Origin of the sequence: Allobosea lupini, assembly GCF_900109525.1 — a bacterium.
In the GTDB taxonomy this organism is placed as follows: Bacteria; Pseudomonadota; Alphaproteobacteria; order Rhizobiales; family Beijerinckiaceae; genus Allobosea; species Allobosea lupini.
This window is the reverse complement of record NZ_FOAN01000002.1, coordinates 54,183-105,906: the sequence shown is the minus strand read 5'-3', so window position 1 is coordinate 105,906 and position 51,724 is coordinate 54,183. Positions and strand designations below refer to the sequence as shown.

The 51,724-nt window shown below is 66.8% G+C and carries 61 protein-coding genes, 1 tRNA gene and 1 pseudogene (2 of these 63 only partly in view); 30 read left to right on the top strand and 33 right to left on the bottom strand.

All coding sequences use genetic code 11. From position 1 onward, the window contains the following. Positions 1-1,271: the 5' portion of a sensor histidine kinase gene (locus tag BMZ21_RS05970; protein WP_091830871.1), read on the bottom strand. 250 nt of this gene lie to the left of the window's left edge; only the first 1,271 of its 1,521 coding nucleotides appear in the window; the start codon lies at positions 1,269-1,271; the stop codon falls past the left edge of the window. Between the two features lie 189 nt (positions 1,272-1,460). Between BMZ21_RS05970 and BMZ21_RS05965 the strand changes: the two genes are divergently transcribed. Then, a complete protein-coding gene (locus BMZ21_RS05965) occupies positions 1,461-1,910 on the top strand; it encodes a thermonuclease family protein (RefSeq protein WP_167561551.1) in 450 nt (149 codons plus the stop codon). 165 nt (positions 1,911-2,075) lie between these two features. Beyond that, positions 2,076-2,996: an AEC family transporter gene (locus BMZ21_RS05960; protein WP_091830867.1), complete on the top strand. Its 921-nt coding sequence runs from the start codon at positions 2,076-2,078 to the stop codon at positions 2,994-2,996. Between the two features lie 16 nt (positions 2,997-3,012). Here BMZ21_RS05960 and BMZ21_RS30260 read toward each other — a convergent pair whose 3' ends face one another. After that, positions 3,013-3,162, bottom strand: coding sequence for a hypothetical protein (locus BMZ21_RS30260; RefSeq protein WP_158673627.1), 150 nt, complete (start codon positions 3,160-3,162; stop codon positions 3,013-3,015). Positions 3,163-3,321: 159 nt separating this feature from the next. Between BMZ21_RS30260 and BMZ21_RS05955 the strand changes: the two genes are divergently transcribed. The 5 genes from BMZ21_RS05955 to BMZ21_RS05935 are packed head-to-tail and all read left to right on the top strand — an operon-like array spanning position 3,322 to position 5,969. Further along, positions 3,322-3,933, top strand: a complete 612-nt coding sequence (locus BMZ21_RS05955; protein ID WP_091830865.1) for a glutathione S-transferase family protein — start codon at positions 3,322-3,324, stop codon at positions 3,931-3,933. Between the two features lie 2 nt (positions 3,934-3,935). Continuing rightward, positions 3,936-4,400, top strand: coding sequence for a hypothetical protein (locus BMZ21_RS05950; protein WP_091830863.1), 465 nt, complete (start codon positions 3,936-3,938; stop codon positions 4,398-4,400). Beyond that, positions 4,397-4,870 (top strand): hypothetical protein, encoded by a 474-nt coding sequence (locus tag BMZ21_RS05945; RefSeq protein WP_091830861.1) that lies wholly within the window; start codon positions 4,397-4,399, stop codon positions 4,868-4,870. Before BMZ21_RS05950 ends, BMZ21_RS05945 begins: the two co-directional genes overlap by 4 nt. Next, positions 4,867-5,331: a hypothetical protein gene (locus tag BMZ21_RS05940; RefSeq protein ID WP_091830859.1), complete on the top strand. Its 465-nt coding sequence runs from the start codon at positions 4,867-4,869 to the stop codon at positions 5,329-5,331. Before BMZ21_RS05945 ends, BMZ21_RS05940 begins: the two co-directional genes overlap by 4 nt. After that, entirely contained in the window at positions 5,328-5,969 is a 642-nt protein-coding gene (locus tag BMZ21_RS05935; RefSeq protein WP_091830857.1) for a uracil-DNA glycosylase family protein, read from the top strand. The genes BMZ21_RS05940 and BMZ21_RS05935 overlap by 4 nt, the downstream gene beginning before the upstream one ends. 3 nt (positions 5,970-5,972) lie before the next feature. Here the strand turns inward: BMZ21_RS05935 and BMZ21_RS05930 are convergent, their stop codons facing one another. After that, the gene (locus BMZ21_RS05930; protein ID WP_091830855.1) at positions 5,973-6,839 is read right to left on the bottom strand and encodes an NAD(P)-dependent oxidoreductase; all 867 of its coding nucleotides are present in this window, start codon (positions 6,837-6,839) and stop codon (positions 5,973-5,975) included. Between the two features lie 161 nt (positions 6,840-7,000). Between BMZ21_RS05930 and map the strand changes: the two genes are divergently transcribed. Further along, on the top strand, positions 7,001-7,753 hold the full coding sequence (gene map / locus BMZ21_RS05925; protein WP_091830853.1) for a type I methionyl aminopeptidase: 753 nt from the start codon (positions 7,001-7,003) through the stop codon (positions 7,751-7,753). A gap of 4 nt (positions 7,754-7,757) precedes the next feature. On the opposite strand, the gene BMZ21_RS05920 is transcribed toward map, so the two are convergent. From BMZ21_RS05920 to BMZ21_RS05895, 6 genes are all read right to left on the bottom strand, one after another. Further along, positions 7,758-8,045 carry a type II toxin-antitoxin system RelE/ParE family toxin gene (locus BMZ21_RS05920; RefSeq protein WP_091830851.1) on the bottom strand — a complete coding sequence of 96 codons (288 nt, stop codon included), beginning with the start codon at positions 8,043-8,045 and terminating at the stop codon, positions 7,758-7,760. Next, a complete protein-coding gene (locus BMZ21_RS05915; RefSeq protein ID WP_091830849.1) occupies positions 8,045-8,299 on the bottom strand; it encodes a type II toxin-antitoxin system ParD family antitoxin in 255 nt (84 codons plus the stop codon). The genes BMZ21_RS05920 and BMZ21_RS05915 overlap by 1 nt, the downstream gene beginning before the upstream one ends. A 63-nt stretch (positions 8,300-8,362) precedes the next feature. Beyond that, a complete protein-coding gene (locus tag BMZ21_RS05910; RefSeq protein WP_091830846.1) occupies positions 8,363-9,079 on the bottom strand; it encodes an ABC transporter permease in 717 nt (238 codons plus the stop codon). Beyond that, on the bottom strand, positions 9,076-9,786 hold the full coding sequence (locus BMZ21_RS05905) for an ABC transporter permease (RefSeq protein WP_091830844.1): 711 nt from the start codon (positions 9,784-9,786) through the stop codon (positions 9,076-9,078). The genes BMZ21_RS05910 and BMZ21_RS05905 overlap by 4 nt, the downstream gene beginning before the upstream one ends. Before the next feature lie 75 nt (positions 9,787-9,861). After that, positions 9,862-10,635: a transporter substrate-binding domain-containing protein gene (locus BMZ21_RS05900; protein ID WP_091830842.1), complete on the bottom strand. Its 774-nt coding sequence runs from the start codon at positions 10,633-10,635 to the stop codon at positions 9,862-9,864. A gap of 462 nt (positions 10,636-11,097) precedes the next feature. Further along, positions 11,098-11,304, bottom strand: coding sequence for a hypothetical protein (locus tag BMZ21_RS05895; RefSeq protein ID WP_143079659.1), 207 nt, complete (start codon positions 11,302-11,304; stop codon positions 11,098-11,100). 159 nt (positions 11,305-11,463) lie between these two features. Between BMZ21_RS05895 and BMZ21_RS05890 the strand changes: the two genes are divergently transcribed. Then, positions 11,464-12,066: a TetR/AcrR family transcriptional regulator gene (locus BMZ21_RS05890; RefSeq protein ID WP_091830838.1), complete on the top strand. Its 603-nt coding sequence runs from the start codon at positions 11,464-11,466 to the stop codon at positions 12,064-12,066. A gap of 16 nt (positions 12,067-12,082) precedes the next feature. On the opposite strand, the gene BMZ21_RS05885 is transcribed toward BMZ21_RS05890, so the two are convergent. The 4 genes from BMZ21_RS05885 to BMZ21_RS05870 all read right to left on the bottom strand — a co-directional run bounded on the left by BMZ21_RS05885 (position 12,083) and on the right by BMZ21_RS05870 (position 15,275). Further along, entirely contained in the window at positions 12,083-12,454 is a 372-nt protein-coding gene (locus tag BMZ21_RS05885; RefSeq protein ID WP_143079658.1) for a hypothetical protein, read from the bottom strand. Positions 12,455-12,518: 64 nt separating this feature from the next. After that, positions 12,519-13,055, bottom strand: coding sequence for a hypothetical protein (locus tag BMZ21_RS05880; protein ID WP_091830834.1), 537 nt, complete (start codon positions 13,053-13,055; stop codon positions 12,519-12,521). A 245-nt stretch (positions 13,056-13,300) separates the two neighbouring features. Further along, entirely contained in the window at positions 13,301-14,530 is a 1,230-nt protein-coding gene (locus tag BMZ21_RS05875; RefSeq protein ID WP_091830832.1) for an MFS transporter, read from the bottom strand. Between the two features lie 151 nt (positions 14,531-14,681). Beyond that, a complete protein-coding gene (locus tag BMZ21_RS05870) occupies positions 14,682-15,275 on the bottom strand; it encodes an isochorismatase family protein (protein ID WP_091830830.1) in 594 nt (197 codons plus the stop codon). 74 nt (positions 15,276-15,349) lie between these two features. On the opposite strand from BMZ21_RS05870, the gene BMZ21_RS05865 reads away from it, so the two are divergent. After that, positions 15,350-15,973: a TetR/AcrR family transcriptional regulator gene (locus BMZ21_RS05865; RefSeq protein ID WP_244543720.1), complete on the top strand. Its 624-nt coding sequence runs from the start codon at positions 15,350-15,352 to the stop codon at positions 15,971-15,973. A gap of 15 nt (positions 15,974-15,988) precedes the next feature. On the opposite strand, the gene BMZ21_RS05860 is transcribed toward BMZ21_RS05865, so the two are convergent. Genes BMZ21_RS05860 through BMZ21_RS05845 form a run of 4 tightly spaced genes read right to left on the bottom strand, consistent with a single transcriptional unit; the run spans position 15,989 to position 19,608 of the window. After that, the gene (locus tag BMZ21_RS05860) at positions 15,989-16,546 is read right to left on the bottom strand and encodes an Lrp/AsnC family transcriptional regulator (RefSeq protein ID WP_091830826.1); all 558 of its coding nucleotides are present in this window, start codon (positions 16,544-16,546) and stop codon (positions 15,989-15,991) included. Beyond that, positions 16,471-17,523, bottom strand: a complete 1,053-nt coding sequence (gene speB / locus BMZ21_RS05855; RefSeq protein ID WP_091830824.1) for an agmatinase — start codon at positions 17,521-17,523, stop codon at positions 16,471-16,473. Before speB ends, BMZ21_RS05860 begins: the two co-directional genes overlap by 76 nt. Beyond that, positions 17,510-19,192: a saccharopine dehydrogenase family protein gene (locus tag BMZ21_RS05850; RefSeq protein ID WP_091830822.1), complete on the bottom strand. Its 1,683-nt coding sequence runs from the start codon at positions 19,190-19,192 to the stop codon at positions 17,510-17,512. Before BMZ21_RS05850 ends, speB begins: the two co-directional genes overlap by 14 nt. Next, positions 19,189-19,608 carry a thiol-disulfide oxidoreductase DCC family protein gene (locus BMZ21_RS05845; RefSeq protein WP_091830821.1) on the bottom strand — a complete coding sequence of 140 codons (420 nt, stop codon included), beginning with the start codon at positions 19,606-19,608 and terminating at the stop codon, positions 19,189-19,191. The genes BMZ21_RS05850 and BMZ21_RS05845 overlap by 4 nt, the downstream gene beginning before the upstream one ends. Positions 19,609-19,920: 312 nt before the next feature. On the opposite strand from BMZ21_RS05845, the gene BMZ21_RS05840 reads away from it, so the two are divergent. From BMZ21_RS05840 to BMZ21_RS30570, 3 genes are all read left to right on the top strand, one after another. Continuing rightward, the gene (locus BMZ21_RS05840) at positions 19,921-21,006 is read left to right on the top strand and encodes a TRAP transporter substrate-binding protein (protein WP_091830819.1); all 1,086 of its coding nucleotides are present in this window, start codon (positions 19,921-19,923) and stop codon (positions 21,004-21,006) included. 241 nt (positions 21,007-21,247) lie between these two features. Continuing rightward, the gene (locus BMZ21_RS05835) at positions 21,248-22,342 is read left to right on the top strand and encodes a TRAP transporter substrate-binding protein (RefSeq protein WP_091830816.1); all 1,095 of its coding nucleotides are present in this window, start codon (positions 21,248-21,250) and stop codon (positions 22,340-22,342) included. 147 nt (positions 22,343-22,489) lie between these two features. Beyond that, positions 22,490-22,879, top strand: a complete 390-nt coding sequence (locus tag BMZ21_RS30570) for a porin family protein (protein ID WP_208862228.1) — start codon at positions 22,490-22,492, stop codon at positions 22,877-22,879. A gap of 80 nt (positions 22,880-22,959) precedes the next feature. Here BMZ21_RS30570 and BMZ21_RS05825 read toward each other — a convergent pair whose 3' ends face one another. The 5 genes from BMZ21_RS05825 to solA form a co-directional block, all read right to left on the bottom strand. Then, positions 22,960-24,624, bottom strand: a complete 1,665-nt coding sequence (locus tag BMZ21_RS05825; RefSeq protein ID WP_425285421.1) for a TRAP transporter large permease — start codon at positions 24,622-24,624, stop codon at positions 22,960-22,962. Positions 24,625-24,767: 143 nt separating this feature from the next. Beyond that, positions 24,768-25,367 carry a TRAP transporter small permease subunit gene (locus BMZ21_RS05820; RefSeq protein WP_167561550.1) on the bottom strand — a complete coding sequence of 200 codons (600 nt, stop codon included), beginning with the start codon at positions 25,365-25,367 and terminating at the stop codon, positions 24,768-24,770. Positions 25,368-25,476: 109 nt separating this feature from the next. Next, positions 25,477-26,652, bottom strand: a complete 1,176-nt coding sequence (locus tag BMZ21_RS05815; RefSeq protein WP_167561549.1) for a multidrug effflux MFS transporter — start codon at positions 26,650-26,652, stop codon at positions 25,477-25,479. Continuing rightward, entirely contained in the window at positions 26,649-27,551 is a 903-nt protein-coding gene (locus BMZ21_RS05810) for a DMT family transporter (protein ID WP_091830812.1), read from the bottom strand. The genes BMZ21_RS05815 and BMZ21_RS05810 overlap by 4 nt, the downstream gene beginning before the upstream one ends. A gap of 80 nt (positions 27,552-27,631) precedes the next feature. Beyond that, a complete protein-coding gene (gene solA / locus BMZ21_RS05805; protein ID WP_091830810.1) occupies positions 27,632-28,771 on the bottom strand; it encodes an N-methyl-L-tryptophan oxidase in 1,140 nt (379 codons plus the stop codon). 229 nt (positions 28,772-29,000) lie between these two features. Here solA and BMZ21_RS05800 point away from each other — a divergent pair, with 229 nt between their 5' ends. Further along, entirely contained in the window at positions 29,001-30,761 is a 1,761-nt protein-coding gene (locus tag BMZ21_RS05800) for a methyl-accepting chemotaxis protein (protein WP_167561548.1), read from the top strand. Here BMZ21_RS05800 and BMZ21_RS05795 read toward each other — a convergent pair whose 3' ends face one another. The 3 genes from BMZ21_RS05795 to BMZ21_RS05785 are packed head-to-tail and all read right to left on the bottom strand — an operon-like array spanning position 30,762 to position 33,981. After that, entirely contained in the window at positions 30,762-31,766 is a 1,005-nt protein-coding gene (locus BMZ21_RS05795; protein ID WP_091830806.1) for a Gfo/Idh/MocA family protein, read from the bottom strand. It abuts the gene before it with no gap. Then, positions 31,763-32,785 (bottom strand): Gfo/Idh/MocA family protein, encoded by a 1,023-nt coding sequence (locus BMZ21_RS05790; protein WP_091830804.1) that lies wholly within the window; start codon positions 32,783-32,785, stop codon positions 31,763-31,765. The genes BMZ21_RS05795 and BMZ21_RS05790 overlap by 4 nt, the downstream gene beginning before the upstream one ends. A 14-nt stretch (positions 32,786-32,799) precedes the next feature. Beyond that, the gene (locus BMZ21_RS05785) at positions 32,800-33,981 is read right to left on the bottom strand and encodes an ABC transporter substrate-binding protein (RefSeq protein ID WP_091830801.1); all 1,182 of its coding nucleotides are present in this window, start codon (positions 33,979-33,981) and stop codon (positions 32,800-32,802) included. Between the two features lie 225 nt (positions 33,982-34,206). On the opposite strand from BMZ21_RS05785, the gene BMZ21_RS05780 reads away from it, so the two are divergent. The 4 genes from BMZ21_RS05780 to BMZ21_RS05765 are packed head-to-tail and all read left to right on the top strand — an operon-like array spanning position 34,207 to position 36,824. Next, positions 34,207-34,845: a lysophospholipid acyltransferase family protein gene (locus BMZ21_RS05780; protein ID WP_091830799.1), complete on the top strand. Its 639-nt coding sequence runs from the start codon at positions 34,207-34,209 to the stop codon at positions 34,843-34,845. Further along, positions 34,842-35,792, top strand: coding sequence for a phosphatidate cytidylyltransferase (locus BMZ21_RS05775; RefSeq protein WP_091830797.1), 951 nt, complete (start codon positions 34,842-34,844; stop codon positions 35,790-35,792). The genes BMZ21_RS05780 and BMZ21_RS05775 overlap by 4 nt, the downstream gene beginning before the upstream one ends. 20 nt (positions 35,793-35,812) lie before the next feature. After that, the gene (locus BMZ21_RS05770; RefSeq protein ID WP_425285420.1) at positions 35,813-36,196 is read left to right on the top strand and encodes a hypothetical protein; all 384 of its coding nucleotides are present in this window, start codon (positions 35,813-35,815) and stop codon (positions 36,194-36,196) included. Then, positions 36,183-36,824 carry a CDP-alcohol phosphatidyltransferase family protein gene (locus BMZ21_RS05765; protein ID WP_091830794.1) on the top strand — a complete coding sequence of 214 codons (642 nt, stop codon included), beginning with the start codon at positions 36,183-36,185 and terminating at the stop codon, positions 36,822-36,824. The genes BMZ21_RS05770 and BMZ21_RS05765 overlap by 14 nt, the downstream gene beginning before the upstream one ends. 18 nt (positions 36,825-36,842) lie before the next feature. On the opposite strand, the gene moaA is transcribed toward BMZ21_RS05765, so the two are convergent. Then, a complete protein-coding gene (gene moaA / locus BMZ21_RS05760; protein WP_091832290.1) occupies positions 36,843-37,844 on the bottom strand; it encodes a GTP 3',8-cyclase MoaA in 1,002 nt (333 codons plus the stop codon). A gap of 277 nt (positions 37,845-38,121) precedes the next feature. Between moaA and BMZ21_RS05755 the strand changes: the two genes are divergently transcribed. Next, complete coding sequence (locus BMZ21_RS05755; protein WP_091830792.1) at positions 38,122-38,490, top strand: gamma-butyrobetaine hydroxylase family protein; 369 nt, start codon at positions 38,122-38,124, stop codon at positions 38,488-38,490. Between the two features lie 87 nt (positions 38,491-38,577). Then, positions 38,578-39,135 (top strand): lipocalin family protein, encoded by a 558-nt coding sequence (locus BMZ21_RS05750; protein WP_091830790.1) that lies wholly within the window; start codon positions 38,578-38,580, stop codon positions 39,133-39,135. A 182-nt stretch (positions 39,136-39,317) separates the two neighbouring features. Here the strand turns inward: BMZ21_RS05750 and BMZ21_RS05745 are convergent, their stop codons facing one another. Beyond that, positions 39,318-39,896, bottom strand: coding sequence for a L,D-transpeptidase (locus tag BMZ21_RS05745; RefSeq protein ID WP_091832287.1), 579 nt, complete (start codon positions 39,894-39,896; stop codon positions 39,318-39,320). Positions 39,897-40,260: 364 nt separating this feature from the next. Here BMZ21_RS05745 and BMZ21_RS05740 point away from each other — a divergent pair, with 364 nt between their 5' ends. From BMZ21_RS05740 to BMZ21_RS05725, 4 genes are all read left to right on the top strand, one after another. After that, the gene (locus BMZ21_RS05740) at positions 40,261-40,485 is read left to right on the top strand and encodes a hypothetical protein (protein WP_091830788.1); all 225 of its coding nucleotides are present in this window, start codon (positions 40,261-40,263) and stop codon (positions 40,483-40,485) included. Positions 40,486-40,602: 117 nt separating this feature from the next. Further along, complete coding sequence (locus tag BMZ21_RS05735) at positions 40,603-40,872, top strand: hypothetical protein (protein ID WP_091830786.1); 270 nt, start codon at positions 40,603-40,605, stop codon at positions 40,870-40,872. A gap of 195 nt (positions 40,873-41,067) precedes the next feature. Further along, positions 41,068-41,706, top strand: a complete 639-nt coding sequence (locus BMZ21_RS05730) for an outer membrane protein (protein WP_167561547.1) — start codon at positions 41,068-41,070, stop codon at positions 41,704-41,706. Positions 41,707-41,904: 198 nt separating this feature from the next. After that, the gene (locus BMZ21_RS05725) at positions 41,905-42,588 is read left to right on the top strand and encodes a response regulator transcription factor (protein WP_091830781.1); all 684 of its coding nucleotides are present in this window, start codon (positions 41,905-41,907) and stop codon (positions 42,586-42,588) included. Positions 42,589-42,597: 9 nt separating this feature from the next. Here the strand turns inward: BMZ21_RS05725 and BMZ21_RS05720 are convergent, their stop codons facing one another. Beyond that, positions 42,598-43,935, bottom strand: a complete 1,338-nt coding sequence (locus BMZ21_RS05720) for a sensor histidine kinase (RefSeq protein ID WP_167561546.1) — start codon at positions 43,933-43,935, stop codon at positions 42,598-42,600. 219 nt (positions 43,936-44,154) lie between these two features. On the opposite strand from BMZ21_RS05720, the gene BMZ21_RS30255 reads away from it, so the two are divergent. Beyond that, positions 44,155-44,805: an EipA family protein gene (locus BMZ21_RS30255; RefSeq protein ID WP_167561545.1), complete on the top strand. Its 651-nt coding sequence runs from the start codon at positions 44,155-44,157 to the stop codon at positions 44,803-44,805. A gap of 25 nt (positions 44,806-44,830) precedes the next feature. Here the strand turns inward: BMZ21_RS30255 and BMZ21_RS05710 are convergent, their stop codons facing one another. The 4 genes from BMZ21_RS05710 to BMZ21_RS05695 form a co-directional block, all read right to left on the bottom strand. Then, positions 44,831-45,514 carry a lysophospholipid acyltransferase family protein gene (locus BMZ21_RS05710; RefSeq protein ID WP_091830776.1) on the bottom strand — a complete coding sequence of 228 codons (684 nt, stop codon included), beginning with the start codon at positions 45,512-45,514 and terminating at the stop codon, positions 44,831-44,833. 132 nt (positions 45,515-45,646) lie between these two features. Continuing rightward, on the bottom strand, positions 45,647-46,393 hold the full coding sequence (locus tag BMZ21_RS05705) for an alpha/beta hydrolase (RefSeq protein WP_091830774.1): 747 nt from the start codon (positions 46,391-46,393) through the stop codon (positions 45,647-45,649). Between the two features lie 557 nt (positions 46,394-46,950). Next, positions 46,951-47,025: transfer RNA gene (locus BMZ21_RS05700), tRNA-Val, on the bottom strand. A gap of 36 nt (positions 47,026-47,061) precedes the next feature. Beyond that, positions 47,062-47,760, bottom strand: a complete 699-nt coding sequence (locus BMZ21_RS05695) for an HAD family hydrolase (RefSeq protein ID WP_091830772.1) — start codon at positions 47,758-47,760, stop codon at positions 47,062-47,064. A gap of 165 nt (positions 47,761-47,925) precedes the next feature. On the opposite strand from BMZ21_RS05695, the gene BMZ21_RS05690 reads away from it, so the two are divergent. From BMZ21_RS05690 to BMZ21_RS31110, 5 genes and pseudogenes are all read left to right on the top strand, one after another. Further along, complete coding sequence (locus BMZ21_RS05690) at positions 47,926-48,327, top strand: hypothetical protein (RefSeq protein WP_425285409.1); 402 nt, start codon at positions 47,926-47,928, stop codon at positions 48,325-48,327. A 131-nt stretch (positions 48,328-48,458) separates the two neighbouring features. Then, positions 48,459-49,910: an NAD-dependent succinate-semialdehyde dehydrogenase gene (locus tag BMZ21_RS05685; RefSeq protein WP_091830769.1), complete on the top strand. Its 1,452-nt coding sequence runs from the start codon at positions 48,459-48,461 to the stop codon at positions 49,908-49,910. Further along, complete coding sequence (gene rpiA / locus BMZ21_RS05680; RefSeq protein ID WP_091830767.1) at positions 49,907-50,617, top strand: ribose-5-phosphate isomerase RpiA; 711 nt, start codon at positions 49,907-49,909, stop codon at positions 50,615-50,617. The genes BMZ21_RS05685 and rpiA overlap by 4 nt, the downstream gene beginning before the upstream one ends. Before the next feature lie 157 nt (positions 50,618-50,774). Then, positions 50,775-51,266, top strand: a complete 492-nt coding sequence (locus BMZ21_RS05675) for a DUF2059 domain-containing protein (protein ID WP_167561544.1) — start codon at positions 50,775-50,777, stop codon at positions 51,264-51,266. An 18-nt stretch (positions 51,267-51,284) separates the two neighbouring features. Beyond that, positions 51,285-51,350: pseudogene (locus BMZ21_RS31110) on the top strand (hypothetical protein); the annotation flags it as partial. Here BMZ21_RS31110 and BMZ21_RS05665 read toward each other — a convergent pair. After that, positions 51,335-51,724, bottom strand: partial view of an APC family permease gene (locus BMZ21_RS05665; protein WP_091830763.1) — the 3' portion only. 1,038 nt of this gene lie beyond the right edge of the window; only the last 390 of its 1,428 coding nucleotides appear in the window; its start codon lies beyond the right edge, outside the window; the stop codon is at positions 51,335-51,337. The pseudogene BMZ21_RS31110 and the gene BMZ21_RS05665 sit on opposite strands and share 16 nt — an antisense overlap.

The window sequence follows — 51,724 nt, the reverse complement described above, 5'->3', positions numbered from 1 at the left end:
CCAGGACCGGTATCGCTGATGCTGACATATTGCCCGCCGGTCGCGGTCCAGCCGACCTTGATCGAGATCTCGCCGCCCTGCGGGGTGAACTTGATCGCATTCGCGATGATGTTGAGCACAGCCTGGCGGATCGCGCGTTCATCGGCCCAGATCCGCGGCAGATCGGGCTCGGTAGCCTGGCGGATTGTCTGGCTCTTGGCCTTGGCGCGCAGGTTGAGCATGTGGGCTGCATCGTCGGCGATCGCCGCGAGGCTGATCGCCTCCTCGCTGAGCTCGTATTTGCCGGCCTCGATGCGAGAGAGGTCGAGGATCTCGTTGATCAGCGTCAGCAGGTGCTGGCCTGAGGAATGGATGTCGCCGGAATACTCCTTGTAGGAGGCATTGGTATGTGGGCCGAACACCTCGTTCTTCATCACCTCGGAGAAGCCGAGGATGGCGTTGAGCGGGGTGCGCAGCTCGTGGCTCATCGTCGCCAGGAAGCGCGACTTGGCGAGGTTCGCCTCCTCCGCCTTGCGCCTGGCTTCGTCGGAATTGGCCTTGGCGGTTTCGAGCTCGGCGATCAGCGCATCCTTCTCGGCCCGGAACTCGATGGTCTCGACCGAGGTCGAATAGAGTCGGTTGGTCAGGAAGATGAAGAAGAGCTGTGCGCAGACCGCCATCAGCAGCATGGTGACGCTGTCGATGTCGGAGCGGCCGCTGAAGGACAGGATGATCGCGCTGACGATCGGCGCGAGGCCAAAATAGACCGCGATCGGGATCGTCGCGGCGAGCGTCACCGTGAGCGCGCTGACGATCAGCAGCGCCGTCATCAGGAAGAAGCGGGCGCCGGGTGCCTCGATGCCGACGAAAAGGCCGGCCAGCAGGGCCCAGGACAGACCGTGCAGCAGTTCGGCGGTAGGTAGGAGCTTGCGCCAGAAGCTGACGCGGGCGGCTGCGGAAGGCTCGGCCAGGAAGCGCCGGCACAGCACGGCCGCGAAGGCTGAGGTCAGCACCACCAGGCAGAGCCAGCCCGAGACCACATAGAACGGCACCCAGACGCAGGCGGCCGCCGCGACCAGCAAGGCGAGCAGCAGCGTGCCGGCCGAACCGTTCAGCCGATACTGGGCAAAGACGCGGATCAGTTCGTAGTCGAAGGCGCGCTGGAGACCGGTCGAAGAGGTCAATTTCTCCCGCGCCGACCGGACCTCGCGGTTGATCAGCTTGCGGCGCGCCAGCACGGTCGGATCGGGTCCGCGGCCGCGCTGCACCTGTTCGGCTGTCAGTTCCGGCATGATCCGAAGTCAAAGGCTCCCGTCCGGCAGCGCAACCTTCGCGCTCCGGCTCGCCATGATTGGCGAGAAATCGTTAAGCTTATGCTGATGGCACGCTTCGGATTCAGGACAGGCAGCTACGGACCGTTCGGCTGGCGGCGGGTCGGCCGATCCGTCGACTTTGTCGTAGCCCTTGGATTCCTTCTGCTTTTGGCGATCGCGGGAGCAGTCCTGCAGTATCGTCTCGGCTCGGGGCGCGATCTCGCCGGAGCGGCCGAGGCGATCGATGGCGATTCGATCAGGCTTCTTGGCGAAGAGTTGCGCCTGGACGGCATCGACGCGCCGGAATACCGGCAGACCTGCCGCGATCGTACCGGTGGCGAGGTTGCCTGCGGCCGGCAGGCCAGGCGTGCGCTGGCCGCGATGCTGGCGCTCGGCAACGTCAACTGCATGATCTCCCGCGCCGATCGCTATGGCCGCGGACTGGCGCGCTGCCGCCAGGGTGACGCCGAGATCAACGCGGCTCTGGTACGCCAGGGCCACGCGGTTTCCTATGGCGCCTATCAGGCCGAGGAGGCTGAGGCGAAGGCGGCCGGCCGCGGCATCTGGGCGACGAGCTTCGAGCGGCCGGAAGCGTGGCGCAGGAGCCATCCGCGTTGAAGCCTGGGCGGGCCATGCGAATTCCTCAATCCCGCTGACAGTTCAGGCGGTTTCGTCTCTGGTGAGGGCGACCTAAAGAAGAATCGTCTTCTTCCTGCTCCCGCGCCGGATTCGCTGCCGCATGACATTGCTGCCCACTTGGTTGCCCGCTTGTGAGTTCAGGGCATGATCGGCGCGATCCTGCTCGCTCTGGCGCCGATCGCCCTGCTGATCGCGTTCGGCCACGCCATGCGGCGCCTGCGCTTCCTGCCCGACGCGTTCTGGCCGCAGGCCGAGCGGCTGAGCTACTATGTGCTGCTCCCGGCCCTCTTCATCCACGCGCTGGCGATGGCTGATCTTAGGGGACTGCCCGTCGCCGAGCTGGCTTTGACGCTGATCGCCGCGATTGTCGCCGTCTCGGCGCTGCTGGTCCTGGCGAAGCCCTGGCTCGGCTATAGCGACGCCGCCTTCACCTCGGTTTTCCAGGGTGGCATCCGCTTCAACAACTATGTCGGCCTGAGCGCGGCCGGCAGCATGCTGGGCGCATCCGCATTGCCGCTGGCGGCTGTGGCCAACGCCGCGATCGTGCCGACCGTCAACGTGCTCTGCGTCCTCGTCTTCGCCCGCTGGGGCTCGGCCCAGCCGACCTTGCGCGGCATCCTGCGGGGCCTTGCGCTCAATCCGCTGCTGATGTCCTGCGTGCTCGGCATCGCCATCCAGCTCAGCGGCCTTGGCCTGCCGCCTGGCGTCGAGGGCTGCCTCAAGGCGCTCGGCCAGGCCTCGCTGCCGATTGGCCTGCTCTGCGTTGGCGCGGCGCTCGATTGGGGCGCGCTCGGCCGCGGGCTGAAGCCGGCGCTGGTCGCCTCTGCGGTCAAGTTCGTGCTGATGCCGCTCGCGACCTATGCGGCGCTGAAGGGCTTCGGCCTCGGCGGCCCGGCGGCGACCCTCGCCATCCTGTTTCAGGCGCTACCGACCGCCTCGTCCTCCTATGTGATGGCGCGCCAGCTCGGTGGCGATGCCCCGCTGATGGCCGGCATCTGCGCGCTGCAGACGGTGGTGGCCGCGGTCGCGGTGCCGCTCGCGCTGATCCTACTTGCGCCGGGGTGATCGCTCGGGAGAGTGGTCACATCGGCTCGCGCGGATCGTCCCTGCTCGGCCCATCCAGCCGCGCGGTACCGGGCTGACGCGAGCGCGACCAGAAGGTTGCGAGCATCAGCCCCACCGGAATGGCGAGGACGACGATCCAGACGACGAAGCTCCAGTCCTGCGGCATTGCCTCTTCTCTTGCTGGCTGATCAATCGCCGCGCCCTGGCTTTGTTCCCGGGCTCGGCCGTTCTGTCGTCTTGCCGCCGTCTTTGCAGGCTGAACTCTTGACACGGTGGCGCCGGCACCGTGAAACCGCGATGTCCGAGACGGCGAAAGGCGAGGGGCATGAAGCTCTATGATGGCGGGCGCGCGCCCAATCCGCGGCGGGTCCGCATCTTCTTCGCCGAGAAGGGCGTGCCCTTGCCCGAGCTCATCCCGGTCGACATCGCCAGGAAGGAGCACCGGACACCTGAGTTCACCCGGATCAACCCGTCCCAGCGCCTGCCGGTGCTGCTGCTGGACGACGGCACGGCGCTGGCCGAGACCATCGCGATCTGTCGCTACATCGAGAGCCTGCACCCGGCGCCGGCCCTGTTCGGCGCCGCCCCCAAGGAGGCGGCGCTGATCGAGATGTGGAATCGCCGCATCGAGCTCGGCCTGTTCACAGCGGTCGCGGCCGTGTTCCGCCACAGCCATCCCGCCATGGCCGAGCTCGAGGACCAGGTGCCGGAATGGGCCGAGGCCAGCCGCGAGCAGATCGACGATCATCTCGTGCTGCTCGACCTGCAGCTCGGCGCCAATCGCTTCCTCTGCGGCGACGAGCTGACGGTCGCCGACATCACCGCCGGCATCGCCATCGACTTCATGAAGCCTTCCCGCATCCCGCTGCCGGAGGATTTCACCAATATCCGGCGCTGGCATGGCGAGCTCTCGGCCAGGCCGAGCTGGAAGGTCTGATCATGCGCCTGCCGCTGATCCTGCTTGCTCTGATGGTCCCGCTCGCCGCGACGGCGATGGAGAAGCTGACCGGCGAGCAGATCAACCGCGCCTTCACCGGCAACACGGTCAGTGGCCGCTACACTGGCGGCGGCTTCTTCACCGAGTTTCACGACCCGGACGGGCGGGCGCTCGGCAACAATGGCTGGCAGGAGAATCGCGACGCCTGCTGGATCACCAAGGGCGATGCCGTCTGCTATTATTACGGCCCGCCGGAGGAGCGGACGACGCACTGTTTCACGGTCGAGCTGACCGACCGGCTCTACATCCTGCGCAATCTCGATAATGGCCGGATCAACGCGGTGGCGACCATCGAGCTGGCCAATCCGCGCAACCACACCGATGGCGGCAAGCCCTGGTATTGCGACGGGCTGATCTCGCGCGGTCCGCAGGGACCGCTGATGTCGCGACGCGTGGCGGCCAGGTGAAGCGGCCCGGCAGGATCGCGGCGCTGCTGGCGCTCTGCGTTTCGGCAACGAGCGCGTTCGCGGTCGAGCGTCTGACCGGCCAGGAGATCCGCAAGCTCTTCGAGGGCAACACGGTTGCCGGCCGCTACAATAACGGCTTGCCGTTCAGCGAGTATCATCACCAGGACGGCCGTGCGACAGGGCACAACCGGCATGTGCAGAACGTCGATGCCTGCTGGACCACGACCGATGAGGCCGTCTGCTACTATTATGGCCCGTTCGCATCCCGCCGGACCTATTGCTTCACCGTCGAGCGCAGCGGCTCGCTCTATGTGCTGCAGACCCATCGAACCGGCCGCATCAACGCTATCGCCACCATCCAGCCGGGCGATCCCGAGAAGCACGCAGACAAGGCGCCGGCCTGGCATTGCGACGGCCTGATCTCGCAGGGTCCGCCGCCGTCGATGTCGTCGCGGCTCGCCTCGCAATGAGGTGTGCGGCGCTGCTGCTGTTCGGGCTCTCGGTCGCGGGCGGCGAGGCATTCGCCGTCGAGCGGTTGACGGGGGAGCAGATGCGCCAGCTCGTCGAGGGCAATACCGCGACCGGGCGCTACAGCAGCGGCGAGACCTTCAGCGAGTTCCATCACGCCGATGGGCGGGTGAGCGGCTACAACCGCGATCGCGCAATGCCGAACCGCGATGCCTGCTGGACCACGACGGATGATGCGATCTGCTATTATTACGGCCCGATCGAGACCCGGCAGACCTACTGCTTCACCGTCGAACGCAGCGGCACGCTCTATGTCCCGCGGAGCGTCGCCAGTGGGGACATCATAGGCGCATTCACCGTCCGGCCCGGCGATCCCGAGAAGCACGCCGACAAGGTGCCGGCCTGGTACTGCGACGGGTTGATCTCGCAGCGAAAGGGCCGGGCGCGGCTGGCCGGGCAATGAGCGGGCAGGGAGACAACGCCTCCGAAGCGCTCGGCGATGTCCTCGCCGAATTGCGCGACTGCCGCATCTGCCGGGACGAGCCGGTCTATCTGCCGCGCCTGCCGCACGAGCCGCGTCCCGTCATCCAGGCTGAGGCGAGCGCGCGCCTCCTGATCGCGAGCCAGGCGCCCGGCACGCGTGTCCATGCCAGCGGCAGGCCTTTCACCGACCGCTCCGGCGACCGCCTGCGCGATTGGCTCGGCCTCGACCAGGCCCGCTTCTATGATGCTTCTCGCGTGGCGATCGTGCCGATGGGCCATTGCTTCCCCGGGCTCGACGGCAAGGGCGGCGATCTGCCGCCGCGCCGCGAATGCGCACCGGCCTGGCGAAGCCGCGTGCTCGCGGGCTTGCCGGAGATCGAGCTTATCCTGGTGATCGGCCGTTACGCGCAAGCATGGCATCTCGGGCGCAAGGCAGCGGCCGACCTGACCGCGACCGTCGCCGACTGGCGCAACATCTTCGCCGGGGAGCGCCGGCCGCGCATCCTGCCGCTGCCGCACCCCTCCTGGCGCAACAATGGCTGGCTCCGGAAGAACCCCTGGTTCGAGGCCGAGCTGGTGCCGGTGCTGCGTGCGGAGGTGGCGCGGCTGGTCGGCTGAGCCTTACGGCTCCAGCCGCTTCAGCAGGCTCGACGTATCCCAGCGCCCGCCGCCGAGCTTCTGCACATCGGCATAGAACTGGTCGACCAGCGCGGTCACCGGCAGACGGGCGCCGTTGTTCCGGGCCTCGTCGAGCACGATGCCGAGGTCCTTGCGCATCCAGTCGACGGCGAAGCCGAAATCGAACTTGTCGGCGTTCATCGTCTTGCCGCGGTTCTCCATCTGCCAGGAGCCCGCGGCGCCCTTCGAGATCACCTCCAGCATCGCCTCGACATCGAGGCCGGCGCGCTTGGCGAAGTGGACGCCTTCGGACAGGCCCTGGACCAGGCCGGCGATGCAGATCTGGTTGACCATCTTGGTGAGCTGGCCCGAGCCGGCCGGCCCCATCAGCCTGCACATCCGGGCGAAGCTGGCGATCACCGGCTCGACCTTGGCGTAGGTCGCCTGGTCGCCGCCGCACATCACGGTCAGCACGCCGTTCTCGGCGCCTGCCTGTCCGCCGGAGACCGGCGCGTCGACGAAGCCGAAGCCGGCCGCGGTCGCCGCTGCGTCGAGTTCGCGCGCGACATTGGCGGAAGCGGTGGTGTGGTCGACGAAGACGGTGCCCTTGCCCATAGCGGCGAAGGCGCCATTTTCGCCGGTGGTCACCGAGCGCAGATCGTCGTCATTGCCGACGCAAGCGAACACGATCTCCTGGCCTTCCGCGGCCTGGGCTGGTGTCGGGGCATAGGCGCCGCCGTGCTGGGCTACCCATTTCTGCGCCTTCTCCGGCGAGCGGTTGTAGACGGTGACCTCATGGCCCTTGGCCTTGAGATGGCCGGCCATGGGATAGCCCATCACGCCGAGACCGAGGAAAGCGACTTTGGCCATGAGGTGCTCCGCTGCAATCGTCTGAAAGGTCATTGCGGCTTTAGCGCGCCAGGGAAGGCGAGGGAAGCGATAGCAGCGATCGCGATTCCGCAGGGATCGTGCATGGGCAGTCTGCCGCGCCCTGCCTTGCCGGCCTCGCCGAAATCGGTCAGGAACCCGCCATGACCATCACCAATGACGAAGAGCTGCAGGCCCTGCGCGAGATCGGCCGTATCGTCGCCGATACGCTGGCCGCGATGGGCAAGGCGCTCGAACCGGGCATCACCACGGCCGAGCTCGATGCGATCGGCCGCGACATGCTCGAAAGGCATGGTGCGCGCTCCGCTCCCGAGACCGTCTACGGCTTCCCGGGCGCCACGTGCATCAGCATCAACGAGGAGGTCGCACACGGCATTCCCGGCGGGCGCCGGATCATGGCGGGCGACCTCGTGAACATCGACGTCTCTGCTCAGAAGGCGGGCTATTTCTCCGATACGGGCGCGTCCTTCACGGTGCCGCCGGTCGATCGCCGCATCGAGAAGCTGTGCCGCGACGGCAAGCGCGCGCTCTGGGCCGGGCTCGGCCAGGTCGGTGCCGGCAAGCCGGTCGCCGGGATCGGCGAAGCCGTCGGGCGCTTTGCCCAGAAGAACGGCTATACGCTGGTGCGAAACCTCGCCAGCCACGGCATCGGCCGCTCGCTGCACGAGGAGCCGAAGGAGATCGCGACCTGGCCCGAGCGCTCCGAGCGCCGCGTCATGCAGAAGGGGCTGGTCTTCACCGTCGAGCCGTTCCTGTCGCTCGGCGCCAACTGGGCCGAGCATGCCGAGGGCGATCGCTGGACGCTGTATTCCGAGCCGCGTGCGCCCACGGTCCAGTACGAGCACACCGTGGTCGCGACCGCCAACGGCCCGCTGGTGCTGACCCTGCCGGGCTGAACGGTCAGGTTTCGCCCCAATCTTCATGGGCGTGGCGGATACGCGCGATCAGGACATCGCCGTTTTCGTCGACACGATAGACGACAAGGTGCGCCTTGAATGGGTAGATGCGCATCGGCGGCGACAGTTCAAAGCGTTCGCGCGCGATACGAAGATAGACGGCGATCATGGCGAAGATCGCCAATAACTCATCGTGATAGTGCTTGGCCTGAAGCGGACCGAGCAGTCGTATTCCCTGCTCGGCAATGCCGATGATGTCTTCTTCTGCCGCTAGCGACAGGCGAAAGCCCACTATCGATTGCCGGGCGGTGTCGCGGTGCGCTGGAGGGCGGCAGCGAAGAGCTGATCGCCTGAACGCGTGCCTATCCCGCTGTTCAGGCCTTCATCGACGAAGCGCTGCATCGCAGCGATCTTGTCGTTGCGCTCCTGATCCCGCCGGATCAGGTCACGTACATAGTCGCTCGCATTGGCATAGCGACCGGTCTCGGTCTGGGCCTCGACCCAGTCCTTCATCGAGGCCGGCAAGGACACGTTCATCGTCGCCATGTTCGATCTCCACTTCATCGAATATGGCGGGGATTGGCAAAGATTGTCAAATTCTCCGTAGCGTCACCTCAACGCCATATGCCGCGTCAGCCGCAGCTCGATCCGGTCCCAGACCCGGCGGATGATCTCAGTCAGCACGAGATAGATCAGCGCCGCATAGAGGTAGATCGACAGGTCGAAGGAGCGGGCGAAGGCGAGGCGCGTCGCGCCCATCAGGTCGAACAGCGTCACCAGCGAGGCGATGGCGCTCGCCTTGATCATCACGATCAGCTCGTTGCCGAGCGGACGCAGCGCCAGGATCATCGCCTGCGGCAGGATCACCCGGCGCAAGGTCGCCCAGCGATGCAGGCCGAGCGCCAGCGCCCCTTCGAACTGGCCGCGCGGGATCGACTGGATCGCGCCGCGCAGAATCTCGGCCTGATAGGCGGCGGTGTTGATGGTGAAGGTGAAAAGCGCGCAGTAGAACGGCTCGCGGAAGAACCACCACAGCCCGATATCCTGCCAGAACACCCGGAGCTGGCCGAAGCCGTAATAGACCAGGAAGAGCTGGCAGAGCAGCGGCGTGCCGCGGAAGAAGGTGGTGTAGCCGTTGATCGCGATCTGCGCCCAGCGCGGCCCGTAGAGCCTGGCGATGGCGAGGCCGAGCGCCAGCACGAAGCCTAACGCGACCGAGAGCACGACCAGCTGGAATGTGATGCCGAGGCCGCTGGCCATGCGGCAGCCATAGTTCTGCAGGACCTCGCTGCCGATCAGGTAGCCGGGATATTCGCACCAGGTCATCGCGTCGCTCCGCCGAAAGCGGCGAAGCCGCGATTGGTGCGTTGCTCGAGCTTGCCGATGCCCCAGGCCGAGACCAGCGAGAAGAAGAAATAGAGCATCATCGCTGTGCCGAAGAACAGGAACGGCTCCTTGGTGACAACATTGGCGCGCGTCGCGATGAACATGATGTCCTGCAGCGTGATCACCGAGATCAGCGAGGTCTCCTTCAGCAGCACCATCCAGTTGTTGCCGAGGCCGGGCAGGGCGACGCGGATCAGTTGCGGGAAGACGACGAGCCGGAAGGCCTGCGCCTTCGACAGGCCGAGCGCCGCCGCAGCCTCGCGCTGGCCCTTCTGGATCGAGTTCAGCGCGCCGACCCAGACCTCGCTGGAGAAGGCGGCGAGCACCATGCCGAGCGCGACCATGCCGGCGACGAAGGGCGGGATCGAGAAGCCGGTCCAGACCTTCTGCACCAGCACCTGGATGCCGAAATAGATGATGTAGAGCGTCAGCAGCTCGGGCACGCCGCGGAAGACGGTGGTGTAGATCGTCGCCAGCGAGCGCAGCAGCATGCTGTCGGAGCGCTTCCAAAGCGCGATGATCAGGCCGAGCGCCAGGCCGAAGGGCAGGGTCGCGAGCGCGACCGAGATGGTGTTGGCCGCGCCTTGCAGCAGGGCCCAGCCCCAGCCGCCGGGGCCGAAACCGAGCAGTGCGAATTTGTCGAACATGGGAGAGCCGGCGCGCGAGAGGATAAAGCCCGCCGGCCTGGAGCGGCCGGCGAGCGGGCGTCAGCGGGTGTCAGATCACTCGTACTTGAACCACTTGTCCTCGAGCTTCTTCAGCGAGCCGTCGGCGACGGTCTCGGCGATCGCCTTGTTGAACAGGTCCTTCAGCGCGGTATCGGCCTTGCGCACCGCGCCGGCGACGCCCGCACCATGGATCGCGTCGTCGCGGGTCACCTCGGCGATCTTCTTGCAGCAATCCTTGCCCTGTCCCTTCAGGAAGTCGGCGAGGGCGAGCGCGTCGGCGACGATATAGTCGAGGCGGCCGTTGAGCAGGTCGAGATTGGCCTCTTCCTGGGTCGGGTAGAGGCGCGCGGTCGAGTCCTTGTAGAACTTCTCGACATAGTTGGCGTGGATGGTCGAGCCCTGCGCGCCGATCGACTTGCCCTTCAGTGTGGCCGGCGAGATGTCGCTGGAAGCGGTGCTCTTGGGGCCGATCATCCAGATCGGCGTCTTGCTGTAAGGCGTAGTGAAGTCGACCTGCTTCTTGCGTTCCTCGGTGGCGTTCATGCCGGCCAGGATGATGTCGTACTTGTTCGCCTGCAGCGCCGGGATGATGCCGTCCCAATCCTGCACGACCCAGGTGCACTTCACCTTCATCTTCTCGCAGAGAAGGTTGCCGTAATCGATCTCGAAGCCTTCCAGCTCCTTCTTGGCGTTGAGGTTGTTGTAGGGCGGATAGGCGCCCTCCGTGCCGATTCGGACTTCCTTCCATTCCTTCGCCTGGGCGAGCGCCCCGGTGGCGCCGGCAACGGTGAGCGCTGCGGCTGCGAAGAACTTTGCGAAACCTTTCATGGGACCTCCCCTTGGGTTTGGCCAACCGGGCGTTTCGAGTTCCCGCATCGGCTTGTGCGCGACAGCTTGTGCGATCATCGGGGCGGGCCGCAAGTAGCCTCTTGCAGCTTTTCCGAGCGTGCCTGCACAAGGATGGTGCAAGGCAAGGCGCTGTTCTTATTGGTGAAAACAGGTTGTGGCGACCGATTTGCGCTGCAGGGGCCAAGGCGGCTGCACACGGATTTTGTCACTCGGGTCAGCGCGCTCCTGACGTGGAGACGCTGTTGCAGCGTTTCGGCTGCCAATCCGGTGCGCCGTTCGGTGCACAGGCTTGCCCTTCGAGCACGGTCGCGTTCATGGCGGTCCTCCCTCGTTCCTTCGAGGGTAGAGTTGCAAAAGCAGCCGAGGCAGGCCGCCCTTCTCGTGGGTGGCAGCCGAATCTGTCGCTAAGGCGACAGATTCGGGCCGGAGCTGGAGGCCGTCTCAGCGCCGGGCGATCGGAATGACGAGATAGACCATGCCGAGCACCATCGGCGGCACGGCCAGCGCCGTCACCGACCAGGTCGACCAGCCGGGCGTCAGCGGCGCCAGCAGGGCGAGTATGGCGTTGATCAGCAGATAGGCGCCCAGCATCAGCGTTCCCAGGAAGCGCAGGCGGGCGAGAATGGGGTTGCGGGTGAGGGTGGTCATGGTCATCTCCATAACGGAACGTTCCGTTTCGTTACTATTGATAGATACGGCCCGTTTCGATATCAAGCCGTCTGCTGCAAGATCGTGCTTGCAGGGAACGTGCTTGCCGCGGGCGGGCCAAAAGCGCTGTCGCAGGACCGACGAAGAAGGGTCGCGATCATGAAGGCCGGAAAAGCCGCAACTCCGGTTCGCCGCGCGTCGATCGGTGCGCGGCGGAACCCGGCTTCGCAGGCGGCGATCCTCGCTGCCGCCCGCGCCGTGCTGGCGGAGGAGGGCTATGCCGGCTTCTCGATCGATGCGGTCTCGCGCCGCGCCGGCGCCGGCAAGCCGACGATCTATCGCTGGTGGAAGAACCGCGCCGATCTGCTGATGGAGGTCTATGCCGCCGAGAAGGCAGGCATCAGGGCCGTGCCGAGCGGGGACCTGGCCCAGGACCTCATCGCTCATACGAGCGCGCTCTGGAGCTTCTGGTGCGGCACGCCCTCCGGGCGCACTTTCCGGGCGCTGCTGGCCGAGGCCCAGAGCGATCCCCATGCGCTCGCGGCCTTGCGCGAGAAATTTCTGCCGGAGCGGTTGCAGGACGTCCGCGGCCTCTTCACCGCGGCTGCGGCGCGCGGCGACATTCCGGCCGAGGAGGTCGAGGCCAGGCTCGCGCTCTATATCGGCTTCAACTGGTTCTACGTGCTGACCGACCAGCTCGAGGCCGGGCAGGCCTCGATTCCTGTCGCGATGCGCCTGATCGCGGCGCGAGGCGGGCCGTGAGTCGGAGAGCCAAGATCTAGTCGACCGTCGCTTCGTAGTTCAGCCGCGCGCAGCCGGAACCCCATGTGTCCTTGCCGCAGATATAGAGGACGTAGTTGTCCGTCCCCCTGAAGCCGGCTTTTGGAATGTAGTAGAAGGTGACTTCGCCGATCTGGCGCAACTGCCCGTTCGACGGCGGCTTCATCACCACGAGCTTGTCCATGCGCCAGGTCCCGGCCACGCCATAGCTATGGCCGCAGCCCTGCGAGTCCATCTCGGCTTTCAGCGTCACCCTGTCGTTGGTGTGGAGATACCATTTCGGCCCGGTGACGCGGCATTCGGCGAAGGCGTTCGCCGAGATCATCAGCGCCGCGATCGCGATCATTGAAGCGAGGCACGCCCGAAGCATGCAGCGCTCCCAGACCATCAAGTTGCTTCGCTAGACCAGCCCGTCGCCAGCATGAGGCAGAAGCTCATGTCTGCCTCAGGATGTCGCATCGCCAGTCGCGCACGGTCGGGTTGATGTAGCGGGTCGTCGTTCTTCGGGAAGCCGACCAGCCCTGGTATTCCGTGAGCCCCTCCTTGAGCCGCCATTCAAATCTGGCGGTGCATGACGATTGACCATCCGTGCTGATCCGGACGATCCACGAGTGGGTCGGGTAGGCCACGATCCGGATCAGCGTCTTGTCGTCCAGAACCCGCCAGACGGCAGGCCAGCGACCGACCGCGTACTCGTCCCCGAGCGCGATCGTTTTGGTCTGCTTCCGGCCATATATGTCAGACGCAGAGGGATTATTATTGACACGCTCCTCGACCTGACGACCGCCGATGAAAGCGAAATTGATGTCAAAATGATTCCAGAATTCCCTCTTGGGAGGAGACACCGATTCAGAGGTCCAGTTCATCACGACCCTGAAGCGGGGCTCGCCTGCGAGGGCTGCACGCGCTGCCAAAGACAGGCACAGGGCGGCGGGTAGGACGAATGCCAACACCTTGCTCGCGAGAGGCATTCGGCGCGCCTCCTGAATGATCTTGCGGGGATAGGCAGGGTAGGCGCGACGTCGTCAGCAGAATGCCGTAGCGGCATGCCGCCGCATATGATGAACTATGACATGGCCGCCAGCGTCAAGGAGTGATCCGCCTCATGGATTGCTCCGACGCCGGGCACATAGAAACCCGCCCCTTGAGGCCGCCGGATCCAATTGAAGGACGATAGCGGCGCTCGATACCCTAAAATAGCAGATCGATTCTGACTTCAGGCCTCGGCGGCTGCTTCACTGCCTCGGCTTCGCGCATCCCACGCCGTGACCAGCCAGATCGCGAAGCCCGCGAGTGCAAGGCCCACGCCGACCCAGCCGGTCGAGGTCCAGCCATGGCCGGCGGCGATCGCCATGCCGCCGAGCCAGGGGCCGAGCGCATTGGCGGTGTTGAAGGCGCTGTGGTTCAGCGCCGCTGCCAGCGTCTGCGCGTCCTGCGCGACGTCCATCAGCCGGGTCTGCAAGGGCGTGCCGAGCCCGCCGCCGCAGCCGATCATGAAGGCGACCACGCAGATCGCCCAGATATTGCCGGCGGCGAAGGGGAAAAGCGCCAGCGAACCGGCGGTCCAGAGCAGGATGATCGCGATCGAGGCCATCGGCATCCGGTCCGCCAACCAGGCTGCAGCCAAAGTCCCGAAAGTCAGGCCGAGGCCGAAGATCGCCAGCACCACCGGTACCACCGTGGGCGAGACCTGGGTCACCTCGATCAGCGTCGAGGCGATGTAGGTGTAGACCGCGAACAGGCCGCCGAAGCCGACGGCACCGATCGCCAGCGTCAGCCAGAGCTGGCGATGGCGCAGTGCCCCGAGCTCGCGCATGGCGCTGGCGCCGTACTGAGGCCGATCCTTCGGCGCAAACAGCGCGATCAGGACCGCTGTCGTCAGCGCCAGGGCAGTGACGACTCCAAAACCCCAGCGCCAGCCGAGCGCCTGGCCAAGCCAGTTCGCCAGGGGCACGCCGAGGATCGTCGCGATCGTCAGTCCGAGCATCACCCGCGCCACGGCGAGTGCGCGCCGGTTCGCCGGCACCAGCGAGGCCGCGACCAGCGCCGCGACGCCGAAATAGGCGCCGTGCGGCAGCCCGCTGAGGAAGCGGAACAGCAGCATCCAGCTATAGCTCGGAGCGAGCGCCGAAAGCCCATTGCCGAGGGCGAAGGCCGCCATCAGCGCGATAAGCAAGGTGCGGCGGGAGAGCCTTGTCGCCAGCACCGCGATGATCGGCGCGCCGACCACCACGCCGGCGGCGTAGGCGCTGATCACATGTCCGCCCGTCGGCTCGTCGATCCCCAGTCCCACCGAGAAATAGGGCAGCAGGCTCATCACCGCGAACTCGGCCGTGCCGATGGCGAAGCCGCCCATCGCCAGGGCGAACAGGGTGAGGCCGATGCGTGGCGCGGCAGTGGAGCGGGCAGGGCGCGCGAACGCGTCTCCCGTGCTCGAGAGGCTCATGACGATATCCGGGTATGGATTATTGTGTTGCAGCACGGAAAGATCGTGCCGCGCTGCAACATAATGTGATCGTCATGCACTGAGCGCAAGCGAAATGCGGCTCGATCGCGATAGGGCAAAGGTGGCATGATCTCAGTTCATGGCGACCAGCTCAGGCCGCCACAGCCGGCACTAGGGCTGCCATGATCTCCGCGATGCTTCGGACCCGCGAGACGCGCGGCAGCGTCGAGGCGATGGCGAAGGCATGCAGCTCCGCGCCGACCGAGCTCGAGGCGTCCTCGGCGACGATTACGTCGTAGCCGTGCTGCCAGGCGTCGCGCGCCGTCGATTCGACGCCGAAATTGCTGGCGATGCCGCCGATCGCCACGGTCTCGATCCGCCGCCGTCGCAATTGCAGGTCGAGTTCCGTGCCGTAGAAGGCGCTCCAGTGCCGCTTGGTGACGCAGACGGCGGCCGGCAGCGCGGCGATCTCGGGGGCGAGTTCCGACCAGTCGGGCGGAAAGCCGCCCGGTGGCAGCATCATCGGCTGATCGATCGTTTGCGGCGGCAGGTCGGAGCGGTCGGGGGCGAACGCGACCCGAACTGTCACGATCAGGCCGCCGGCCTCGGCGAAGGCCTCCCCGAGCGCGGCCGTGTTGGCGATCAGGGTTGTCCGGTCATAGGGTGCGAGCGGGAAGGCGAGCGTTCCCTTCTGCATGTCGATGAGGACGAGGGCGGTCTTGCGAGGGTCGAGCTGGAGCGGCATCGGAATCTCCATCAGGGAGCACGGCCGAGAGGGCCTTTATATGAGGATTTCCTCATGTTTGTAGATTTATGAGTATGTCCTCACAAAATTCAAGCCCCTCGACGGAGAAGAACGCCAAGGCGCCGAGTCGCAGTCGTGGCCTGAAAAGGGTCTCGGCGCTGCTCGACGGCGCCAGCGCCGTCTTCGCCGAGGCCGGATACGAGGCGGCGACGATGACGCAGATCGCCGCGCGCGCCGGCGCCTCGATCGGCTCGCTCTACCAGTTCTTCCCGACCAAGGAGCATGTCGCGGCGGCGCTCCATGGCCGCCATCTCGATGCGCTCGCGGGCATGCTCGACTCGCTCGCGGGAGAGGTTCGCGGCCAGCCGGTCGAGGCGGCAGTCGATGCGCTCTTCGCCCGCTTCGTCGCCTATCTTGAAGAGAACCCGGCCTTTCTTGCCGTCGGCGAGCGCCGCAGCCTCGATCCTGCCGTCAAGAAGGAGGCACGCGCCCGTCTGCGCGGCCGCATCGCGGCGCTGCTCGTGGCGGTCGAGCCGCCGATAGCCGAGGCGCGCGTCGCTTCTCTCGCCGCGGTGACCCTGCATCTGATCCGGGTTGCGGCGCTGCTGCGCGCCGATGACGATGAGGGCGTGCGGGCGCCGGCCATCGCCGAATTGCGCACCATGCTGAAGCGCCATCTCGCCGGGCAGGGCGGCTGAAGGCAGGGGCGCCTGCTACTCCCCCAGCAGCGGATAGCCCTCGAAATCCTTCAGCGCCTTGAGCGCGAAGGTGGTCGCAATCCGGGCGATGCCGAGCTGGTTGTCGGCGAGCCAGGCGCCGGTCAACTCTTCATAGGCGGCGAGCGAGCTTGCGACGATGCGGGCGAGATAGTCGGCTTCGCCGCTGATCACCAGGAGCTCGACCACGTCGGGACAGGCGCGCAGCACCTTCTCGACCCGCTCGCGCCGTCCGACCGAGTGGTCGCGCAGCGAGATCTGCGCGAAGGCGATGATGGCGTGGCCGGCGAGCTCGGGCGAGAGCCGCGCGCCATAGCCGGCGATCAGCCCCGAGGCCTCGAGCCGGCGCATCCGCTCCAGACAGGGCCGGGCCGAGAGCCCGACCCGCTCCGACAGGGCCTGGTTGGTGATCCGGCCCTCCGCTCGCAGGATCGCGATCATCTGTCGATCGATCGCGTCGAGCTGAGGCGTCTTTCGCTTCACGGCCTGCCCTTGCCGGCGGCCCTTGCCTCGGCGATCAGGCAGAGCTCGAGGAACAGCACCTGCGCCGCGCATTGCGCCGTGTTGCTGGTCGCATCGTATTGCGGGGCGACCTCGACCACGTCGGCGGCGACGATGTTGCGGCCCTTCAGCCCGCGCAGGATGGCGAGCGCCTCGCGCGAGGTGAGGCCGCCGACCTCGGGCGTGCCGGTGCCCGGCGCGAAGGCCGGATCGAGCGAATCGACGTCGAAGGAGACATAGGTCGGCCCGTCGCCGATCACGGCGAGCGCCTTGGCGATGACGGCGTCGAGGCCCATGCGGTCGACCTCGTCGGCATGGATCACGGTCATGCCGGACTCGTAGGAGAACTCCCAGAGATATTCGGCGCCGCCACGGATGCCGATCTGGATGACGCGCTCGGGATCGAGCACGCCGTCGAGCACGGCCTGCCGGAACGGCCCGCCATGGTGGAATTTCGATCCTTCATAGGGCCCCGACGTGTCGCAATGCGCGTCGATATGGACCATGCCGACCGGGCGCTTCTCGCCGACGGCCTTCAGGATCGGATAGGTGATCGAATGGTCGCCGCCGACGCCGAGCGTCGAGACGCCGGCCTTCACGATCTGCTTGAAGGTCGCCTCGATGTCCTCATGGCAACTCTCCAGCGAATAGCGCGAGCGGAACGGCACGTCGCCGATATCTGCCGCCTTGATCAGGTTGAACGGGGCAGTGCCGTTGACATGGTCCATCGGCCCCATGCGCTCGACGGCGCGCACCGCGCGCGGGCCGAGGCGCGTGCCGGCCCGGTTGGTGACGCCGAGATCCATCGGCAGGCCGATGATCGCGACGTCGAGCCCGCCGAGATCGGGCTGGCTCAGGGCCTCCGGCCGGTAAGGCGCATTGATGAAGGTCGCGACATCGGAGAACGGCCATTTGCGCCGGTCGCCTTGAAACTGGCCGGCGGCGACCTTGGCGAAGCTGGGATCATGGATGTCGGCGCCGCTCGCCCCGGCATAGCGCGCCCTGAGTTTCGCGAGTTTATCCTGGTCCATCGCTTGGTTCCCGAGGTTTGAGCCAGCCGCGATAATGCGCCAGCAGGCCGAAGAAGGGCAAAGACAGCTTCACGTCGAACCGGAAGCGGCCATCGGCGTCAACCGTCTCGCGAGCCTCGGCCGAGGGCATGAGAAAGCGGGGCAAGCGCAGGCCGAAGACGCGCCAGGCCGCGATCGGCAGCGCCACGCCCTCCCGGTTTGCCTCGGGGGCAAGCGTGAAGGAGAACGGGCCGAAGGCCTCGCGCAGCTCGCCATTGCGATCGACGCTCAGGCGCGACCGGAAGCGTTGGCTGGCGAAGTTGCGGGTCCAGATCTCGCAGCCCTCGTCGAACGAATCGCCACGCGCGACGCTGACTGTCACTGGCAGCCCGCCCCCAGCCGTGGGAAGTCCGAAGAGCCGGCAGAACAGGTCGAGCACCGCCCCGTTTCCGCGCGAGACTTCGGCCCGACCCTGCCAGACCGGCTCGGCGTCATTGGCGTGGAAGGCCCGGATCGCCGCCGGAAGCATCGCGAAGGCCTGCGCCCCGAGCACGGTCTCGAACAGGGCAGGGCCGACGGCGCGCTCGTCCTGGCTGGTGCTTATCGCATAGGGCGCCATCTCGGCCTCGATCGCGGCGAGGTCGAGCGCTTCGGCAGCCGAGCGCGCGCCCGGAGCGATCTCGTCAGCGAGGAGGGCGCGCACCGCGGCGGCGGCTGCCAGTGTCGGCACCTGTGGGCCATCGTCGTTCTCCGCCAGCAGCGACCAATAGGCTCGGCGCGGCCGCCCCTTGCCGTCGATGCCGGAGATCGCGACGCGCATGCCGCCGCGATCCGAGGTCCAGAGCCGGGTGATCCGACGCGCCCTGACAAGAAAGGGCACCAGCGGCGCGAGATCGGCGACCCAGCCACGGCGGCGTATCCAGGCGAGCCGCGCCAGCCCCCATTGCTCGATGCCGGCTTCCAGCCCCGCCGCGAAGCTGACGCGCGAGCGTACGGCGAAATCGGGACCGAGCGTCTCGGCATCGACCGTCTCGACCGGTGCGACCCGGCGCGGGCCGAGGCCCGGCATGTCGATGACCTCGCCGGTCTCCCAGCCGGACGTCGTCTGCAATTCGCCTTCGCGCCAGACCGGCACCGGCTTGCCGGCATAGCTCAGGACCGCAGCGATGACCGCCGGCCCAACCTCGCTGCGCCCGCCCGGCGTGATCGCGATCTCGATCGTGTCGAGCCGCTGCCAGCCTTCGCTCAATTCCCGCACCGCCGCAGCCGACAGCGCCGGCGTCGAGCTGGCGCCGGCGAGCGCGACGAGGCCGCGCTGCCTGGCGATCTCGTCCAGCTGCGGCCCGTATCCGGCGAGATAGCCGCGCGCATCGGCGAGGTCGACGATATGGGCGCCAAGCAGAAGCGCCGCTGTCGGCACCTCGTAGCCCTGTTGCTGGAATGGTCCGGAGGCGTCGATCACCAGCCAGGGCTGCAATACGGCGAGCGCGGCGACCAGATCCTTGTCGCGATCCAATCCCGTGCCGCTGACCGGCACGCTCGCCTCGGCCGTCAGCTCCTGCGCCAGCGTCTGCGCCTTGCCGGCGCTGCGCGAGGTCAACACCAGATCGAGGCCGTCCATGCGCGAGAGATGGCGCGCCAGCCGCCGGCCGAAGACGCCGGTCGCGCCGATCAGTACGACGCGCCTCATGGACTGTCCGGCAGGGTGAAACGGTGACGCGTCGCGGGATCCGGCATGTCGCACGACGTCTTCTGGCCGAAGAGCCGGTAGCGATTCCGTGCGACGCGATCGTAAAGCCAGTCGCGCCAGCGCTTCGGCAGCGCGCGCCCAAGCAGCAGCAGGCGCACCGGCCCGTTCAGATGGCGAGCGAGCGCCAGAACGCCCTCGGACTTCGCCAGCGCCAGGCCGCCTTCGATGAAGAGGAAGCTGTCCGGCTCGTCAGGGTCGATGCCGTGCGCCTGCGCGAGCGCGCGCCCTTCCTGCGACTGGATCGCGACGAAGCGGATGTCGTGGTCGCGCTCGTGCCGCAGGGTGTAACGCACGCCGCCGGAGCAGAGAACGCAGACGCCGTCATAGAGCCAGATCGGGGCAGGGATGCTGGTCATCGGGCTTCTTTACGGGAGAGGTTGACCGTGCGGGAAAAAAGTTTCATGCGCTTCCTGCGCAGCCGTGCCATGCTCTGCGTGCAATTGTCGAGCGACCTGAGACGGTTGACGATCTTGCAACGATTGGGGGGAGTGCTGCGCAAATCTTGTGCAAGTATAGATTCGAGGTGAGCCGATTAACCGTGGGTCAACCCGGGCCGCCGCTTCCGATCACCGCTGCATAACACCAAGGTCGTCCTACAAATGTCGCTTGCGCTGGTGCTATTGCTGCCCGGGCGCGGCGATGAACGTCGAAACGAGGAGATGCCCCATATGAAGCGTCGTCAATTCCTGCAGGTCGCTGGTACCGGTGCGGCAGTGTCCGCTGTCGCCATGCCGGCGGTTGCGCAGTCGAACCCCGAGGTGAAGTGGCGCCTGGCGTCGAGCTTCCCGAAATCGCTCGACACCATCTATGGCGGCGCCGAAGTCATGGCGAAGATGGTTTCCGACCTGACCGACGGCAAGTTCCAGATCCAGGTCTTCGCCGCCGGCGAGATCGTGCCGGCCCTGCAGGCGGCCGACGCGGTCAGCAATAACACTGTCGAGATGTGCCACACCGTCTCGTATTACTATGTCGGCAAGGACCCGACCTTCGCGGTCGCCGCTTCGGTTCCGTTCGGCCTCAATGCCCGCCAGCAGAACGCCTGGCTGTTCCAGGGTGGCGGCAACGAGCTGTTCAACGAGTTCTACAAGAAGTTCAACATCTACGGCCTGCCTTGCGGCAACACCGGCGCCCAGATGGGCGGTTGGTTCCGCAAGGAGATCAAGAGCGTCGCCGACATCAACGGCCTGAAGATGCGCATCGGCGGTATCGCCGGCTCCGTCCTGCAGAAGCTCGGCCTCGTGCCGCAGCAGATTGGCGGCGGCGACATCTATCCGGCGCTGGAGAAGGGCACGATCGACGGTGCCGAGTGGGTCGGCCCCTATGACGACGAGAAGCTCGGCTTCTCGAAGGTCGCGCCCTACTACTACTATCCGGGCTTCTGGGAGGGCGGGCCTTGCGTCCACGCCTTCGTCAACCTGGAGAAGTGGAATGCGCTGCCCAAGGCCTATCAGGCCGCGCTGACCGCCGCCTGCACCTACGCCAACACCCAGATGGCGGCGAAATACGATGTGCAGAACCCGGCCGCTCTGAAGCGCCTCGTCGGCGCCGGAACGCAGCTGCGCCCGTTCCCGCAGGACGTGATGGAAGCCTCGCTCAAGGCCTCGAACGAACTCTATGCCGAGATTTCGGCCAAGAACGCCGACTTCAAGAAGGCAATCGATTCGATGGTTGCTTTCCGCGGCGACCAGTATCTCTGGTGGCAGGTGGCAGAGCTGACCTTCGACATCTTCCAGGTCCGCAACCGCGGCAAGTAATCGCCGTCGACCACGGCAGCGGAAACGAAGCCCGGCCTTGCGGCCGGGCTTTTTCGTTGGCGCGAGCGATTGCACTGTCGGTGCGCCGATGCCAAGTCGGGTTAGACAAAATACCTATGCGAAATTTGCATGGGGGCCATGTTGTATGCTTGCGCTCGCCGGGCAGATGCCCTTTCCTGAAGCTCTTGCGCGCGAACCGGAAAAACCGGCGCGCCTGAAAGCTCTGGGAGGAGCACACCGCATGAAGCGTCGTCAGTTTCTGAAAGTCGCCGGAGCCGGCGGCGCCGCCAGCGTCATTGCCGCTCCGGCCATCGCGCAATCCATGCCCGAGGTGAAATGGCGCGTCACCTCATCCTTCCCGAAATCGCTGGACACGATCTACGGCGCTTCGGAAGTGCTGGCGAAGGCCGTGTCGGAAGCGACCGACGGCAAGTTCCAGATCCAGGTCTTCGCGGCCGGCGAGATCGTGCCGGCGCTGCAGGCGGCCGACGCCGTGACCAACGGCACCGTCGAGATGTGCCACACCGCGTCCTATTACTATGTCGGCAAGGATCCGACCTTCGCCTTCGGAACCGCGGTGCCGTTCGGCCTCAACGCCCGCCAGCAGAACGCCTGGTTCTACCATGGCGGCGGCATGGACCTGCTCAACGAGTTCTACAAGAAATACAACATCTACGCGATTCCGGGTGGCAACACCGGCTGTCAGATGGGTGGCTGGTTCCGCAAGGAGATCAAGACGGTCGCCGATCTTCAGGGCCTGAAGATGCGCATCGGCGGCTTCGCCGGCCAGGTCGTCAGCAAGCTCGGTGTCGTGCCGCAGCAGATCGGCGGCGGCGATATCTATCCGGCGCTGGAAAAGGGCACGATCGACGCGGCCGAGTGGGTCGGTCCCGCCGATGACGAGAAGCTCGGCTTCAACAAGGTCGCGCCCTATTACTATTATCCCGGCTGGTGGGAGGGGGGCGCCTCGCTGCACTTCTTCATGAACACCGCGAAGTGGGAGGCCCTGCCCAAGATCTACAAGTCGATCCTGACCACGGCCGCCGGCCTTGCCAATATCGACATGCAGGCCAAGTACGATGCCCGCAACCCGGCGGCGCTGAAGCGCCTGGTCGGCGGCGGAGCGCAATTGCGGCCGTTCTCGCAGGAGATCATGGAGGCCTGCCTCAAGGCGTCCAAGGAGGTCTATGCCGAGACCAACGCCAAGAATCCCGACTTCAAGAAGATCTACGAGGCGATGTCGGCCTTCCGCGGCGACGAATATCTCTGGTTCCAGATCGCCGAATACACCTACGACAACTTCCTGATCCGCGCCCGCGCGGGCAACCTGCTCTGAGAAGAGGGCGGCTGGCCGGTTCGCCGGTCAACTCGGCACCACGCCAACCCCGGCCGCGAGGCCGGGGTTTTTCGTCTCGGTGGTCGTCGCCCTAGCCCGGCCCTGTTCGAAGCGCTATCCTGCCGCCGAACGCAAATCGAGGCACTCATGAAGCTGCCAATCGCAATAGCTCTCGCGACGCTCTGCCTGCCCACGCTCGCAGTCGCCCAGTCGATCGGCGAGCCACTTCCCGGTCGCGGTCCGGCAAAGACCAAGCCGTTGGCAGCGCCCTCTGCATCGAGCCAGGCGGCGCGTCCGTGCCCGGAATACGGGCCGGGCTTCGTTCGCGTCGAAGGCTCCTCGGCCTGCGTCCGCCTCGGCGGCGGCGTCCGCGTCGAATTCGGCAAGACCTCCCGCAACCGCGGCTACGGCTCCGCCGCCGATGCGATGGTCTATGGCGAGGCGCGCAGCCAGACCTCCGTCGGCGAGTTTCGGACCGTCATCAGCGGCCGCGGCCGGATCGACAACAACCTGAACAATGGCTGGCAGCGCTGGTGAATTGAGCGTCGACGCTCGCATCTGAAAACGAAAGCCCCGGATCGTCGATCCGGGGCTTCGTCGTTTCTGGCCTTAACGCCTCACTTGAGGTTCAGCGTCGGCGGAGCGTTGAGATCGAGCCCCGGCAATCCGCCGGAGCCGCCGAGCCCGGGTATGCTGATGCTGTCGAGCTGCTTGTTGATCTGCTGCTGGTCGAGCTGAATGCCCGAACTCTTGTAGTGCATCACCATCTGCGGGAAGATCACCACGAGTGCGACCATGATGCACTGGATCACCACGAAGGGCACGGCGCCCCAGTAGATCTGCCCGGTCGTCACCGGCTCCATCATCTTGCCCGTCACCTTGTCGCGATAGGGGTTCTTCGGCGCGACCGAGCGCAGGAAGAAGAGGGCGAAGCCGAACGGCGGGTGCATGAACGAGGTCTGCATGTTCACGCCGAGGATGACGCCGAACCAGATCAGGTCGATGCCGAGCTTGTCCGCCGCCGGCCCGAGCAGCGGCACGATGATGAAGGCGAGCTCGAAGAAGTCGAGGAAGAAGGCGAGCAGGAACACCATCACGTTGACGACGATCAGGAAGCCCGTCGCGCCGCCGGGCAGACCGACGAGGAGGTGCTCGACCCAGACATGGCCGTTGACGCCGTAGAAGGTCAGCGAGAACACGCGCGCGCCGACCAGGATGAACAGCACGAAGGCCGAGAGCTTCGCCGTCGACTCCGTCGCCTGCCGAAGCAGGCTGAAGGTCATGCGCCCCTTGCTCCACGCGAGCAGGATGGCGCCGGCCGCGCCCATCGCGCCGCCTTCGGTCGGCGTCGCGACGCCGATGAAGATCGTGCCGAGCACCAGGAAGATCAGCGCCAGTGGCGGCACCATCACGAAGACGACCTGCTCGGTCATGCGCGAGAGCAGGTTGAGCTTGAGGTACTTGTTGACCAGCGCGATGACGAAGGAGACCGCGACTGCGATCGACATGGTCAGGATGACGAAGTCCGCGCCGCCGCCGACCTTGGTGAAGTACTTCATGTAGGCAATGGCGATGGCGAAGGCGATGATCGTCACCACCAGCAGCGATCGGCGGCGCGTCACGCCGTCGGCGTCGCGCAGCGTCTGCGCTTCCGGCGGCAGGCCTGGCGCGCGTTTCGGCCACACCATCGTGACCAGGAAGACATAGCCGGCGTATAGCCCTGCCAGAACCAGGCCGGGGATGAAGGCGCCCTCGTACATGTCGCCGACCGAGCGGCCGAGCTGGTCGGCGAGCACGATCAGCACGAGCGAGGGCGGGATGATCTGCGCCAGCGTGCCGGATGCCGCGATCACGCCCGAGGCGAGACGCCTGTCATAGCCGTAGCGTAGCATGATCGGCAGCGAGATCAGGCCCATCGAGATGACGGACGCCGCGACGACGCCAGTGGTGGCGGCGAGCAGCGCGCCGACGAAGATGACGGCGTAGGCGAGGCCGCCGCGAATCGGTCCGAAAAGCTGGCCGATCGTGTCGAGCAGGTCCTCCGCCATGCCCGAGCGTTCCAGCACCAGGCCCATGAAGGTGAAGAACGGGATCGCCAGCAGCACGTCGTTGTTCATCGTGCCGTAGATGCGTTCCGGCAGCGCCTGCAGGAAGTTCTCCTGGAACATGCCGAGCTCGATGCCGACCAGGGCGAAGAACAGGCCGTTGGCGGCGAGCGCGAAGGCAACGGGATAGCCGAGCAGCAGGAAGAGCACGAGCGCGACGAACATCACCGGCGCCATGTTGACGCGCAGGAAGTCGCCGATGCCGGCGGCGTGGGCGTCGCCAGTGTGCAGGCTGAGGAAGGCGGCTGCGGTGAGCGCGAGCAGCAGCGCGGCGGAGCGAACGAAGGTCATGGAGCGGGTCCGGAAAGCTGCGTCTGGGCTCACGGGGCGAGGCCTTCGGCCCTGGCCTGCTCGAGCAGGCGTTGGGCCTCGGCCTCGGCGGCAGCGGCGTGGCCGCGCAGCGTCTCGTCGTCGTCGAGCTTGCCGCGCATGATCGCGATCTGCTTGATCACTTCCGAGATGCCCTGCAGCAGCAGCAGGACGAAGCCGACGATCACCAGCCCCTTGGCCGGCCATTGCGGCAGGCCGCCAGCCGAGAGCGACTGTTCGTTGACCTGGTAGGAGCGCATGAAGAACGGGCCGGAGTGGTAGATCATCAGCGCACAGAACGGCAGCAGGAACAGGAGATGGCCGATCAGGTCGATCCATTGCTGCACGCGCTTGGGCAGCAGGTTGTTCACGATGTCGATGCGGATGTGCTCCTTCACCTGCAGCGTCCAGGCGGCGCAGAGCAGGAACACGGCGCCGAACAGCACCCATTGCAGCTCGAGCCAGGAATTCGACGAAACGTTGAACAGCTTGCGGATGATTGCGTTCACGGTCGAGACGATGACCGCGAGCAGGATCAGCCACGCGACCCACTGACCGATCTTGCGGTTGAGGGTATCGATAGCGCGGCTCAAAGCGAGGGGTGCGTCCACCTCAGTCCTCCCTGACCTCGTGGATTCCGGCTGCATCATGCAGATTGTGAAGGGCGGTTATACGATTGCTACATGCCGCACAACATTGCGCCGCGCAAGGCACTGTGGATCAGTCCTTTCGCCTACGCGGTTCCTTGCGCAACGCAAGCAAAGCGACGACGAGCATCAGCCACATCATCGCCATCAGGGCCGGCGGCCAATGCGCCACCAGCGAGCTGATCGCCACGGTCGCGAGCGCGCCCGAGCCGAGCTGGATCGCGCCGGCGAGCCCCGCCGCCGATCCCGCGAGCTCGGGCCGCGCCGAAAGCGCCGCGGCGGTCGCTCCCGGCAGGGTCAATCCGTTGCCGATGGCGCTGATGGCGAGCGGCAGGAACAGCGTCAGCGGCGTCCACCATGGCGTCAGCGCGATCACGAAGGCGACGGTGATCGCCACGAAGGAGATGATCAGGCCGATCCAGGCCATCGTCGCCGTGCCGTGCCGGAGCACCAATCGGGACATCGCGAAATTGCCCACCATGTAGCCGAAGGCGTTGATGATGAAATAGGCGCCGTAAGTGTCGGAGCCGCGCCCCATCGTCTCGACCACGATGAAGGGCGCCGCGGCGATGAAGGCGAAGAAGGCGGCCGAGGTCATCGCCAGCGCGACGGCGTTCCTGATGAAGCTGCGGTCGCGCGCCAGCTCCGGAAAGGCCCGGAAGATGCCCGTCAGCGAGGTTCGCACCCCGACATTCGGTGCCGTCTCCGGCAGGCGTATCCCGACCAGGACCAGCACGATCGCGGCCGCCGCGGCCATCGACCAGAAGATCATGCGCCAGCCGAAATTGGTCTCGATATGGCCGCCGAGATAGGGCGTGATCATCGGCGCCACGACCATGACCATGGTCACGGTCGCGATCTGCCTAGCCGCCTGGTCGCGGCCCGCCGTGTCGCGGATGATGGCGCGTGCCAGGGCGAAGGTCGTGCCGGAACCGGCGCCTTCGAGCACGCGCGCGAACAGCAGGGTGCCCGCACTGTCGGCCAGCGCTCCGAGCACGGAGCCAACTGCGAACACGGCCGTGCCGGCTATCACGCAGGGCCGGCGTCCGTAGCGGTCGGAAAGCGGCCCGACGATCAGCTGCGTCAGTGCGACCGCGACCAGGAACAGGGTCAGCGTCAGTTGGATCGTCGCATAGCTGGTGGCGAAGTTGCGGGCGAGTGCGGGGGTCGCCGGCGCCAGCATGTTGAGGGCGATCGGCTGCAGCGTCGAGATCGCGACGAGGACGGTGAGGGTGGGCTTCGCTGTCATAGCGGTTTGTCGCCCTCGGGTTTCAGCTGCGAATCGGGGCGGGTGCGCTGGCGGTGCAGGGTGTAGAGGCCGCTGCCGACGATCAGCGCGATCCCGGCGTATGAGATGGCGTCCGGGGTCTCGCCCCAGACGAGCCAGCCGATCAGTACCGCGATCGGGACGACGGAGTAGCGATAGCCCGCGACGACGCCGACATCGGTGTTGCGGAAGGCGGTGATGACGCTGAGGCCGCCCCCTGTGACCAGGACCGCAGCGGCTGCGATATAGGCGAGCTCGATTCGCCATGGTGATTGCCAGGTTTCCAGGGCGCCCATGCCCGATGCCAACAGTCCGACGGTCACCGTCGCGGTCAGGGAAACGACGGTCGATGGCACGTCGCTGCCGACGAAGCGGGTCGTCAGATCGCGGATGGCGACGAAGCCGGCGCCGGTAAGGGCGACCAGCGCGGCTGCATTGAAGCCGTCCGCGCTCGGACGCATCACGATCAGCACGCCGATGAAGCCGACCGTCAGCGCCAGGGCCCGGCGCCAGCCGACGGATTCGATCCGCAGCAGCACCGCCAGCAGAACGATGAGCAAAGGCGAAGCCATCACGATCGCCGTGATGTTGGCGAGGGGCAGCAGCCCCAATGCCCAGATGAACGTCAGCGCGCACAGCGCCTCGACGCAGGCCCGCGCCAGCACCATCGGCCTCAGTCCAAGCGGAAGCTTGCGCCAGTCGTCCATGAACACGACCAGCGCCAAGCTTGCCACGACGGCGAAGATGGTGCGCAGCGCCAGCGCCTGGCCGACCGGGAAGACCTCGCGCGCGAGCTTCATCAGGGCGTCGTTGCAGCAGAAGAGCGTCATCGCCGCCAGCATGGCGATGATTCCGCGGCGGTTCTGGGCGGCGGTGGCCAAGGCGGGTCCTGTCGGGCTTCGCGCACCGTCCGCTCGGCCGATCTCGGCCAAACGGCAAGGCGTCGCGGCGGATCGACGGTTCAGGCGTCGAAGCGGGAAAGGGAGAAGGGCGAGAGATCGAAGGCGGAGCGGCCGGTGGTGGCGAGATCCGCCAGGATCTCGCCGATCGCGCTGGCGAATTTGAAGCCGTGGCCGGAGCAGGCCGAGGCGAACACCGCCTGCGGCACGCCGGGCACGGCGTCGATAACGAAGTCCTCGTCGGGCGAGACCGTGTAGACGCAGCCCTTCACCGTCAGCGGGTCGCCATTGGCGTCGGGAAGGTAGCGCGCCAGGCATTCGCGGATCAGCCTGACCTGGTTGGGGCTCGGCGTCCGGTCCGGCTCGCGCGGATCCATCGGCTCGCGCGCGAAATGCGGGCCGCCGAGCTTGAAGCCGGGATGTTCGTAGAGCGGGAAGCCGTAGAAGGTGCCCTCCTCGGCGCTGAGGATGAAGACGGGAAAGGCGCCTTCGCGGAAAAGCTCCGGGCGCCGCGTGGTGAACCAGCCGATCGCCTGGCGCACCGTCGTCATCGAGCGCGAGAGCTGGGGCACCGCGTCCGTGATCCAGCCGCCGGAGGTGATCACCAGCCGCCCGGCCGAATAGGTCGTGCGCTCGGTGCGGACGGTGACGCCGCCATCGGCGGTCGGCTGCCAGTCGAGCATCGGCTCGCCGGTGCGGATATCCGCGCCTTTCGACTGCGCCAGCCCGACATGGGCGTAGATCGCCTTTTCCGAGGCGACGAAGCCGCCGCCCGGCTGCCAGAGGCCGAGATAACCATCCGGCACATGGAAGGCGGGGAAGCGGCGCATGATCTCGTCGCGGCCGAGCATGTCGTGCTCGAGATCATGGTCGAGGCAGGATTGCAGCGAAGATTCGACCGGGCCGAGGCCTTCGGGTGCAAGATCGAGCGAACCGGTGACGTGCAGCAGCTTCAGCCCGGCGGCGTCGCCGGTCTCCTGCCAGAGCTGATGGGCGCGCTTGACGATCGGCACATAATGCGAGCCCTCGAAATAGGCGAGGCGGATGATCCGCGTCAGCCCGTGCGAGGAGCCCATGGCATGGCCGAGATCGAAGCGCTCGAGGCCGAGCACCTTGAGCCCGCGCTTGGCCAGGTGCCAGCAGGCGGCAGAGCCCATCGCACCGACGCCGGCGACGATCACGTCGTAATGCGATGAACTCATCGAACATCCCTGGAGAGCCCGGCTGTGTCGCCGGTTGAAAACTGCCTGCAATCTAGGCGGGCGGGCGATGGCGGTCCATCCTGCCCGGCAGATGAGCGCATCTGCGCCGGGGGCAGGGCGGTTGCAGCTGGAAAGTGTCGGGCAAGCGCGCCACGCGCCGGTTGTCGCAGGGGTTTGTTAACCCTGTTGCCGGATGCTCGGGTTTCCTGTCTCGCCCTCGGGAATGCCTATGCTTGCTCGTTCCGTCTGGCGCCTGTTGGGCCGTGCCGGCCCCGCTGCCGCGCCGGCTGCGTTGCAGGCCGCGGCCGAGACACCGCAGCAGCCTGCCGTTCCCGCCGAAACCTCGATCAGCGAGGCGATCAACGAGCTTGAGAGCGACGTCGTTGCGGCGATGCGTCGTCTGAACGATGGGCTCGACCAGGCTGAGAACTGTTCCGAGCGTTCGGAGATCCGTTCCCGCGAGATCCGCGGCGGCATGGCGGAACTCCGCGAGGCGGCTTTGCAGGCGAGCGACAACTCCGCGGCATTGGCGACGGCGACGCTGCAGGTGTCGGAGGCGGCCGAGCGCGTCGGAGCGGCCATGTCCGGCGCCCGCGACATGCTCGACAACGCCGCCGAACGTGCCGCGGAGGCGACGGCGATGATCAACGGGCTCGCGGCGGCGACCGGCGAGATTCGTTCGATCGTCGACGCCATCGCCGAAATCGCCCGCCAGACCAATCTGCTCGCCCTCAACGCCACCATCGAGGCGGCCCGCGCCGGCGAGGCCGGCAAGGGCTTCGGCGTCGTCGCGCAGGAGGTGAAGTCGCTCTCGCTCGGCGTGCGCGAGGCGGTCGACCATATCCGCAACCAGGTCGATCGGCTGAACCAGACGGCGCAGGGCTCGGCCGCCGTGGTCACCGACGCCTTCCGTCTCGTCGGCGAGGTCAATCCGGTCATGGCGACCGTCGGCGAGGCCTCGCACGAGCAGGCGGCCGCGGCGGCGGAATTGTCGCGCAGCGCCGAGGCGACCGCCCGCTTCATCGAGACGGTGCGCGACCGCGTCGGCGAGGTCGACCGCGTTGCCCTCGCGGCCGCGCAGGAGAACATCGATGCCAGGCGGGCGCTCGCCGAAGGCGCGCGCCAGGCGGAGGGGTTGCTGGAGCGCTTCGTACCGACGCTGCGTCACACCGTCTTCGCCGACCGGCGCCAGCACGACCGTTTCCCGGCCGAATGCCCGGTCAGGCTCGAATTCGGCGGGCGCATCGTCGCCGGGCAGACGATCGATCTGGGCTTCGGCGGCGCCCTGCTGTCGGTTGCCGATTCCGAACTGAGGCCTCGGATGCGCGGCACGATCGCGATCGAGAACGTGCCGCCCTTGCCCTGCCGGGTGATGGCACGCAGCGATCTCGGCCTCCACGTCGCCTTCGAGCTTGGTGACGAGGCTGCTCACGCGGCGCTGCATCGACGCCTCGCCGAGATCGAGGAAGGCTATCGCCCGCTGATCGAGCAGGCGCAGGAATTCGCGCATCGGGTCGCCGCTCTGCTCGAATCGGCGCTGCGCACCGGCCGCCTCAGCGAGGAGGATTTGTTCGATACCGACTATCTGCCTGTTCCGGACTCCAATCCGCGCCAGTTCGTCAACCGGGCGCTGCCAGTGCTGCAGGCGATCCTGCCGCCGTTGATGGAGCAGGCCAAGGCGAGCGATCCGCGCCTCGTGTTCACCCTGCCGATCGACCGCAACGGCTATATCCCGGTGCATCATCCCGAATATTCGCGGCCGCAGCGGCCCGGCGACCCGGATTGGGATCCGGCCTACAGCCGCGACCGCCGCATCTTCGACGATCGCGCCGGCATCACCGCGGCGCGCTCAGCACGGCCCTTCATCATCCAGTCCTACCAGCGCGACATGGGCGGTGCCGGCATCCAGTTGATGCGCGAGGTCGACGCGCCGGTGCGCGTCGCCGGCCGCCATTGGGGCGGCGTGCGCATGGCCTATCGGATGGCGTGATCAGCCGCGCCCGGCCGCCAGGATCGCGTCGATCCAGCGCTGCGAGGTCAGGGCTTCCTCTCCGGTCACGACAGGATCGCGCCCGGCCTCGATCGCGTCGAGGAAGTCGGCGATCACGGCGCGATGGGCGTCGTGCGGGAAGTCCATGATGTTGGCGCCGCTGCCGGTATTGCCCTCGGCTTCGACCACCTCCGAGCGGCCGTCGAGGAAGGAGAGCTGCAAACGCCCGCCGACCAGCGCTGCATGGCCCTTGCTGCCGATGATCTCGATGCGCTCGGGATGGCCCGGATGGGCGGCAGTGGTGGTCACCAGTGTCGCCGGTGCGCCGCTGCCTGTCTCCAAGAGCGCTCCGACATAGTCCTCGGTCTCCATCCGGTGCAGCGAGGTGGTACGCACCTGCGCGGCGACGACCTTGGACACCCCGACCAGCGAGCGGAACAGGTCGAAGGAGTGGATCGCCTGCGTCAGCAGCACGCCGCCGCCATCGCGGGCCATCGTGCCGCGGCCGGGCTCGTCGTAGTAGCTTTGCGGCCGCCACCACGGCACCTGCAGCAGGCCGGCCTCCACCGTGCCGAGCTCGCCGCCGTCCAGCGCCGCCTTGAGCCTGAGGCTCGCCGGCCGGAAACGGTGCTGCAGCACGACGCCGAAGGCCTTGCCGGCTCGGCGCGCCGCGGCGACTAGCTCCTCGCCCCGTGCGACGGTGAGTTCCAGAGGTTTCTCGACCAGCACATGCTTGCCGGCCGCCAGGCAGCGCGTCCCCACATCGCGATGGCTCGCCGGCGGCGTCAGCACGATCACCGCCTCGACGGCCTCGTCAGCCAGGACCGCGTCGATGTCGGTGGTGCCGGGGAAGGGGAATTGGGCGCGATAGGCGTCGAGCCGCTCCTGCGAGCGGCTGGCGACGTAGCGGACATCGACCCTGCCAGCCAGATCGATCAGGCTGCGCGAATGGGGCAGGGCGGCCGGGCCCAGCCCGATGACGGCGATGCCGAGCTTGCGTGTCACTTTGCCTCGGTTCCTCTGACGGGCAGGCGCACGGCACGGTCCTGCGCATGCAAGGCGAGCCGGCAGACCGTGAACATGTGCCGCTGTGTCGCCGCCGTCTCGCTGCGGTCCGCGATGTCGGCGATCAGGTTGCGGAAATAGGTCAATGGTTCGCGCGACGCGTCGATATGGTGCGTGCCGGCCTTGTCGACCAGGAAGACATGGTCGGTCCCGGGCCGGCCGGCAATGTCGACATATTTGCGCAGCTCGATCGTCCCTTCGGTGCCGAGGATGGTGAGCCGCCCGTCGCCCCAGGTCGGCAGGCCGTCAGCGGTGAACCAGTCGACGCGGATAAAGCCGTTCGCCCGGTCGCTGCGCAGCAGAATCTCGCCGAAATCCTCGAAATCGGGCAGGTCGGCCAGGCCGAAATGGCCGGTGCCGGAGGCCGCGATCTCGGCATCGGGCGAGCCGGTGAAATGCAGGAACTGGTCGATCTGGTGCGAGGCGATGTCGGTGAGGATGCCGCCGAAGGACCGCTTGTCGAAGAACCAGTCCGGCCGGATCGACCGGTTCAGCCGGTGCGGGCCGAGGCCGACGGTCTGCACAACCCGCCCGATCGCGCCATCCGCGATCAGCTTGCCGGCGACGATGGTGGCCGGGACGATGAAGCGCTCCGAGAAGCAGACCGAGAAGATCCGCCCCGTTTCCGCGACGACGCGCTCGACCTCGGCGAGTTGCTCGAAGGTCGTGACGCCCGGCTTGTCGACCATCACGTCCTTGCCGGCCTGCATCGCCCTGACGGCGAGGCCGGCCCGCTCCGAGGGGATGCCGGCACAGACGATAAGGTCGATCGTAGCGTCGTCGAGCAATGCCTCGGCCTGCGCCTCCCGCAGTTGCGGAAAGCGCTCGTGGAAGCCGGCGAGCACGCGCGGATCGCTGGTCGCAGGATCGAAGCCGGCGCAGTCCGCGCCGGCTTCCAGAAGGCCGCCGACCATATGGTAGATATGGCGGTGGTCGAGGCCGATGGCAGCAAAGCGCATCTTACTCGCGCATCCTATTTGGGCGCGTGGCCGACGCCGATTTCCTGGTCCCAGCGCCGGAAGGCGGCGACCAAGCGCGCGGGCGTCAGTGGCGGGCGGGTCGGCAGGCTTGAGATCAGCCCGTCATATTCGGGCCGGCCGAACTCCTTCAGCACGTCCTGGCTCTCCTTCGGCGCCATCGCCAGGGTCACGCCCTTGATCGCCGGGCCGGGATAGAAATAGCCCTTGTCATAGGTCGCAGCCTGCGACTCCGGCTTCAGCAGATGCGACATCAGCGCCAGGATGACCGGGATCTTCTCCGCCGCCACGCCCTTCGGGATACACATGAACTGGGTGTCGGGAATCCAGTGCGTGTTGGCGATGGTGAAGACCTTGGCTTCCTTCGGCACGATGCCGAGCGCGCGCGGGTTGATGTCCCAGCCCAGCGTCGAGACGATGCAGTCGCGCGTCCCGTCGCCGAGCTCCTTCATCGTCGCGGCGGTGCCGGTCGGATAATAGTCGATCGCGGTCCCGAGTTCCTTGAGATAGGTCCAGGTCTTGGCCCAGCCGTTCATCGGGTCGGTCGGATCGCTGTCGCCGAGGATGTAGGGCATGCCCTGCAGGAAGGTCCAGCCGGGGCCGGAGTTGAGCGGGCGGGCATAGGTGAAGCGGTTGGGGTTCTGCTTCACATAGGCGAGGAACTCCTCGGCCGTCTTCGGCACCGTCTTGACCTTGTCGGCCATGTATTCGAACAGCGGGCCGGACGGCGAATAAACGACGGCGACGCCTTCGTTCTGGCCGAAATTGCGCTGCATCATCAGCGCCTGCTCGTGATAGATGTCCTCGGCCTTGGGCAGGCTCGCGGTGTGCGACTTCCAGACGTCGACCCACAGTCCCTGCTGGATCCCGTCCGACATCGCGCCAGGTCCGGTCAGCACCATGTCGATGTCGACGCGGTTGGCGTCCTGCTGCGCCTTGAGCTTGGCCGGCAGCTCCGGCGAGGGCGCCCGCGAGAAATTCAGGCGCGAGATCAGCTTCGGATTGTCCCTGGCGAACTTCTCGATCGAAGCTTGGGTAAGCTGCAGATTGCCGGCGACGTCGATGATGTTGAGCATCACCGGGTTTGTAGGCGCGCTCTGGGCAAAGGCTCCGCCGGCGGAGAGCGCCGCGAGGCTGGAAGCGCCGGCGATCACGCCGCGCCGTGTCGGATGGGTCATTGCTACCTCCCTGTGCTGGCCTGCTTTGCTGCGACCTTGCCGGTATACTAGTACACAAGACGCCGCCGGCAAGAGGCGACGAAAGCAGGGGGAGGGTTGCGTCGGGCGCGAGCAGCGGCGGCGGGCCTGGCAGCGGCGGCTTTCGAATGTGCCCCAGACCCCTGCAATGTCGACAGCGTTCGCGATGAACGCTACGTCATCGTCAGGCTGGCAAACGGGTGGGGAATGCGCGACATCGGAGCTGGCCTAGGTGGCGCGCTCATCCTGTTCTTCGCCCGCTTCATCACGGCGGTGCGCGGGCGCTGGGACGGTGTCGCGCCGACCGATGAGCAGCGCATCTACTTCGCCAACCATGCCAGCCATGGCGACTTCGTCCTGATCTGGACGGTGTTGCCACGCCGCATGCGCTTTTCGACCCGGCCGGTCGCCGGCAGCGACTACTGGCTGAAGAGCGGCCTGCGGCGCTTCATCGGCCGCGATGTCTTCAACGCCGTCCTGATCGACCGCGATCCAGCGACGCGAACGGCAGACCCGATCGTCCAGATGAGCGACGCGCTCGATGCCGGCTCCTCTCTCATCGTCTTCCCGGAAGGCACGCGCAACACCACCGATGCGCCGCTGCTGCCGTTCAAGAGCGGGCTGTTCCATCTGGCGCAGGCGCGCCCGAACGTGGCGCTCGTGCCGGTCTGGATCGACAATCTCAACCGCGTCATGCCGAAGGGCGAGTTCGTGCCGGTGCCGCTGGTCTGCACGGTCACCTTCGGCGCGGCGCTAACTCTTGCCGAGGCCGAGACCAAGCAGAATTTCCTGGCGAGGGCTGAGAAAGCGCTGCTCGCCTTGTCACCGAAGGCCAGCGCGCCATGACGATGCCGCATCCCGATCTCGTTGCCGTGCTGGCCGGTCTGCTCGGCGTCCTGATCGTGGCCTCCACGATCGGCTACCTGCTGCAGCGCCGGCTGTCGCCGGACGGCTCGAATGCCGTGGTCGAGGACCTGAACGATCGCATCCGCGCCTGGTGGATCATGATCGTGCTGATGGGGTTGGCGCTGATCGGCGGTAAGGCTGGCGTGACGCTGCTCTTCGGTTTCTGCTCGTTTGCGGCGCTACGCGAATTCATCACACTGACCGACACGCGCCGCGCCGATCATTGGGCGCTGGCGGCCGGCTTCTTCGTCGTGCTGCCGGTGCAGTATTATCTGATCTGGATCGACTGGTACGGCCTCTACTCGATCTTCATCCCGGTCTACGCTTTCCTGTTGATGCCGATCATCGCCTCGCTGCGCGGCGACACCGAGCATTTCCTCGTGCGTATCGCCGAGGTGCAATGGGCGCTGATGATCTGCGTCTTCTGCATCTCGCATGTGCCGGCGCTGCTCAGCCTCGACATCCCCGGATATCAGGGGCGCAACGTCCTGTTGATCGCCTTCCTCGTCATCGTCGTGCAGATGAGCGATGTGCTCCAGTATGTCTGGGGCAAGCTGCTCGGCCGCACCAAGATCGCGCCCAGGTTGTCGCCGTCCAAGACCGTCGAGGGCTTCGTCGGTGGCGCGCTCAGCGCGACGGTGGTCGGGGCGGCCCTGTCCTGGATGACACCGTTCACGCCGCTGCAGGCAGCGTTTCTGGCACTGGTCATCGTGCTAATGGGCTTCTTCGGCGGGCTCGTGATGTCGGCGATCAAGCGCGATCGCGGCATCAAGGACTGGGGCCATCTGATCGCCGGCCATGGCGGCTTCCTCGACCGGCTCGATTCGGTGGTGTTCTCCGCACCGATCTTCTTCCACCTCGTCCGCTATGGCTGGTCGGCGACGTGAGTTCGCCGCTCGCCCGTCTGATGCGAAGCAGCATCGTCCATGTCGGCTTCGCCTTCCTCGCCATGGGCAGCTGGGCCGCCTTCGCCAACCGCGCCCATCCGCTGCCGGCGCTGCTCCTGGCTGGGCTGATCCAGGGGACGCTCTCGGCGATCATCACCCTGCTGCTGAAACGGGGCATCGAATATCTCGCCAGCCGCTTCACTGGCCTGGCCGCGCTGCTGGCGCCGCCCGTCATCGCGGGGCTCGTCTCCGCGAGCCTGCTGACGCTCATCCATACGATCGGCGGCACGCCCGAGATCGCCAGGACGATCGCAGTCCCGCTGACCGTCGCGACCAGCTATGCGGCACTCTACAATCTTTCCCTGTGGCGGAGCAGGAAGGCGACGGACCATGGCGCAGAGTGACGACCGGCGGCCGCTCTCGAGCCGCGACACCGGCTGGGCCCGGGCCATAGCGCGCCGGCTGAGCGATAGCGGCATCACGCCGAACCAGATCTCGATGGCGAGCATGGCGATGGCGGCCTGCGCCGGCGCCGCCTTCTGGCTCGCGGGCGGGGCACCTTCCGGGCCGCGCATCGCGCTGCTGCTAGCCGCGGCCCTGTTCTGCCAGCTCAGGCTGCTCTGCAATCTCTTCGACGGCATGGTCGCGATAGAAGGCGGCAAGCAGTCTGCCGACGGGCCGTTCTGGAACGAATTCCCCGACCGGATCGCCGATATCCTGATCCTCGCCGGCGTCGGCTACGGGATCGGTGCGCCGGCGCTGGGCTGGGCGGCGGCCGGCTTTGCGGTGCTGACCGCCTATACCCGCGAGCTCGGCCGCAATTGCGGGCTGCCGGCCGATTTCTCCGGCCCGATGGCCAAGCAGCACCGCATGGCGATGATCACGGCGGCGGCGCTGATCTCTCTGCTGGAGCCGTTCTGGCGCGGCCAGGGCGAGGTGCTGACCGTCGCGCTCTGGCTGATTGCGGTCGGTGCTGCCGTGACCGCTCTCAGGCGGGCGGCGAACATCGTGCGCGGCTTGCGCGGGCGCTGACCCGGGCCTGCCTCACTCTCAGCCTCCGGTCACGCTCATATGCCGGCCAACCGCGGCGCGGGGTTGGCGCCGGTCGATGACGAAATCGTGGCCCTTGGGCTTGCGCGAAATCGCCTCTTCCATCGCCCGGTAGAGCGGGGCGTCGTCGGCCGAGGCGCGGATCGGGGCGCGCAGGTCTGCCGCATCCTCCTGGCCGAGGCACATATAGAGCGTGCCGGTGCAGGTCAGGCGCACGCGGTTGCAGCTCTCGCAGAAATTATGCGTCATCGGCGTGATGAAGCCGACGAGGCCGCCGGTCTCGCGCACCCTGACATAGCGCGCCGGGCCGCCGGTCCGGTAGGGATCGTCGTCGAGCGTGTAGCGGTCCATCAACTTGGCCCGCACCATCGAGAGCGGCAGGAACTGATCGAGCCTCGCCGGCTCGATCTCACCGAGCGGCATCACCTCGATGAGCGTCAGGTCCATGCCGAGGCCATGGGCCCACTGCATCAGCCCCTCGATCTCGTCCTCGTTGACGCCCTTCAGCGCCACCGCATTGATCTTGACGCGCAGGCCGGCGGCACGCGCCGCCTCGATGCCGGCGAGCACCTTCGACAGGTCGCCCCAGCGCGTGATCCTGCGGAACTTCTCGGGATCGAGCGTGTCCATCGAGACGTTGATGCGGCGCACGCCGCAATCGGCCAGTTCCTGCGCATAGCGGGCGAGCTGCGAGCCATTGGTGGTCACAGTGAGCTCGTCGAGCGCGCCCGAGGCGAGATGGCGCGAGAGCGAGCGGAACAGGTTCATGATGTCGCGCCGCACCAGCGGCTCGCCGCCGGTGATGCGCAGTTTGCGCGTTCCGCGCGAGACGAAGGCGCTGGCGACGCGGTCGATCTCCTCCAGCGTCAGCAGATCGCGCTTCGGCAGGAAAGCCATGTCCTCGGACATGCAGTAGACGCAGCGGAAATCGCAGCGATCCGTCACCGAGATGCGCAGATAGGAGATGTCGCGGCCGAACGGATCGGTCAGCGGCGCACGCATCAAGGGCTTGATGGGGTCCTGCAGCACGGCGGCTGAAATCCTTGGACGATCGCGGTCTTGCGGCGCAGTGCGCCTGCCGTTGCTCTGATATAGGAAGCGAACATCGGCGGCGGCAAGCCCGCGGTCAAGCCGGCTGATGGTCGCAAGCTGTCGGCGCGCTTTCCGTTCGGCCGGGTTGGCCGAACGAAAAGAATTCGCGCCAAATCAAAAAGTTGAGCATGTTCTGATCGCAAAAGGGGTTCCCCCTTTTGCGGAACATGCTCGGAGAAACACGAAGATGTCAGACTGGCCGAGCGAGATCCGTCTCTCGAAGGACCGCCGCACGCTCCACATCACCTTCGAGAGTGGCGAAAGCCATGCGCTCCCGGCCGAACTGCTGCGGGTGGAGAGCCCCTCGGCCGAGGTGCAGGGCCATGGCCCGACGCAGAAGCAGACCGTGGCGGGTAAGCGCGAGGTCGAGATCCTGAAGGTGGAGCCGGTCGGCCACTACGCCGTTCGGCTGACCTTCGACGACATGCACGACACCGGTATCTATGGCTGGGACTATCTGCGCGAGCTCGGTCGCGACGGCGAGGCGAAATTCCAGGCCTATCTCGACGATCTCGCGGCGAAGGGCCTGTCGCGGGAGCGGGGCAAAAGAGTTTAGGGCGCGCCGCCTCAACCGAGCGAACCGAACCCGTGTCCCGGACGTAGATGCTCCTGAATGCGCCTCATGCGCACCAGGGAGGGTGTTATGAACGCCAGGGTCATCGTCGCCGGCTTGGTTCTGGCGGTTTGTCTGTCGGGTTGCATGGCGATGGGCGGGCCGGTGAACAAGGCGCCGGAACCGTTGAAAAAGATCGACGTCGGCCGCTTCTACAGCGGTCTGTGGCACGAGATCGCCCGTCGTCCGATGGCGATCACCGATGGCTGCGTGGCCGGTGCGACGGAATACAAGCGCGACGCCGGTGGCGGCATCGACGTCCTCGACTCCTGTCGGATGGGTACGCCCGAGGGCGAGCCCAAGACGATCGGAGGGCCGGGCCGTATCCTCGATCCAGGCACGAACGCCAAGCTCAGGGTCGACTATCGCCTCTACGGATTCATTCCGGTCACGCGCGACTATTGGGTGCTCGATCGCGCGAACGACTACAGCTGGTTCATCTCGGCCGATCCCGAGTTCCGCGACCTCTATATCTTCTCCCGCGACCCGCAGATCAGCGAGGAGCAGCGGGGACGGCTTGTCGGGCGCGCCCGAGCGCTGGGCTATGACGTGACCAAGCTCGAATTTCCCGAGATGCCGCGGCGGTGAGCCTGCCTGCCTCATGGAGAAGGGCGGGCAAGATCGCCAAGGACTTGTAGCAGTCCTTGGTTCTCCTGCTCGCCGCGGTGGTAGCAGTCCGGATCTTTGTGACGGCCCCGGCCTGATCGGATGCAAAAAGAAAAAGGCCGGCACGAAGCCGGCCTTTCGCAATCCTGGACGCGTGGTGCCGCTCAGCGGGCGACGACGACGCGGGTGCCGACCTTGGCGCGCTCGTAGAGGTCGATCACGTCCTCGTTCAGCATGCGGATGCAGCCCGAGGAGACCGCCTGGCCGATCGTCTCCGGCTCGTTCGAGCCGTGGATGCGGTAGAGGGTCGAGCCGAGATACATGGCGCGGGCGCCGAGCGGGTTCTCCGGGCCGCCGGGCATGAAGCGCGGCAGGTCGGGACGGCGCTTCAGCATCTGCGCCGGCGGGGTCCAGCCGGGCCACTCGGCCTTGCGGGTGATGGTCTGCGAGCCGGCCCAGTCGAAGCCCGGGCGGCCGACGCCGACACCGTAGCGGACGGCCTTGCCGTCGGGCAGGACGAAATAGAGGCGGCGCTCGCTCGTGTTGATCACGATCGTGCCGGGGCGGTAGGTGCCGCCGAAGGAGACGACCTCGCGCGGGATCGCGGTCGCCTGCGCCTTGGCAGGGTCGACATAGGTGACGAGCGGCTGGCGGGTAAGCGGGTCGATTTCGGCGACGGCGGCGGTCGCCGTGGCCGCGACGGCCGTGCCGGCGATCAGGGCCAAACGGAAGGAGCGGAGCATTGCGGCCTCGGAAGGGGATTGCAGGATGGTGGGCAGGGTGGCGAGCATGCGGAAAGGTGACGGAAAAACGTCAACAATTCCCCAAATCTCTGGCAGAGCGGCGGCTGCCGTTCAATCGATCGACGTTCACATCGACGCGACCTCTTAAGCTTTGAAGGCGCCCGTTGCGGGGCTGCAACAGGCGTAGGCGTCTACTTTGGCAGTTGCGTTGATTTGGACGATTTTCGGACAAAAGCGCGGCGCCGAGAAAAAGTTCCATCGGGCGAAATGCGGCCGGAATTGGATCGGGCACGGTGTGCGGGCGTGCGGAACCTCATCGCCAGGGTCGCGTTATGAGGGCGACGATATCGAGGCCTGCCGACCAATGATTCCCGAAGATCACGAGGAACAACGCATCATCCGGATCGCGCGCGCGCTCTGTCGCTCGGCGCGCATAGACCCCGATGCAGCGATCGACGAGTGCACTCGCCCGCGACTTCCTGCGTGCAACGACGTCGGCACCGTGCCGTTGCCCGCTTGGGTGGCTTTCCGCGAGTCGGCCCGCGCCTTTGCCGCCCGTCATCCGCGCGAGATCGTGAGCAGCCTGTGATGGCTTGTCCGATTGCCGTTAACCGGTCGTTCGCCTAGTCTTCAGGTCGAGGGGCAACTTCCGATTGCAAAGCCGGGCCGGCTCTGGTCCGCTCTGCAAAATGACGGGAGGTTCGCCATGCCTGCCTGCCAATTCAATGCCGGGCCTGAAGAGCTCGCTGCCCTGGGAACAGCCTTTCACGAGGCCTGGCGGCATGTCGGCCCGATCTATGGACCCTTCGAGAATCCGCATCGCGAATGGCTGGCGCGCCTGATTCTCGGGCTGCGCCGCTCCGGCCATTCCGGCGACATCGCCCTGCTCGCGATCGAGCAGTTCATGGCGACTGCCCCGCTGGCTGAATGGGCGAACGATGCGCAGCCGCGCCCGGACCGCGCCACGAGAAACTGAGCGCTCGCTACCCGGCCACTCCGTTCCGGCTGAGGCCCCTCCGAGCGAACGCGGCCTTGCCTCCACGGTCAGGCGGGCAACGTTGCCGTAATCTTCGCACGCAATCTGCGCCGTGCTGACCCGGTCCGATGCGCGGACATGGGTCGCAAGCCTGATGCGTCGGCGGCGGCTCAAGGTCGCCGCAAGGAGTCTTTGATGAATCGTTTCGTCCCGTTGGCCGGCCTCGGCCTGTCGGCTCTGCTCGCGATCCCGGCCGTGGCGGCCGATCGTCCCGTGCGGGGGCAGGAATGGCCAGCCTATTCGGCGCCGCGGCCCTATAACTGGAACGGCATCTATGTCGGCGCCCATACCGGCGGCGCCTTCGATCGCTTCCAGGGGGCCGGCAAGAAGAGCCGCAACGAGATCCTGCTCGGCGGCCAGCTCGGCTACAATCTTCAGATGGGCGGCTTCGTCACCGGTGTCGAGGCTGACATCTCGATGAACGGCCTTGGCAAGGGCGCCAAGCGCACCGGCGGCACCAGCGCCGACATGCGCTATGTCAGCACCCTCAAGGCCCGCGCCGGTATCGCCTTCGACCGCGTGCTGGTCTACGGCCTCGGCGGTGTCGCCTATGGCAGCCTGAAGGCCAGCGACGGGCTGGTCTCGAAGGAGAAGAGCAAGATCGGCTATGTCGTCGGCGCCGGCGCCGAATACGGCATCACCGACAATCTCTCCGCCAAGCTCGAATACAACTACGTCTCGCTCGGCAAGCAGAACTTCCAGTTCGCCAGCGGCCGCGCACGCGTCGGCGTCAACGAGCATCTCGTCAAGGCGGGCCTCAACTACCGCTTCTGACGTCGAAATCCCGGCCGGGAAACCGGTCCGGTCCACCCTGCGGCTCTGGAGCCCGTTCCGATCCGTTCGAGTTGCTCCAACCTGAACGAATCCGGCTCCAACGGCTGCGCCCTGGCATGGATGGAGCGTGATGCGTCTGGATATTTCGCCCCTATTCCGGCATCACGTTCCATCCGTGCACCCTGATCAGCTTTTTTCATGCGCGCCCTGATCGTCGAGGACGAGCCACAACTGATGGCCTTCCTGTCCTCGCTCCTCACCAATGCCGGACTGATCGCCGATCGCACGACGACGATCGATGCCGCGCTTGCCGCCTTGCGCTCGACTCCGTTCGATATCGTGATCGTCGATCGGCGCCTGCCTGACGGCGACGGCCTCTCGATCGTCAAGGCACTGAATTCCGCCGAGCCGCGACCCGCCTTCCTCGTCCTCACCGCCCGGGACGCAAAAGCCGACGTGATCGAAGGCTTGAACACCGGTGCGGACGACTATCTCGTCAAGCCCTTCGAGCCGGAGGAGCTGCTGGCGCGCCTGCGCGTCATCCTGCGCCGGCGCAATCCCAAGCGCTCGCTGGTGATCACCGCCGGCAATCTCTCGCTCGACCTCGAAGGACGCAGCGCCAGCGTCGGTTCGGAGATGCTCGATCTGCGCCGGCGTGAGGCGCTGATCCTGGAGGCGCTGGTCCAGCGTGTCGGCCGTGTCGTCACCCGCGACGTCCTGATCGAGGCGGTCTACGGCTTCGACGACCTGATCGAATCCAACACCCTGGAGGCGCAGATCTCGCGGCTGCGGCGCAAGCTCAAGGAGGCCGGCGCCAGGGTCGAGATCACCTCGCTGCGTGGCATCGGCTACATGCTGCGCGTCTCGGAGCTGGCGCTGTAGCGCGGCCCCTCAATCATCCTCCCGCGGCGGGAAGACGAGACGCACCAGAGTGCCGCCGCCCGGCCGGCCGAGGATGGTCAGCGTGCCGCCATGGGCGGCCATGATGTCGCGCACGATGGTCAGGCCGAGGCCGGCGCCGGTCGAGTTCGGCGACATCCGGTTGAACGGCTCGGTCACCTGCGGGCGATCGGACGGCTCGATGCCGATCCCGTCATCCGCGACCTCGAGCACCGCGCCGTCGATCACCCTGACCACGATCGTCGATTTCGCCCGTGCATGCCGCAACGCGTTGTCGACGAGATTGGCGATCGCCGCCCGCACGGTCGCTTCGTTGGCCTCGATCAGCGAGCGCCGTTCCCCTTCCTCTTCCAGTGCGACATCGGCGCCGTTGCTCAGGATCAGCGGTGCGAGATCGGCCAGCACAGCGCGGGCGATGCCGTTCAGCTGCATCGCCTCGAACGGCAATTCGGTGCTGTGCAGCCGGGCGAGCTGCAGCATCGACGAGACGATGGTGGTCAGCCGGCTGACATCGGTGGTGAGCGCAAGCCGCACCTGGTCGTTCGGCAGCGCGTCGATCCGGCCGCGCATCACGGTCAGCGGCGTGCGCAGTTCATGCGCGACATTGTTCATGAAGCGCCTCTGCACCTCCATGTTGCCGGCGATCTTGTCGAGCGCGGCATTGAGCGCCGTGGTCAGCGGCATCAGCTCGACCGGGGTCTCCTCGGTCGGCAGCAGGCCGCGCGGCGCCTTCGGGTCGATTCGTGCCGCGGCCTCGGCGGCGCTGCGCAGCCGCGCGCCGATATAGGACACCGACATCGCGATCGCGCCGGCGATCAGGAGGCCGAAGACCACCGAGATCGCCAGCGCCGAGCCTGCGATCGCCCGCAGATAGTAGCCGAGGATCAGATCCCAGCCCGGCTGGCCGCCGCGGGTGGCGACGATGATCCTGCTGCCGTCCTTCTCGATGACGTCGAAGGCGAGTGCGTTCTCGCCGCCGATCCGCATCTGCGCGGCGATGGTCGGCCCGTCGAGCCGGATGTCGATCGGCAGGGTCGGCCGCAACTCTGGCGCATACTCGACGAGGGAACGTCCATCGGAGACGAGATACCAGAGCGAGGGGCTGGCGCGCTCGATCCGGGACAATCCCGCGGTCTTTTCGACCTGCACGGCGCTGCCGGAGGCGGCACGCGCGCTTTGCTGGATCATTTGGGAGGTGACGTCGTTGCGCAGGACGCCGGGATCCTCGGTGATCAGGGCAAACGCGATGACGGCGCCGATGAAGGCGGTGAACAGGACGATGCCGAGCAGCGACAGGCGGATAGTGAGGGCGCGCGACAGGGAGGTCATGGCAAGGCCTCGCCGCCATGCCGCCCGGCCCGGACCAGCCGATCGGTCGCTCGTCCCTGGCGCGGGATCGCTGCAGCGTTGCGAGTCGTCACGGAACCTCGATGCGGGTATGGCTTGCGGGATCGGGGGCCCGCCCCTTCCTGTCTCTGCATGGACCGTATCGCCATTGCCGTTCAACTCTCTTCCGGAGCTGCCGGCCTGATGCATGCGCTGAGCGTCATGTCGCGTTGGTCTGGCCCGCGTCTCGTGCTTGCCGTGCTGCTGGCCTTCGTGCCCGGCCTCGCGCTCGGGCAGGGGGCGGTGACGAAGGGCGAGGTCCGGGCCGGCCAGCTGCCGACGACCTCGCGGCAGGACATCACCAGGCTGGTCGAAAGCGTATTCGACGCAGCGTCCAAGACGGTCAGCATCCCGATCGAGCGCTCGCTCGCGCTCTTCGGCGAGCCGAACGCCTACATCATCGGCGGCGAGCTCAGCGGCTCCTTCGTGGTCGGCGGACGCCATGGCAGCGGCGAGTTGCGCTTTTCCGACGGGATCCCGACGCCGGTGACCTGGTCGGCCCTGTCGGTCGGCATCGGGCTCGGCGCCGATTACGGACGGGTGATCATGCTGGTCTACGGTCTGGACCGGCGCGAGGACGTCTTCGGTACCTATGCCAGCCTCGGCGGCAGCGCGCATTTCCTTGCCGGCGCCAACGCCACCATCCTCGCCTCGTCCCGGGCGCGGATCGTGCTGATCTCGTCCGGCCTCGGCTTGCGCTTCTCCGGGGATCTCAGCCGCATCGTCATCGAGCCGGCGGGCCCGCAGGAGCAGTTGCGCCCGCCTGGCCTGATCTGCGCCACGCCGGCCGAATGCGCTGCGCCCGGTCGTTGAAGTCCCGATAGGCAGGATCGTAGCCCTAGCGGCGCCGGTCGAGCAGGCGATGCGCCGTGGCATGGAGCTCGTCGAGCTGGGTCGAGATGTCCAGCGCGATCAGGCCCATCTCGCGCTCATCGGCGGCGCGGCGGACATAGAGCGGCTCCGACCAGAGCACGCAGCCGCGGCCGAAGGGCAGCGCGATGCTGGCCCTGTCCCAGTTGTCGAGATCGACCCGGGCGCTGGTCACCGCCGCGAAGAGATAGATCGGCCGCCCGGTGGCCCGCGCGAGCTGGATCGCTCCCTTGCCGGCGACACGCGCGAGCTTCGGTACGTCCGCCGTGAGCACGAGGCTGGTGCCTTCGCGGAGCGCCTCGCGCATCTCGAAGAAGGCGGGAATGGCGCGCTTGGTCTTGATCTTGCGGGGACTCTGGGCGCCTGAGCCGCGAATGGCGCGGAAGCCCGCGCGCTCCACCACCGTGGCGACCACTGCCCCGTCGAAATGCAGCGAGGTCAGGATCGCGATCTCCGCCGCGCCGTCGAGCGCTGCCAGGCTCAGCATCTGCTGGCCGTGCCAGGTCAGGGCGATGAAGGGCTCGCGGCTGCGCTCCCACGGCCTGATGCCGGGGAGCGCCGGCTTGAAGCGCGTCGTCCGCTGCACGAAGGCGAGATAGGCGTACAGGGCGCGGCCGGCGACCGCCGCAGATTGCCCAGTGCCGAATCGCATGATCCGATCTCCACGGTGATTCCCGTGGAGGGGATCGGCGCGTCGGCTTGCTCCAACATTGCGCGGCCCCGCGGCGGCGGCACGCGTTTCGTTCGATCGAGCGAAAAGAGCTCGCGCAAGTACCGAGACCTGTCAGCGCACCATGAACTTGACGATGCGGGCGACGAGCTCGTCGTCCTGCCCGGCGAAACCATGATGTGCGCTGAAGCGACAGGGATTGACCTCGTCGGTCTGCCCGCCGCTCATCCATTCGACCTGGACGCGCCCGCCCGCCCAGGCCTGGAACGGGGCGACGCCGGCTGGCAGCGTCAAGCGGCAGCGATCCTCTCGGTGGTGCAGGACGAGCGTGCGCGGCAGCCGGTTCGGCGTCCCCAGTACCGTCTGGACGGTGTCGTCCGAGCCCGACGCCTTGCTCAGGAGGCCCGAGGTCAGGACGAGCCTGTCCGGCATGGCGCCCGCCACGAGGCCCTGGGCCGCACGGTGCGTGCCCATGCTGGTGGCGACCACGATGACCGGACGCTTGATCACCGCCATATGGTCGACCGCAGCAGGAAGGTTCGTCCCGAGCTCGGCAAGCAGCACATTGTAGCCCTGCGCGACGAAGGCATCCCGGTTGCGGATCAGGACGTTGTCGCCGGCCTTGCCGAGGCGCGCGCCGCTGCCGACCTCGAGACGGCCATCGCCGCCGGTCAGCAGGATCACGCTGCCCTTGGGATGCGGAGCGCGGATGAGGATGCTGCGGACACCGGCGATCGTGATGCTCTCGCCGCCCTTCACCGTGATCGGCGCCTCCGCCCGGCCAGGGGACGGGATTGCGAACGACCATAGGATCGCAAGCACGCCGAGGGCGCGCAGGACACGCTGCTGATATCCGATCATGTTGTTAGGTCACCCATTCACCTGAAAACGACGCAGAACTGTGCGCGCCACCGTCACCGTGTCGCGCCTGCACCTGCCGCAGGATTCGGTGGCTACATTGCACGAGATGTGCAGCCGGTTTCATGGCCATTCGTCAGGGGAGCCAGGGGGCGGCTCGCGCGGCGGTAACCGGAAAGGCACGGCAGGCGCCAGCCTTTTGAGGTCGGGCTTCCTCGTATCAGCGAGGCTTGGGTCTCTTTAACAGGCCAGCTTCGATCGCGAGCTCGATGTCGATTTCCAGGATCTCCTCGCTCGTCAGTTTGAGATCGCGTCTCAGCCTGCGTTGGATGTCGAGATCGATTGGGATTTCGGTCGATAGCGGCATCTCAGGAGCCGGCCGCTTCCGGCTTTTAGGCATAGGCATTTGTCATCTACGCGCGAGAGTATGGCGCGGATGCAGCAAACTGGGGCCACCATCCTCCGGCTCGCCGATATCTCCGGCGAGCAGGCGAGCTCGATCACTCGCGCAACCTTTGCTCAGGGCGATGGCGCCTATGGGCTATTCGAAAGTGGGGAAATGGTGGGCGGCACAGGGATCGAACCTGTGACCCCTCCCGTGTGAAGGGAGTGCTCTACCGCTGAGCTAGCCGCCCGGACCGCGCTGTTCCTAGTGGGGTGTGCCGCCGCCGTCAAGAATGAGTAGCGAAGGCCGGCTTGCGGTCGGTAAGCTGCCGCACTGCCGGCGGCAGTTCACTGAAGTGCTGGATCACCAGGTCGGGCGCGAGTGCCTCGACCGGCACATCGGTATAGCCGAACGGCACGCAGATCACAGGGATGCCGGCGGCGCGCGCCGTGTCCACATCGGTGCGCGAATCGCCGACCATCACCGCGCGGGCCGGATCGGCGCCGGCTTGGGCGATCGTCTGCGTGAGATGGCGCGGGTCGGGCTTGAAGAAGGGGAAGCTGTCGCGCCCGGCTATCGCGGCAAAACGCTCGCTCAGCCCGAAATGATCGAGGAAGAGGCGGGTGTGCAGGATCGGCTTGTTGGTGCAGACCGCGAAGACGAAGCCGTCGGCCGCGAGCTCGTCCAGCGCCGCGACGACCCCCTCATGGATGAAGCTGTTGCCGGCGATACCGTCTGCGTAGATGCCAAGGAAGCCTTCGAACAGCTGCTCCAGCGTCTCGGGGTCTAGCGGCCGGCCGCTGACCTTGAAGCCACGCTCGATCAGCGCGCGTGCCCCCGCCCCGACCAGTTCCCGCGCCCGCTCGACAGGCAGGGCGGCCAGCCCTTCCTGCTCGAGGATGACGTTCAGCGTGCGCATGATGTCGGGGGCGGTCTCGGCGAGGGTGCCGTCGAGATCGAAGACGACGATCGGGGGGAGCGACATGATCCATCCTGTGACGTTGCCCTGCGCATAAAGGCCGGAGGATGCGGGTTGGCAAGGGCGCTGGCGCAACAGCAACGTCATCTCGTCGTGGCCTCGCTGCAATCGCGGTGATACGGGTTCGGCAGCATGGTAGGGTGCGGACGAATCGTCGAAGGGGGCGTAGCGGTGCCGAAACTGTCGAGCTGTTCCAGAAGCTCCATTGGCCGTTCCTGGGCCCGGGCGCTGGGCGCCGGCCTGTTCGTCTTGCCGGCTTTCGGCGCGGCGCTTGCCGCGCCCTATGAGTTCGCGCCGGCGCCGCAGACCGATCTCAACCGCGTCTATCGAATCGACAAGGCGACCGGGGAGGTCGGGGCTTGCCAGTTCCAGCTCAAGGAGGGCGGTGTCGGTGTCACCGTCTGCTTCCCGGCCGGGGAGGGGGCCGGTGCGCAGGCGCCGAGCGACTATGTCCTCGTTCCCTCGCGCCATGAGCGCGAAGGCGGCATCTTCCGCGCCAATGTCCGCACCGGCGAGCTGAGCGTCTGCTACGTCTTCGACGACAAGGTCGTCTGCACGCCGATGGTGAAGTAGCGCCGCCGCGGGGCTGGTGGCGAAACGGTAACTGCAATTTATTCACGACGGCGATGCGGCGTTTGCTATCGGCAAGCGCTTGCGCCGCGTGTTAGAGCCCCGGCGACCCACCCAACACGCCGGAGGCTCGCATGCTGACGCTCAAGGATCCCTCGCTGCTGCGCACGCAGTGCCATGTCGACGGCGCCTGGATCGGCGAGGGCGTCGATGTGGTCGACAATCCGGCGACCGGCGAGATTCTGGCCAAGGTGCCGCGCTTCGGCGCCGACGAGACCACCGCTGCGGTCGAGGCCGCCTCACGCGCCTTCAAGCCCTGGGCAAAGAAGCCGGCCAAGGAGCGCTCGCTCATCCTGCGCAAATGGTTCGAGCTGATCATGGCGAACCAGGAGGATCTGGCGCAGATCATGACGGCCGAGCAGGGCAAACCGCTGGCCGAGGCTAGAGGCGAGGTCGCCTATGCCGCCTCCTTCGTCGAGTTCTACGCCGAGGAAGCCAAGCGCATCTATGGCGAGACCATTCCCTCGCCATTCCCGAATTCGCGCATCATCGTGGCGAAGCAGCCGGTCGGCGTCTGCGCTGCGATCACGCCCTGGAACTTCCCGGCGGCGATGATCACGCGCAAATGCGCTCCGGGACTGGCCGCGGGCTGCACCTTCGTGGTCAAGCCGGCGCCGGACACCCCGCTGACCGCGCTGGCGCTGGTCGCGCTCGCCGAGCAGGCGGGCTTCCCCAAGGGCGTGCTCAACATCGTCACCGGCGACGCCCAGGCGATCGGCGGCGTGATGACCTCCCATCCGGCGGTGCGCTTCATCGGTTTCACCGGCTCGACCCCGGTCGGCAAGCTCCTGATGCAGCAGGCGGCTTCGACCGTGAAGAAGGTCGGGCTCGAGCTCGGCGGCAACGCGCCCTTCATCGTCTTCGACGATGCCGATCTCGACAAGGCGGTCGAGGGCGCGATCATCGCCAAGTTCCGCAATATGGGCCAGACCTGCGTCTGCACCAACCGGCTCTTCGTCCAGGACGGCATCCATGACGACTTCGTCGCCAAATTCGCCGGCGAGGTCGCCAAGATGAAGGTCGGCAACGGCGTCGAGGTCGGCGTCGTGCAGGGCCCGTTGATCAACGAGCGCGCGGTCGAGAAGGTCGAGCGCCATGTCGCCGACGCGGTCGCGGGCGGCGCCAAGGTGATGGTCGGCGGCCGCCGCCATGCGCTGGGCCGCACCTTCTACGAGCCGACGGTGCTCGCCGGCGTCACCGCCAAGATGCTGGTCACCAATGAAGAGACCTTCGGGCCGATCGCGCCGGTCTATCGCTTCACCAGCGAGGACGAGGTCGTCGCGATGGCGAACGACACGCCCTTCGGCCTCGCGGCGTATTTCTACACCAGGGATCTCGGCCGGGCCTTCCGCGTCGCCGAGGAGCTCGAATACGGCATGGTCGGCATCAACTCGGCCATCCTCGGCACCGAGGTTGCGCCTTTCGGCGGCGTCAAGGAATCGGGTCTCGGCCGCGAGGGCTCCCTTCACGGCATCGAGGAGTTCGTCGAGATCAAGTACATGCTGATGGGTGGGCTCGGCGCGTGAGCGAAGACCTGAAGAAGGCGGCTGCGCTGGCGGCTCTGGAACTGGTGCGCCCGGGCATGCGGCTCGGCCTCGGCACCGGCTCGACGGCCAGGCACTTCGTCGACGGCCTCGGCGCCAAGGTTGCGGCGGGGCTCGAGGTGATCTGCGTCGCGACCTCGGAGGCGACGCAGGCACAAGCGGAGAGCCTCTCGATCCCGATGTCGACGCTGGACGAGACGCCCGAGCTCGACCTCACCATCGACGGCGCCGATGAGATCGACAGCGCCTTGCGGCTGATCAAGGGCGGCGGCGCCGCGCTGCTGCGCGAGAAGGTCGTCGCCGCCGCGTCGAAGCGCATGATCGTGATCGCCGACACCGGCAAGCAGGTCGAGACGCTCGGCCGCTTCCCGCTGCCGATCGAGGTCGTGCCCTTCGGGCTGGAGGCGACGCGACGGGCCGTCGCAGCCGCGATCGCCTCGTCGGGGGCGAGTGGCGAGCTCAAGCTGCGCAAGCGCACGGATGGCGCGACGCTGCTGACCGATGGCGGCCATTACATCCTCGACGCGCATCTTGGCCGGATCGAGCTGCCGGACGTGCTGGCGCTGGCACTGAACCAGGTCCCCGGCGTCGTCGAGCATGGCCTCTTTCTCGGCCTGGCCAACGCAGCGTTCCTCGCTGGCAGTGATGGCGTGCGCGTCCTCGGCGATCCGGCTGGGGAACGTCGCTGAGCGCTTGTCGAGCGGCATGCTTTGGCCGCAAAAGTGGTTTCCACTTTGGCTGCACATGCTCTAAGAGCGGCCGGCGGCTGCGCCCGGTGAGGGGCGTTGCCGCACCGGAACACATGGACATCGCCGCATGGCCGGCGAGCGACGAAGGGGTAACCGCATGATCCGTCACAGCCTGGCAGGCGCGTTCCTGTCGCTGGCGTTGTTCGCCGTGCCCGCGCTGGCGCAGCAGGCGCTGACGCCGGAACATCTCAAGGCTGCGCGCGAGGTCGTCATCTCCTCCGGCCTGTCGCAGTCGATCGAGTCGCTCTACAGCGAGTTCGTCGCGAATGTCCGCGAGAGCCTGGCGACCCGCCCCGAGCTGAAGAAGGACATGGAAGAGGTCCTGACTGCGCTCAAGGCCGAGGCCGATCTTCGCCGCGACGAAATGATCGATTCCTCCAGCAGGATCTTCGCCAGCAAGATGCCGGAAGCCGATCTCAAGGAGGTCATGGCCTTCTTCAGCTCGCCCGTCGGTCAGCGCTACAATGCGAACCGCGCACAGGCGCTGGAGGAGGTCTACACGCTGCTTCAGCCCTGGACCGTGGCGACCAGCAACCGCCTCTTCGATCTGTTCAACGCCGAGATGCGCAAGCGCGGCCACAGGCTCTGAGCCGACAACCGTTGCCCGTTGATTGAAAAGGGCCGCCGGTGCTACCGGCGGCCCTTTTCGTCCGAGGTTCAATTGACCGGCCCGTGCCCGCCGAAGTCTTCCATCGTCGGATCACTCGGCTGCACACCGGCGGCGCGGTTGACCATCACCGTTACCAGCCAGAGCACGACACCGACGCCGATCAGGATACCGGCGATCTTGTATTGGACCGGGTCGCGGCCGGTCCAGGGGCCGGCAAAGAAGGCGCAGAAGAGCGCGCCGAGGACCGGTAGCAGCGTCGGAGTGCGAAAGTGGTCGTGCTCGACCGTGTCCTTGCGCAGCACCAGCACGGCGATGTTGACGACAGTGAAGACGCAGAGCAGCAGCAGCGCCGTCGTGCCGCCGAGCGCCGGCACTTCGCCGACAAAGGTGATCAGCGCGAAGGCGAGCAGTGTGGTGAAGCCGATCGCGATATAGGG

Excerpts from the sequence above, each read along its gene's own strand:
- BMZ21_RS05870 (WP_091830830.1), bottom strand. The coding sequence starts at position 15,275 with ATGCCGCTCCAGCTCGACCCTCGCAAGACCGCCCTCGTCCTCATCGAC.
- BMZ21_RS05960 (WP_091830867.1), top strand. The coding sequence starts at position 2,076 with ATGATCGGCGCGATCCTGCTCGCTCTGGCGCCGATCGCCCTGCTGATC.
- BMZ21_RS05955 (WP_091830865.1), top strand. The coding sequence starts at position 3,322 with ATGAAGCTCTATGATGGCGGGCGCGCGCCCAATCCGCGGCGGGTCCGC.
- BMZ21_RS05695 (WP_091830772.1), bottom strand. The coding sequence starts at position 47,760 with ATGTCGCTCCCCCCGATCGTCGTCTTCGATCTCGACGGCACCCTCGCC.
- BMZ21_RS05745 (WP_091832287.1), bottom strand. The coding sequence starts at position 39,896 with ATGCTCCGCTCCTTCCGTTTGGCCCTGATCGCCGGCACGGCCGTCGCG.
- BMZ21_RS05930 (WP_091830855.1), bottom strand. The coding sequence starts at position 6,839 with ATGGCCAAAGTCGCTTTCCTCGGTCTCGGCGTGATGGGCTATCCCATG.
- BMZ21_RS05915 (WP_091830849.1), bottom strand. The coding sequence starts at position 8,299 with ATGGCGACGATGAACGTGTCCTTGCCGGCCTCGATGAAGGACTGGGTC.
- BMZ21_RS05710 (WP_091830776.1), bottom strand. The coding sequence starts at position 45,514 with ATGCGATTCGGCACTGGGCAATCTGCGGCGGTCGCCGGCCGCGCCCTG.
- map (WP_091830853.1), top strand. The coding sequence starts at position 7,001 with ATGACCATCACCAATGACGAAGAGCTGCAGGCCCTGCGCGAGATCGGC.
- solA (WP_091830810.1), bottom strand. The coding sequence starts at position 28,771 with ATGAGTTCATCGCATTACGACGTGATCGTCGCCGGCGTCGGTGCGATG.
- BMZ21_RS05800 (WP_167561548.1), top strand. The coding sequence starts at position 29,001 with ATGCTTGCTCGTTCCGTCTGGCGCCTGTTGGGCCGTGCCGGCCCCGCT.
- speB (WP_091830824.1), bottom strand. The coding sequence starts at position 17,523 with ATGGACCAGGATAAACTCGCGAAACTCAGGGCGCGCTATGCCGGGGCG.
- BMZ21_RS05845 (WP_091830821.1), bottom strand. The coding sequence starts at position 19,608 with ATGACCAGCATCCCTGCCCCGATCTGGCTCTATGACGGCGTCTGCGTT.
- BMZ21_RS05900 (WP_091830842.1), bottom strand. The coding sequence starts at position 10,635 with ATGAAAGGTTTCGCAAAGTTCTTCGCAGCCGCAGCGCTCACCGTTGCC.
- BMZ21_RS05860 (WP_091830826.1), bottom strand. The coding sequence starts at position 16,546 with ATGCGCGGCGCAGGTGCTGTTCCTCGAGCTCTGCCTGATCGCCGAGGC.
- BMZ21_RS05850 (WP_091830822.1), bottom strand. The coding sequence starts at position 19,192 with ATGAGGCGCGTCGTACTGATCGGCGCGACCGGCGTCTTCGGCCGGCGG.
- moaA (WP_091832290.1), bottom strand. The coding sequence starts at position 37,844 with ATGCGTGCGCCGCTGACCGATCCGTTCGGCCGCGACATCTCCTATCTG.
- BMZ21_RS05735 (WP_091830786.1), top strand. The coding sequence starts at position 40,603 with ATGCCTGCCTGCCAATTCAATGCCGGGCCTGAAGAGCTCGCTGCCCTG.
- BMZ21_RS05910 (WP_091830846.1), bottom strand. The coding sequence starts at position 9,079 with ATGACCTGGTGCGAATATCCCGGCTACCTGATCGGCAGCGAGGTCCTG.
- BMZ21_RS05740 (WP_091830788.1), top strand. The coding sequence starts at position 40,261 with ATGATTCCCGAAGATCACGAGGAACAACGCATCATCCGGATCGCGCGC.
- BMZ21_RS05895 (WP_143079659.1), bottom strand. The coding sequence starts at position 11,304 with ATGACCACCCTCACCCGCAACCCCATTCTCGCCCGCCTGCGCTTCCTG.
- BMZ21_RS05685 (WP_091830769.1), top strand. The coding sequence starts at position 48,459 with ATGCTGACGCTCAAGGATCCCTCGCTGCTGCGCACGCAGTGCCATGTC.
- BMZ21_RS05725 (WP_091830781.1), top strand. The coding sequence starts at position 41,905 with ATGCGCGCCCTGATCGTCGAGGACGAGCCACAACTGATGGCCTTCCTG.
- BMZ21_RS05905 (WP_091830844.1), bottom strand. The coding sequence starts at position 9,786 with ATGTTCGACAAATTCGCACTGCTCGGTTTCGGCCCCGGCGGCTGGGGC.
- BMZ21_RS05755 (WP_091830792.1), top strand. The coding sequence starts at position 38,122 with ATGTCAGACTGGCCGAGCGAGATCCGTCTCTCGAAGGACCGCCGCACG.
- BMZ21_RS05775 (WP_091830797.1), top strand. The coding sequence starts at position 34,842 with ATGACGATGCCGCATCCCGATCTCGTTGCCGTGCTGGCCGGTCTGCTC.
- BMZ21_RS05750 (WP_091830790.1), top strand. The coding sequence starts at position 38,578 with ATGAACGCCAGGGTCATCGTCGCCGGCTTGGTTCTGGCGGTTTGTCTG.
- BMZ21_RS05765 (WP_091830794.1), top strand. The coding sequence starts at position 36,183 with ATGGCGCAGAGTGACGACCGGCGGCCGCTCTCGAGCCGCGACACCGGC.
- BMZ21_RS30260 (WP_158673627.1), bottom strand. The coding sequence starts at position 3,162 with ATGCCGCAGGACTGGAGCTTCGTCGTCTGGATCGTCGTCCTCGCCATT.
- BMZ21_RS05880 (WP_091830834.1), bottom strand. The coding sequence starts at position 13,055 with ATGCCTCTCGCGAGCAAGGTGTTGGCATTCGTCCTACCCGCCGCCCTG.
- BMZ21_RS05840 (WP_091830819.1), top strand. The coding sequence starts at position 19,921 with ATGAAGCGTCGTCAATTCCTGCAGGTCGCTGGTACCGGTGCGGCAGTG.
- BMZ21_RS05705 (WP_091830774.1), bottom strand. The coding sequence starts at position 46,393 with ATGATCGGATATCAGCAGCGTGTCCTGCGCGCCCTCGGCGTGCTTGCG.
- BMZ21_RS05790 (WP_091830804.1), bottom strand. The coding sequence starts at position 32,785 with ATGCGCTTTGCTGCCATCGGCCTCGACCACCGCCATATCTACCATATG.
- BMZ21_RS30255 (WP_167561545.1), top strand. The coding sequence starts at position 44,155 with ATGTCGCGTTGGTCTGGCCCGCGTCTCGTGCTTGCCGTGCTGCTGGCC.
- BMZ21_RS05720 (WP_167561546.1), bottom strand. The coding sequence starts at position 43,935 with ATGACCTCCCTGTCGCGCGCCCTCACTATCCGCCTGTCGCTGCTCGGC.
- BMZ21_RS05835 (WP_091830816.1), top strand. The coding sequence starts at position 21,248 with ATGAAGCGTCGTCAGTTTCTGAAAGTCGCCGGAGCCGGCGGCGCCGCC.
- BMZ21_RS05675 (WP_167561544.1), top strand. The coding sequence starts at position 50,775 with ATGATCCGTCACAGCCTGGCAGGCGCGTTCCTGTCGCTGGCGTTGTTC.
- BMZ21_RS05780 (WP_091830799.1), top strand. The coding sequence starts at position 34,207 with ATGCGCGACATCGGAGCTGGCCTAGGTGGCGCGCTCATCCTGTTCTTC.
- BMZ21_RS05940 (WP_091830859.1), top strand. The coding sequence starts at position 4,867 with ATGAGGTGTGCGGCGCTGCTGCTGTTCGGGCTCTCGGTCGCGGGCGGC.
- BMZ21_RS05950 (WP_091830863.1), top strand. The coding sequence starts at position 3,936 with ATGCGCCTGCCGCTGATCCTGCTTGCTCTGATGGTCCCGCTCGCCGCG.
- BMZ21_RS05890 (WP_091830838.1), top strand. The coding sequence starts at position 11,464 with ATGAAGGCCGGAAAAGCCGCAACTCCGGTTCGCCGCGCGTCGATCGGT.
- BMZ21_RS05785 (WP_091830801.1), bottom strand. The coding sequence starts at position 33,981 with ATGACCCATCCGACACGGCGCGGCGTGATCGCCGGCGCTTCCAGCCTC.
- BMZ21_RS05865 (WP_244543720.1), top strand. The coding sequence starts at position 15,350 with ATGTCCTCACAAAATTCAAGCCCCTCGACGGAGAAGAACGCCAAGGCG.
- BMZ21_RS05935 (WP_091830857.1), top strand. The coding sequence starts at position 5,328 with ATGAGCGGGCAGGGAGACAACGCCTCCGAAGCGCTCGGCGATGTCCTC.
- BMZ21_RS05815 (WP_167561549.1), bottom strand. The coding sequence starts at position 26,652 with ATGACAGCGAAGCCCACCCTCACCGTCCTCGTCGCGATCTCGACGCTG.
- BMZ21_RS05885 (WP_143079658.1), bottom strand. The coding sequence starts at position 12,454 with ATGCTTCGGGCGTGCCTCGCTTCAATGATCGCGATCGCGGCGCTGATG.
- BMZ21_RS30570 (WP_208862228.1), top strand. The coding sequence starts at position 22,490 with ATGAAGCTGCCAATCGCAATAGCTCTCGCGACGCTCTGCCTGCCCACG.
- BMZ21_RS05825 (WP_425285421.1), bottom strand. The coding sequence starts at position 24,624 with ATGGCGCCGGTGATGTTCGTCGCGCTCGTGCTCTTCCTGCTGCTCGGC.
- BMZ21_RS05875 (WP_091830832.1), bottom strand. The coding sequence starts at position 14,530 with ATGAGCCTCTCGAGCACGGGAGACGCGTTCGCGCGCCCTGCCCGCTCC.
- BMZ21_RS05730 (WP_167561547.1), top strand. The coding sequence starts at position 41,068 with ATGAATCGTTTCGTCCCGTTGGCCGGCCTCGGCCTGTCGGCTCTGCTC.
- BMZ21_RS05770 (WP_425285420.1), top strand. The coding sequence starts at position 35,813 with ATGCGAAGCAGCATCGTCCATGTCGGCTTCGCCTTCCTCGCCATGGGC.